This is a genomic window from Pseudomonas iridis, assembly GCF_017980685.1.
In the GTDB taxonomy this organism is placed as follows: Bacteria; Pseudomonadota; Gammaproteobacteria; order Pseudomonadales; family Pseudomonadaceae; genus Aquipseudomonas; species Aquipseudomonas iridis.
This window is the reverse complement of sequence record NZ_JACXXO010000012.1, coordinates 1-56,677: the sequence shown is the minus strand read 5'-3', so window position 1 is coordinate 56,677 and position 56,677 is coordinate 1. Positions and strand designations below refer to the sequence as shown.

54 protein-coding genes and 3 pseudogenes (1 of these 57 cut by a window edge) are annotated in these 56,677 nt (G+C 58.0%); 27 read left to right on the top strand and 30 right to left on the bottom strand.

What is annotated here, in order from left to right:
- From IEQ42_RS19225 to ppx, 5 genes are all read left to right on the top strand, one after another.
- Window positions 1-167, top strand: the final stretch of a protein-coding gene (locus tag IEQ42_RS19225) for a transporter substrate-binding domain-containing protein (RefSeq protein ID WP_150616818.1). The gene continues 619 nt to the left of window position 1, outside the view; 167 of the gene's 786 nt are visible here — the last part of the coding sequence; its start codon lies off the left edge, out of view; the stop codon is at window positions 165-167.
- A 21-nt stretch (window positions 168-188) separates the two neighbouring features.
- Entirely contained in the window at window positions 189-857 is a 669-nt protein-coding gene (locus tag IEQ42_RS19220; protein WP_047304094.1) for an amino acid ABC transporter permease, read from the top strand.
- On the top strand, window positions 854-1,504 hold the full coding sequence (locus tag IEQ42_RS19215) for an amino acid ABC transporter permease (RefSeq protein WP_042561682.1): 651 nt from the start codon (window positions 854-856) through the stop codon (window positions 1,502-1,504). The genes IEQ42_RS19220 and IEQ42_RS19215 overlap by 4 nt, the downstream gene beginning before the upstream one ends.
- The gene (locus tag IEQ42_RS19210) at window positions 1,491-2,228 is read left to right on the top strand and encodes an amino acid ABC transporter ATP-binding protein (protein ID WP_047304098.1); all 738 of its coding nucleotides are present in this window, start codon (window positions 1,491-1,493) and stop codon (window positions 2,226-2,228) included. Before IEQ42_RS19215 ends, IEQ42_RS19210 begins: the two co-directional genes overlap by 14 nt.
- Window positions 2,229-2,436: 208 nt before the next feature.
- Window positions 2,437-3,939 (top strand): exopolyphosphatase, encoded by a 1,503-nt coding sequence (gene ppx / locus IEQ42_RS19205; protein ID WP_210704702.1) that lies wholly within the window; start codon window positions 2,437-2,439, stop codon window positions 3,937-3,939.
- Between the two features lie 346 nt (window positions 3,940-4,285).
- On the opposite strand, the gene ppk1 is transcribed toward ppx, so the two are convergent.
- On the bottom strand, window positions 4,286-6,511 hold the full coding sequence (ppk1, locus tag IEQ42_RS19200; protein ID WP_210704701.1) for a polyphosphate kinase 1: 2,226 nt from the start codon (window positions 6,509-6,511) through the stop codon (window positions 4,286-4,288).
- Between the two features lie 18 nt (window positions 6,512-6,529).
- Complete coding sequence (gene hemB / locus IEQ42_RS19195; RefSeq protein ID WP_042561686.1) at window positions 6,530-7,543, bottom strand: porphobilinogen synthase; 1,014 nt, start codon at window positions 7,541-7,543, stop codon at window positions 6,530-6,532.
- Window positions 7,544-7,750: 207 nt separating this feature from the next.
- Here hemB and IEQ42_RS19190 point away from each other — a divergent pair, with 207 nt between their 5' ends.
- Entirely contained in the window at window positions 7,751-8,401 is a 651-nt protein-coding gene (locus tag IEQ42_RS19190; RefSeq protein ID WP_210623156.1) for a DedA family protein, read from the top strand.
- Between the two features lie 57 nt (window positions 8,402-8,458).
- Here IEQ42_RS19190 and IEQ42_RS27790 read toward each other — a convergent pair.
- Window positions 8,459-8,595 (bottom strand): annotated as a pseudogene (locus tag IEQ42_RS27790) (sterol desaturase family protein); the annotation flags it as partial.
- Between the two features lie 96 nt (window positions 8,596-8,691).
- On the opposite strand from IEQ42_RS27790, the gene elbB reads away from it, so the two are divergent.
- Window positions 8,692-9,360: an isoprenoid biosynthesis glyoxalase ElbB gene (gene elbB, locus IEQ42_RS19185; protein WP_042561688.1), complete on the top strand. Its 669-nt coding sequence runs from the start codon at window positions 8,692-8,694 to the stop codon at window positions 9,358-9,360.
- A gap of 131 nt (window positions 9,361-9,491) precedes the next feature.
- On the opposite strand, the gene IEQ42_RS19180 is transcribed toward elbB, so the two are convergent.
- Both IEQ42_RS19180 and IEQ42_RS19175 read right to left on the bottom strand, forming a co-directional pair.
- Complete coding sequence (locus IEQ42_RS19180) at window positions 9,492-9,947, bottom strand: YaiI/YqxD family protein (RefSeq protein WP_210704699.1); 456 nt, start codon at window positions 9,945-9,947, stop codon at window positions 9,492-9,494.
- A 133-nt stretch (window positions 9,948-10,080) separates the two neighbouring features.
- Complete coding sequence (locus tag IEQ42_RS19175; RefSeq protein ID WP_210704697.1) at window positions 10,081-11,979, bottom strand: FTR1 family protein; 1,899 nt, start codon at window positions 11,977-11,979, stop codon at window positions 10,081-10,083.
- A gap of 374 nt (window positions 11,980-12,353) precedes the next feature.
- Between IEQ42_RS19175 and IEQ42_RS19170 the strand changes: the two genes are divergently transcribed.
- The 4 genes from IEQ42_RS19170 to IEQ42_RS19155 are packed head-to-tail and all read left to right on the top strand — an operon-like array spanning window position 12,354 to window position 15,509.
- The gene (locus tag IEQ42_RS19170) at window positions 12,354-13,748 is read left to right on the top strand and encodes a COG3014 family protein (protein WP_210704695.1); all 1,395 of its coding nucleotides are present in this window, start codon (window positions 12,354-12,356) and stop codon (window positions 13,746-13,748) included.
- 15 nt (window positions 13,749-13,763) lie between these two features.
- Entirely contained in the window at window positions 13,764-14,138 is a 375-nt protein-coding gene (locus IEQ42_RS19165) for a YcfL family putative periplasmic lipoprotein (RefSeq protein ID WP_042561692.1), read from the top strand.
- 36 nt (window positions 14,139-14,174) lie between these two features.
- Window positions 14,175-14,762 carry a penicillin-binding protein activator LpoB gene (gene lpoB / locus IEQ42_RS19160; RefSeq protein ID WP_007911129.1) on the top strand — a complete coding sequence of 196 codons (588 nt, stop codon included), beginning with the start codon at window positions 14,175-14,177 and terminating at the stop codon, window positions 14,760-14,762.
- Window positions 14,763-14,765: 3 nt separating this feature from the next.
- A complete protein-coding gene (locus tag IEQ42_RS19155; protein ID WP_210704694.1) occupies window positions 14,766-15,509 on the top strand; it encodes a penicillin-binding protein activator LpoB in 744 nt (247 codons plus the stop codon).
- 109 nt (window positions 15,510-15,618) lie between these two features.
- Here the strand turns inward: IEQ42_RS19155 and IEQ42_RS19150 are convergent, their stop codons facing one another.
- The 3 genes from IEQ42_RS19150 to IEQ42_RS19140 all read right to left on the bottom strand — a co-directional run bounded on the left by IEQ42_RS19150 (window position 15,619) and on the right by IEQ42_RS19140 (window position 18,868).
- Complete coding sequence (locus IEQ42_RS19150; RefSeq protein ID WP_150593493.1) at window positions 15,619-16,251, bottom strand: LysE family transporter; 633 nt, start codon at window positions 16,249-16,251, stop codon at window positions 15,619-15,621.
- A gap of 125 nt (window positions 16,252-16,376) precedes the next feature.
- Window positions 16,377-16,958 (bottom strand): mechanosensitive ion channel family protein, encoded by a 582-nt coding sequence (locus IEQ42_RS19145; protein ID WP_042561695.1) that lies wholly within the window; start codon window positions 16,956-16,958, stop codon window positions 16,377-16,379.
- Window positions 16,958-18,868 carry an ATP-binding cassette domain-containing protein gene (locus IEQ42_RS19140; protein WP_042561696.1) on the bottom strand — a complete coding sequence of 637 codons (1,911 nt, stop codon included), beginning with the start codon at window positions 18,866-18,868 and terminating at the stop codon, window positions 16,958-16,960. The genes IEQ42_RS19145 and IEQ42_RS19140 overlap by 1 nt, the downstream gene beginning before the upstream one ends.
- Before the next feature lie 50 nt (window positions 18,869-18,918).
- Between IEQ42_RS19140 and IEQ42_RS19135 the strand changes: the two genes are divergently transcribed.
- A complete protein-coding gene (locus IEQ42_RS19135) occupies window positions 18,919-19,380 on the top strand; it encodes a TIGR02444 family protein (RefSeq protein WP_210704693.1) in 462 nt (153 codons plus the stop codon).
- Here the strand turns inward: IEQ42_RS19135 and IEQ42_RS19130 are convergent.
- Entirely contained in the window at window positions 19,377-20,447 is a 1,071-nt protein-coding gene (locus IEQ42_RS19130; protein ID WP_210704692.1) for an AlgP family protein, read from the bottom strand. The two genes, IEQ42_RS19135 and IEQ42_RS19130, sit on opposite strands and share 4 nt — an antisense overlap.
- A gap of 192 nt (window positions 20,448-20,639) precedes the next feature.
- On the opposite strand from IEQ42_RS19130, the gene IEQ42_RS19125 reads away from it, so the two are divergent.
- Window positions 20,640-21,305, top strand: coding sequence for an FKBP-type peptidyl-prolyl cis-trans isomerase (locus IEQ42_RS19125; RefSeq protein ID WP_210704691.1), 666 nt, complete (start codon window positions 20,640-20,642; stop codon window positions 21,303-21,305).
- Between the two features lie 57 nt (window positions 21,306-21,362).
- Here IEQ42_RS19125 and IEQ42_RS19120 read toward each other — a convergent pair whose 3' ends face one another.
- The 8 genes and pseudogenes from IEQ42_RS19120 to IEQ42_RS27785 form a co-directional block, all read right to left on the bottom strand.
- The gene (locus IEQ42_RS19120; protein ID WP_042561701.1) at window positions 21,363-21,821 is read right to left on the bottom strand and encodes an Rsd/AlgQ family anti-sigma factor; all 459 of its coding nucleotides are present in this window, start codon (window positions 21,819-21,821) and stop codon (window positions 21,363-21,365) included.
- 183 nt (window positions 21,822-22,004) lie between these two features.
- Window positions 22,005-22,556 carry a disulfide bond formation protein B gene (locus tag IEQ42_RS19115; protein ID WP_210704690.1) on the bottom strand — a complete coding sequence of 184 codons (552 nt, stop codon included), beginning with the start codon at window positions 22,554-22,556 and terminating at the stop codon, window positions 22,005-22,007.
- A gap of 218 nt (window positions 22,557-22,774) precedes the next feature.
- Window positions 22,775-24,013, bottom strand: coding sequence for a heme biosynthesis protein HemY (locus IEQ42_RS19110; RefSeq protein ID WP_042561703.1), 1,239 nt, complete (start codon window positions 24,011-24,013; stop codon window positions 22,775-22,777).
- The gene (locus IEQ42_RS19105; RefSeq protein WP_210704689.1) at window positions 24,010-25,152 is read right to left on the bottom strand and encodes a uroporphyrinogen-III C-methyltransferase; all 1,143 of its coding nucleotides are present in this window, start codon (window positions 25,150-25,152) and stop codon (window positions 24,010-24,012) included. Before IEQ42_RS19105 ends, IEQ42_RS19110 begins: the two co-directional genes overlap by 4 nt.
- 16 nt (window positions 25,153-25,168) lie before the next feature.
- Window positions 25,169-25,936, bottom strand: coding sequence for a uroporphyrinogen-III synthase (locus tag IEQ42_RS19100; RefSeq protein WP_210704688.1), 768 nt, complete (start codon window positions 25,934-25,936; stop codon window positions 25,169-25,171).
- Window positions 25,933-26,874, bottom strand: a complete 942-nt coding sequence (hemC, locus tag IEQ42_RS19095; protein WP_042561706.1) for a hydroxymethylbilane synthase — start codon at window positions 26,872-26,874, stop codon at window positions 25,933-25,935. The genes IEQ42_RS19100 and hemC overlap by 4 nt, the downstream gene beginning before the upstream one ends.
- Window positions 26,875-27,011: 137 nt before the next feature.
- Entirely contained in the window at window positions 27,012-27,758 is a 747-nt protein-coding gene (locus IEQ42_RS19090; RefSeq protein ID WP_042561707.1) for a LytR/AlgR family response regulator transcription factor, read from the bottom strand.
- Window positions 27,755-27,895, bottom strand: a pseudogene (locus tag IEQ42_RS27785) (sensor histidine kinase); the annotation flags it as partial. The pseudogene IEQ42_RS27785 and the gene IEQ42_RS19090, both read right to left, overlap by 4 nt.
- Window positions 27,896-28,229: 334 nt before the next feature.
- Between IEQ42_RS27785 and argH the strand changes: the two are divergent.
- A complete protein-coding gene (argH, locus tag IEQ42_RS19080; RefSeq protein ID WP_200612585.1) occupies window positions 28,230-29,624 on the top strand; it encodes an argininosuccinate lyase in 1,395 nt (464 codons plus the stop codon).
- 128 nt (window positions 29,625-29,752) lie between these two features.
- Here the strand turns inward: argH and IEQ42_RS19075 are convergent, their stop codons facing one another.
- Window positions 29,753-30,412, bottom strand: coding sequence for a glutathione S-transferase family protein (locus IEQ42_RS19075; protein WP_210704687.1), 660 nt, complete (start codon window positions 30,410-30,412; stop codon window positions 29,753-29,755).
- A gap of 123 nt (window positions 30,413-30,535) precedes the next feature.
- Here IEQ42_RS19075 and IEQ42_RS19070 point away from each other — a divergent pair, with 123 nt between their 5' ends.
- The 3 genes from IEQ42_RS19070 to IEQ42_RS19060 all read left to right on the top strand — a co-directional run bounded on the left by IEQ42_RS19070 (window position 30,536) and on the right by IEQ42_RS19060 (window position 34,297).
- On the top strand, window positions 30,536-30,820 hold the full coding sequence (locus IEQ42_RS19070; protein ID WP_150604797.1) for a hypothetical protein: 285 nt from the start codon (window positions 30,536-30,538) through the stop codon (window positions 30,818-30,820).
- A gap of 193 nt (window positions 30,821-31,013) precedes the next feature.
- On the top strand, window positions 31,014-31,259 hold the full coding sequence (locus IEQ42_RS19065; RefSeq protein WP_210704685.1) for a TIGR02647 family protein: 246 nt from the start codon (window positions 31,014-31,016) through the stop codon (window positions 31,257-31,259).
- 194 nt (window positions 31,260-31,453) lie between these two features.
- Window positions 31,454-34,297: a class I adenylate cyclase gene (locus IEQ42_RS19060; protein ID WP_210704683.1), complete on the top strand. Its 2,844-nt coding sequence runs from the start codon at window positions 31,454-31,456 to the stop codon at window positions 34,295-34,297.
- 6 nt (window positions 34,298-34,303) lie between these two features.
- On the opposite strand, the gene rnk is transcribed toward IEQ42_RS19060, so the two are convergent.
- From rnk to cyaY, 3 genes are all read right to left on the bottom strand, one after another.
- Complete coding sequence (gene rnk / locus IEQ42_RS19055; RefSeq protein WP_042561713.1) at window positions 34,304-34,714, bottom strand: nucleoside diphosphate kinase regulator; 411 nt, start codon at window positions 34,712-34,714, stop codon at window positions 34,304-34,306.
- Window positions 34,715-34,939: 225 nt separating this feature from the next.
- Window positions 34,940-35,161 (bottom strand): DUF1289 domain-containing protein, encoded by a 222-nt coding sequence (locus IEQ42_RS19050; protein WP_080896076.1) that lies wholly within the window; start codon window positions 35,159-35,161, stop codon window positions 34,940-34,942.
- 3 nt (window positions 35,162-35,164) lie between these two features.
- Window positions 35,165-35,497 (bottom strand): iron donor protein CyaY, encoded by a 333-nt coding sequence (gene cyaY, locus IEQ42_RS19045; protein WP_042561714.1) that lies wholly within the window; start codon window positions 35,495-35,497, stop codon window positions 35,165-35,167.
- Window positions 35,498-35,813: 316 nt separating this feature from the next.
- Here cyaY and lptM point away from each other — a divergent pair, with 316 nt between their 5' ends.
- Genes lptM through IEQ42_RS19015 form a run of 6 tightly spaced genes read left to right on the top strand, consistent with a single transcriptional unit; the run spans window position 35,814 to window position 40,423 of the window.
- Window positions 35,814-35,987 (top strand): LPS translocon maturation chaperone LptM, encoded by a 174-nt coding sequence (gene lptM, locus IEQ42_RS19040; protein WP_210704682.1) that lies wholly within the window; start codon window positions 35,814-35,816, stop codon window positions 35,985-35,987.
- 9 nt (window positions 35,988-35,996) lie between these two features.
- A complete protein-coding gene (gene lysA, locus IEQ42_RS19035; protein WP_042561716.1) occupies window positions 35,997-37,244 on the top strand; it encodes a diaminopimelate decarboxylase in 1,248 nt (415 codons plus the stop codon).
- Between the two features lie 3 nt (window positions 37,245-37,247).
- Window positions 37,248-38,078, top strand: a complete 831-nt coding sequence (dapF, locus tag IEQ42_RS19030; RefSeq protein WP_210704681.1) for a diaminopimelate epimerase — start codon at window positions 37,248-37,250, stop codon at window positions 38,076-38,078.
- A gap of 13 nt (window positions 38,079-38,091) precedes the next feature.
- Window positions 38,092-38,817, top strand: a complete 726-nt coding sequence (locus IEQ42_RS19025; RefSeq protein ID WP_042561718.1) for a DUF484 family protein — start codon at window positions 38,092-38,094, stop codon at window positions 38,815-38,817.
- Window positions 38,818-38,819: 2 nt separating this feature from the next.
- Entirely contained in the window at window positions 38,820-39,719 is a 900-nt protein-coding gene (xerC, locus tag IEQ42_RS19020; RefSeq protein ID WP_210704680.1) for a tyrosine recombinase XerC, read from the top strand.
- Window positions 39,716-40,423, top strand: coding sequence for an HAD family hydrolase (locus IEQ42_RS19015; protein WP_210704679.1), 708 nt, complete (start codon window positions 39,716-39,718; stop codon window positions 40,421-40,423). The genes xerC and IEQ42_RS19015 overlap by 4 nt, the downstream gene beginning before the upstream one ends.
- 189 nt (window positions 40,424-40,612) lie before the next feature.
- On the opposite strand, the gene sutA is transcribed toward IEQ42_RS19015, so the two are convergent.
- The 4 genes from sutA to glnK form a co-directional block, all read right to left on the bottom strand.
- Window positions 40,613-40,939 (bottom strand): transcriptional regulator SutA, encoded by a 327-nt coding sequence (gene sutA / locus IEQ42_RS19010; protein WP_042561721.1) that lies wholly within the window; start codon window positions 40,937-40,939, stop codon window positions 40,613-40,615.
- A 101-nt stretch (window positions 40,940-41,040) separates the two neighbouring features.
- Entirely contained in the window at window positions 41,041-41,466 is a 426-nt protein-coding gene (locus IEQ42_RS19005) for a secondary thiamine-phosphate synthase enzyme YjbQ (protein WP_150593475.1), read from the bottom strand.
- 213 nt (window positions 41,467-41,679) lie between these two features.
- Window positions 41,680-43,017, bottom strand: coding sequence for an ammonium transporter (locus tag IEQ42_RS19000; RefSeq protein WP_210704678.1), 1,338 nt, complete (start codon window positions 43,015-43,017; stop codon window positions 41,680-41,682).
- 37 nt (window positions 43,018-43,054) lie between these two features.
- Window positions 43,055-43,393, bottom strand: a complete 339-nt coding sequence (gene glnK, locus IEQ42_RS18995) for a P-II family nitrogen regulator (protein WP_002555808.1) — start codon at window positions 43,391-43,393, stop codon at window positions 43,055-43,057.
- 414 nt (window positions 43,394-43,807) lie between these two features.
- Between glnK and IEQ42_RS18990 the strand changes: the two genes are divergently transcribed.
- The 4 genes and pseudogenes from IEQ42_RS18990 to IEQ42_RS18975 form a co-directional block, all read left to right on the top strand.
- Window positions 43,808-44,068 (top strand): accessory factor UbiK family protein, encoded by a 261-nt coding sequence (locus tag IEQ42_RS18990; protein WP_007920416.1) that lies wholly within the window; start codon window positions 43,808-43,810, stop codon window positions 44,066-44,068.
- 367 nt (window positions 44,069-44,435) lie between these two features.
- Window positions 44,436-44,948 (top strand): BRO-N domain-containing protein, encoded by a 513-nt coding sequence (locus IEQ42_RS18985; protein WP_210704677.1) that lies wholly within the window; start codon window positions 44,436-44,438, stop codon window positions 44,946-44,948.
- Window positions 44,949-45,151: 203 nt separating this feature from the next.
- On the top strand, window positions 45,152-45,688 hold the full coding sequence (locus IEQ42_RS18980; protein WP_210704676.1) for an N-acetyltransferase: 537 nt from the start codon (window positions 45,152-45,154) through the stop codon (window positions 45,686-45,688).
- A 596-nt stretch (window positions 45,689-46,284) separates the two neighbouring features.
- Window positions 46,285-47,127, top strand: a pseudogene (locus tag IEQ42_RS18975) (YifB family Mg chelatase-like AAA ATPase); the annotation flags it as partial.
- Between the two features lie 1,550 nt (window positions 47,128-48,677).
- Here the strand turns inward: IEQ42_RS18975 and IEQ42_RS18970 are convergent.
- The 5 genes from IEQ42_RS18970 to IEQ42_RS18950 all read right to left on the bottom strand — a co-directional run.
- A complete protein-coding gene (locus IEQ42_RS18970) occupies window positions 48,678-49,694 on the bottom strand; it encodes a hypothetical protein (RefSeq protein WP_153356095.1) in 1,017 nt (338 codons plus the stop codon).
- A complete protein-coding gene (locus IEQ42_RS18965) occupies window positions 49,684-51,276 on the bottom strand; it encodes an AAA family ATPase (RefSeq protein WP_153356092.1) in 1,593 nt (530 codons plus the stop codon). Before IEQ42_RS18965 ends, IEQ42_RS18970 begins: the two co-directional genes overlap by 11 nt.
- Before the next feature lie 537 nt (window positions 51,277-51,813).
- Entirely contained in the window at window positions 51,814-54,096 is a 2,283-nt protein-coding gene (iteS, locus tag IEQ42_RS18960; protein ID WP_210704675.1) for a S8 family anti-phage peptidase IteS, read from the bottom strand.
- A complete protein-coding gene (gene iteA, locus IEQ42_RS18955; protein WP_210704673.1) occupies window positions 54,047-55,225 on the bottom strand; it encodes an anti-phage ATPase IteA in 1,179 nt (392 codons plus the stop codon). Before iteA ends, iteS begins: the two co-directional genes overlap by 50 nt.
- A gap of 337 nt (window positions 55,226-55,562) precedes the next feature.
- A partial coding sequence (locus IEQ42_RS18950) for a TniQ family protein (RefSeq protein ID WP_210704671.1) occupies window positions 55,563-56,677 on the bottom strand: 1,115 nt, incomplete at its 5' end.

The window sequence follows — 56,677 nt, the reverse complement described above, 5'->3', positions numbered from 1 at the left end:
CGCTGAAAGTGAAGCTCAAGGATTCGCCGGTCTACGTTGGCGTTAACAAGAACGAAGCGGCGCTGTTGGCCAAGGTCAACGACATCCTCAACACCGCCAAGACTGACGGCGCGCTGGAAAAGAACTCGCAGACCTGGCTGAAAGAGCCGCTGCCGGCCGATCTCTGATCGACTGCGCGGGAGAACCTCATGGCTTATCAGTTCGATTTCATGCCGGTGGTGGAAAACACCGACCTGCTGCTACGCGGCGCGCTGTTCACCCTTGAGCTAACGGCCATCGGCGCACTGCTTGGGGTGAGCGTGGGCATTGTCGGGGCGCTGGTACGGGCGTGGAACATCCGTCCGTTCTCGGCGATTTTCGGCGTCTATGTCGAGTTGATCCGCAACACGCCGTTTCTGGTGCAACTGTTTTTCATCTTCTTCGGCCTGCCGTCCCTCGGTGTGCAGATTTCAGAGTGGCAAGCAGCCGTGCTGGCGATGGTCATCAACCTCGGGGCGTATTCGACCGAGATCATCCGCGCCGGCATTCAGGCGATTCCGCGTGGGCAACTGGAAGCCGCAGCGGCACTGGCGATGACGCGCTTCGAAGCGTTCCGCCACGTGGTGCTGCTGCCGGCGCTGGGTAAGGTCTGGCCGGCCCTGAGCAGTCAGATCATCATCGTCATGCTCGGCTCGGCGGTGTGTTCGCAAATCGCCACCGAGGAGCTGAGCTTTGCCGCCAACTTCATTCAGTCGCGCAACTTCCGCGCTTTTGAAACCTACGCGCTGACCACGCTGATCTATCTGTGCATGGCGCTGCTGATCCGCCAATTGCTCAATTGGCTCGGCCGTCGCTACATTTCCAGGAGCAGCCAATGAGCGACTTCACGTTCTGGGACATCCTGCGCAACCTGCTCACCGGCCTGCAATGGACACTGGCATTGTCGCTGGTGGCGTTTATTGGCGGCGGCATCGTCGGGCTGCTGATCCTGATCATGCGCATCTCGAAAAACACCCTGTCGAGCAATATCGCCCGCACCTGGATCGAGCTGTTCCAGGGCACGCCGCTGTTGATGCAACTGTTTCTGGTGTTCTTCGGCGTGGCGCTGGCCGGGATCGAGATTTCGCCGTGGATGGCGGCGGCAGTGGCCCTGACCTTGTTCACCAGCGCCTATCTGGCGGAGATCTGGCGCGGTTGCGTCGAAGCCATTCCCAATGGCCAGTGGGAAGCCTCATCGAGCCTGGCGCTCAATCCGCTGGAGCAATTGCGCTACGTGATCCTGCCGCAAGCGCTGCGCATTGCCGTGGCACCGACCGTGGGTTTCTCGGTGCAAGTGGTCAAAGGCACCGCCGTGACCTCGATCATCGGCTTCACCGAACTGACCAAGACCGGCGGCATGCTCGCCAACGCCACGTTCGAACCCTTCATGGTCTACGGCCTCGTTGCCCTCGGCTATTTCCTGCTCTGCTACCCCTTGTCCCTCAGTGCGCGCTACCTGGAAAGGAGACTGCATGCCTCTGCTTAGAATTTCCGCCCTGCATAAATACTACGGCGATCACCACGTCCTCAAAGGCATCGACCTCAGCGTCGAGGAAGGCCAGGTGGTAGCGATCATCGGCCGCAGCGGCTCGGGCAAATCGACCCTGCTGCGTACGCTTAACGGACTGGAGTCGATCAATGACGGCGTGATTGAAGTCGACGGCGAATACCTCGACGCCGCCCGCGCCGACCTGCGCAGCTTGCGGCAGAAAGTCGGCATGGTGTTCCAGCAGTTCAACCTGTTCCCGCACCTGACCGTTGGCGAAAACGTCATGCTCGCGCCGCAAGTGGTGCAGAAAGTGCCGAAGGCCAAGGCTGCCGAACTGGCGCGCGAGATGCTGGAGCGCGTCGGCCTGGGCGAAAAGTTTGACGCGTTCCCGGATCGGCTGTCCGGCGGGCAGCAGCAACGCGTGGCGATTGCCCGGGCGTTGGCGATGTCGCCGAAAGTGCTGCTGTGTGACGAGATCACTTCGGCGCTGGACCCGGAGCTGGTCAATGAAGTGCTCGCCGTGGTTCGGCAACTGGCCAAAGAAGGCATGACGCTGATCATGGTCACCCACGAGATGCGCTTTGCCCGTGAGGTCGGCGACAAACTGGTGTTCATGCACCATGGCAAGGTGCATGAAGTGGGGGATCCGAAAGTGTTGTTTGCCAATCCGCAAACGGCAGAACTGGCGAATTTCATTGGTACGGTTGAAGCGGTGGCCTGAAAGAGCCTCGGCGTCTGTAATGTCTTTTTCGCTAGCAGGCTAGCTCCCACAAGAGAGCGCATTCCAATGTGGGAGCTAGCCTGCTAGCAAATGACCGCGTAGCGGTCACCAGCATTCTTGTGTCAGATCAAGGGTTTGAACCGTGCGCGTTGGCGTCAGCCGTTGATCGTGGCACGATGTCGGGGTTATCGACCGAGACCCCCTGACCATGCCGCAATCCAAAGCCAAGAATCTGTCCCTGATCGCTGCAATCGACTTGGGCTCCAACAGCTTTCACATGGTCGTGGCCAAGGCCCAGAACGGCGAAATCCGTATCCTTGAGCGCCTCGGCGAGAAAGTGCAACTGGCCGCCGGCATCGACGACCAGCGCCAGCTCAACGAAGAGTCGATGCAACGTGGCCTCGATTGCCTCAAGCGCTTTGCCCAACTGATCAACGGTATGCCGCTGGGCGCCGTGCGGATCGTCGGCACCAACGCCCTGCGTGAAGCGCGCAACCGCCTCGAATTCATTCATCGCGCCGAAGAAATCCTCGGTCATCCGGTGGAAGTCATCTCCGGCCGCGAAGAAGCGCGCCTGATTTATCTGGGTGTGTCGCACACCCTCGCCGACACCCCGGGCAAGCGTCTGGTCGCCGACATCGGCGGCGGCAGTACCGAATTCATCATCGGTCAGCGCTTCGAACCGTTGCTGCGTGAAAGCCTGCAAATGGGCTGCGTCAGCTTTACCCAGCGCTACTTCAAGGACGGCAAGATCACCCCGGCCCGTTACGCCCAGGCGTACACCGCGGCGCGGCTGGAGATCATGAGCATCGAACACGCCCTGCACCGTCTGACCTGGGATGAAGCCATCGGCTCCTCCGGCACCATTCGTGCCATTGGCCTGGCGCTGAAGGCCGGCGGCCACGGCACCGGCGAAGTGAATGCCGAAGGCCTGGCCTGGCTCAAACGCCGACTGTTCAAGCTGGGCGATGTCGACAAAATCGATTTCGATGGCATCAAGCCCGACCGTCGGGCGATTTTCCCGGCAGGCCTGGCGATTCTCGAAGCGATCTTCGACGCCCTCGAACTGCAACGCATGGATCACTGCGACGGCGCGCTGCGTGAAGGCGTGCTCTACGACCTGCTTGGCCGCCATCATCACGAAGATGTGCGCGAACGCACCCTGACGTCACTGATGGAGCGCTACCATGTCGATGTCGAACAAGCGGAGCGGGTCGAACGCAAAGCCCTGCACGCCTTCGATCAGGTTGCCGCGGACTGGCAGCTGGATGACGGCATCTGGCGCGAACTGCTGGGCTGGGCTGCGAAAGTGCACGAAGTCGGCCTCGACATCGCTCACTACCACTATCACAAGCACGGCGCGTATTTGATCGAACACTCTGATCTGGCCGGGTTCTCCCGTGAAGACCAGCAGATGCTCGCCCTTTTGGTGCGCGGCCATCGCCGCAATATCCCCAAGGACAAGTTCGCCGATTTTGGTGCCGACGGCGACAAGCTGATCCGCCTCTGCGTGCTGCTGCGCTTTGCGATCCTGTTCCACCACATCCGTGGTACGCAGGCGATGCCGCAGGTGGTGCTGCATGCCAAAGGCAATAACCTTGATGTGGAATTTCCGCAGAACTGGCTGGATGAGAATCAGCTGACTCAGGCGGATTTCGGGCTTGAGGCTGATTGGTTGACGCGGGTGGGGATTGTTCTCACGGTTCACTGAGTATTGGCTGGGCGCAAAAAAGGCGATCCTTCTGGATCGCCTTTTTTATTGGATTCGACTTGAGGCCGGAGGTGAACCGCCCCCTCACCCCAGCCCTCTCCCGAGGGAGAGGGAGCCAATTTGCGTGACTTTCGAATCCTCAGTTCGACTCGATATCTCAGGTCGGTGCAAATCCTTAGGCACTTCTGTCAGCTCCCTCTCTCGAGGGAGAGGGAGCCGATCTGCGTGCTACTCAAACCTGAGTTCGGCTCGATAGTTGAGGTCGGCGTAGCTCGACCATTCAGCTCGGTCAGTCCCCTCTCCCTCGGGGAGAGGGTTAGGGTGAGGGGCTTTTGACTTTCAGCTCTCAACTGCTCACGGGCAGAATCGGGCTACCCAAACGCTCCAGCAACGTCGCCTGTGCACTTCTCGGGTTCTGGTTACCGGTTGGCGTGTTGCGGATGTAACGGCCATCCGACTGCAGGCTCCAGCTGTGGGTGTTGTCGGTCAGGTACAGCTCCAGCTCTTTCTTCACCCGGGTCAGCAGCTTCTTGCCTTCCACCGGAAAGCAAGTCTCGACGCGCTTGTCGAGGTTACGCTCCATCCAATCGGCGCTGGAGAGGAACATCTGCTCCTCGCCGCCATTGAGGAAGTAGAACACTCGGGTGTGCTCAAGGAAGCGACCGATGATCGAGCGCACGTGAATATTGTGCGAAACCCCGGTAATGCCCGGACGCAGGCAGCACATGCCCCGCACCACCAGATCGATGCGCACACCGGACTGGCTGGCCTTGTACAGCGCGCGGATGATCTTCGGATCGGTCAGCGAGTTGAACTTGGCAATGATGTGCGCCGGTTTGCCTTCCACAGCGAACTGGGTTTCGCGGGCAATCATGTCGAGCATGCCCTTCTTCAGGGTGAACGGCGCGTGCAGCAGCTTTTTCATGCGCAGCGTCTTGCCCATGCCGATCAACTGACTGAACAGTTTGCCGACGTCTTCGCACAAGGCGTCGTCGGAGGTCAGCAGACTGTAGTCGGTGTAGAGCTTGGCGTTGCCGGCGTGGTAGTTACCGGTGCCCAAATGCGCGTAACGCACAATCTCGCCCTGCTCACGGCGCAGGATCAACATCATTTTGGCGTGGGTCTTGAAGCCGACCACGCCGTAGATCACCACCGCACCGGCCGCTTGCAGACGGCTGGCCAGTTGCAGGTTGGACTCTTCGTCGAACCGCGCACGCAGTTCGATGACCGCGGTGACTTCCTTGCCGTTACGCGCGGCATCGACCAGCGCATCAACGATTTCCGAGTTGGCCCCCGAGCGATACAGGGTCTGGCGCACAGCCAGAACGTGCGGGTCTTTCGCGGCCTGGCGCAGCAGGTCGACCACTGGAGTGAACGACTCGAATGGGTGCAGCAACAGGATGTCCTGCTTGCTGACCACACTGAAAATGTTCTCGCTGTTCTGCAGCAGTTTCGGGATCTGCGGGGTGAACGGCGTGTATTGCAGCTCCGGATGGCTGTCCAGACCGGTGATGCTGAACAGACGCGTCAGGTTGACCGGGCCGTTGACCTGATACAACTCGGTCTCGCTCAGGTTGAACTGCTTGAGCAGGTAATCCGACAGATGTTTCGGGCAGGTGTCGGCCACTTCCAGGCGCACCGCGTCGCCGTAACGACGGGAGAACAGCTCGCCACGCAGCGCACGGGCCAAGTCTTCGACGTCTTCGGAATCGAGTGCCAGGTCAGCGTTTCGCGTCAGACGGAACTGGTAGCAGCCCTTGACCTTCATGCCTTGGAACAGGTCATCGGCGTGAGCGTGGATCATCGACGAGAGGAACACATAGTTGTCGCCAGCGCCGCCGACTTCTTCCGGCACTTTGATGATGCGCGGCAGCAAACGCGGCGCCGGGATGATCGCCAGACCGGAATCGCGGCCGAAGGCGTCGATGCCTTCCAGCTCGACGATGAAGTTCAGGCTCTTGTTCACCAGCAACGGGAACGGGTGCGTCGGGTCGAGGCCGATCGGGGTGATGATCGGCGCGATCTCGTCGCGGAAATAACGGCGCACCCAGGTCTTGATCTTGGTCGTCCAGTTGCGGCGACGGATGAAACGGACCTGATGCTTTTCAAGCTCCGGCAAAAGAATGTCGTTGAGGATCGCGTATTGGCGATCAACATGGCCGTGCACCAATTCGCTGATGCGGGCCAAGGCTTGATGCGGCTGCAAGCCATCGGCACCGGCCTGTTCGCGGGCGAAGGTGATTTGCTTCTTGAGGCCGGCGACGCGAATTTCGAAGAACTCGTCGAGGTTGCTGGAGAAGATCAGCAGGAACTTCAGCCGCTCGAGCAACGGGTAGGACTCGTCCAGCGCCTGTTCGAGCACGCGGATATTGAACTGCAATTGCGAGAGCTCGCGGTGGATGTACAGGCTGCTGTCATCCAGGCCGGGAATGGCGATCGCCGGCACCGCCGCAACGGCTTCGGTGACCGGCGCCGGTGGCGCTGGCTCCAGTTCCGGCGGGGTTTCGGTGATTTGTTCGACCACCGGCTGAGCTTCTTTTACGGCAACTTCAGTGAGTCCTTCGGTATTCATGGAATGTTCCTGGGAGGGCTATTTCTGCTCTCGTAACAATTGAGCGGCGCGGACAGCAAAGTAAGTCAGGATGCCATCAGCGCCGGCACGTTTAAAGGCGGTCAGTGATTCGAGAATCACCGCTTCGCTCAACCAGCCATTCTGGATCGCCGCCATGTGCATGGCGTATTCGCCACTGACCTGATAGACGAAGGTCGGCACCTTGAAGGCATCTTTTACCCGGAAAAGAATGTCCAGGTACGGCATGCCCGGCTTGACCATGACCATGTCCGCGCCTTCAGACAAGTCCGCACCGACTTCGTGCAGCGCTTCGTCACTGTTGGCCGGGTCCATCTGATAGGAGGCCTTGTTCGCCTTGCCCAGGTTCGCGGCCGAACCCACGGCATCGCGGAACGGGCCGTAATAGGCGCTGGCGTACTTGGCCGAGTAGGCCATGATGCGCACGTTGACGTGACCGGCAATTTCCAGCGCTTCACGAATCGCCTGGATGCGCCCGTCCATCATGTCCGATGGCGCGACAACCTGCGCGCCGGCTTCGGCATGGGACAGTGCTTGCCTGACCAGCGCATCGACAGTGATGTCGTTCTGCACATAGCCGTCTTCGTCGAGGATGCCGTCCTGACCGTGGGTGGTAAAAGGATCGAGGGCGACGTCGGTGATCACGCCCAGCTCGGGGAATCGATCGCGCAGAGCACGGGTTGCGCGCTGGGCAATGCCCTGCGGGTTCCAGGCTTCGGCAGCGTCGAGAGATTTCAGTTCCGCTGGCGTCACCGGGAACAAGGCCAGCGCCGGAATCCCCAGCTCGACCCATTTGGCAGCTTCTTCAAGCAGCAGATCAATCGTCAACCGCTCTACGCCCGGCATCGACGCCACGGCTTCGCGGCGGTTTTCACCGTCGAGCACGAACACCGGCAGGATCAGGTCATCGACCGTCAGCACATTTTCCCGCACCAGCCGACGCGAAAAGTCATCGCGACGGTTGCGACGCAGGCGGGTTGCAGGGAACAGACGATTGGCGGGGGTAAAGCTCACGGCGGACTCCTGAGCCCGCGCAAACGGGCGAGCGTGACAGTTATAGACGGCCATTATGACGAATGGATGACAGTTGTGCGTACACCGTGACATGTAGCCGCATTCCATTGTCAGTGTAGGAATAGTTCACGTCGAGACACATTTGGACACTTTCATGAATGTGTCCGAAGGGGTAGGCTGCGCGTTCATTTCGCCAGCACCCAGACAATGCTCCAACAATTTCTGCATGACTTCGGCTACTTTGCCCTGTTTCTCGGGACGTTCTTCGAAGGCGAAACCATTCTGGTGCTCGCGGGCTTCCTCGCGTTCCGTGGCTACATGGACATCAACATTGTGGTCGTCGTCGCGTTCTGCGGCAGTTATGCCGGTGATCAGCTGTGGTACTTCCTGGGGCGCAAGCACGGGCGCAAATTACTCGCGCGCAAACCGCGCTGGCAATTGATGGGTGACCGGGCGCTGGAGCACATTCGTAAGCATCCTGACATCTGGGTCCTGAGCTTCCGCTTCGTGTATGGCTTGCGCACGGTGATGCCCGTGGCGATCGGCCTGTCGGGCTATCCGCCGGGACGTTATCTGCTGCTGAACGGCATCGGCGCAGCCATTTGGGCCACCGCGCTGGCGGCTGCGGCTTACCATTTCGGCGCAGTGCTGGAAGGCATGCTCGGCAGCATCAAAAAATACGAATTGTGGGTCCTCGGCGCTCTGCTGGTATTGGGCGTGGGCCTGTGGCTGCGTCGCCGCTTCAAGAATGCCCGTCTGGCTAGGAAGATCTACGCCGACGAGCAAGCCGCAAAAGCCGCGCAGTTGCAGCAAGTCGAACTGGCCAATCCCGCCGACCCCAAGACGCCAGCCGAGTAACTCGCTAGCGGGTGGCGCCCGCCATCCCACACTGCGCACAGCAGTTTGGTTCCCCTCGAAAATCCTCGGTTCATCGTCGTCCTCTTCCTGGCGCGAGCCGAACAGTCGACCCAAATAATGAACACCCCGCCGTCGTTGCGATCCATGTAGAAAGCGCTCTGTGCATGCTGTGTCCGATGCCTGGACGGCGTGAGTCTTGAGACTGCCCCCAGCGGTCGCCCCCCATAAACCCTATGGCAACCCGCGATAAATTAGTGGACATTTAGCGCTATGAATCTGGAGAGAAAACCATGAGCAAAAAAGTTGCAGTGATCCTGTCCGGCAGTGGCGTTTACGACGGCGCCGAGATCCATGAAAGCGTGATTACCCTGCTGCGCCTCGATCAACGCGGCGCGCAGGTGCAGTGTTTCGCCCCGAACATCTCGCAATTGCATGTGATCAATCACCTGACTGGCGAAGAAATGCCCGAGTCGCGCAACGTGCTGGTGGAATCGGCGCGCATTGCTCGCGGCAACATCAAGGACATCCGCGAAGCCGACGTCGAAGACTTCGATGCGCTGATCGTGCCCGGCGGTTTTGGCGCGGCGAAGAACCTGTCGAATTTCGCTATCGAAGGCGCCGGCTGCACTGTGCAGCCAGACGTGCTGGCCTTGGCTGAAGCATTTGCCGAAGCGGGCAAACCGGTGGGGCTGATCTGCATCTCGCCGGCACTCGCGGCGAAAATCTACGGCCCGGGCGTAACCTGCACCATCGGCAACGATGCCGACACTGCCACAGCGATGAACAAGATGGGCGCCACCCACGAAGACTGCGCCGTGACCGACATCATCGAAGACAAGGCGCGCAAACTGGTGACGACTCCGGCGTACATGCTGGCTCAGAACATCAGCGAAGCGGCTTCGGGGATAAACAAACTGGTCGACCGAGTGCTCGAACTGACCCACGAGAACGACGCCTGATACCCCAGCAGCACAAAAAACCAAATGTGGGAGCGAGCCTGCTCGCGAAAGCAGGTGTGTCATTCAACTCAATGTTGTCTGATACAACACCTTCGCGAGCAGGCTCGCTCCCACATTGGATTTGTGCAGAATCAGGATTTGCGAGCAAGGCGAGTGAGGATGCGGTCCAGCGCATTGGCAAACGCCTGCTTCTCACGATCGCCGAACGGCGCAGGGCCGCCGCTCATCTGGCCCTGCTCGCGCAGATCGGTGAACAGGTTGCGCACCGCCAACCGGTCACCCATATTCTTCTCGTCGAACTCCTTGCCGCGCGGATCCAGCGCTGCCACGCCCTTCTTCACCAACCGGTCGGCCAGCGGAATATCGCTGCATATCACCAGCTCACCGGGCACCGCGTGTTCGACCAGATAATCGTCCGCCGCATCCGGGCCGCTCGGCACCACGATCAACTTGACGATGGCCAGCCCCGGCTTGGTCTGCGGCTGCCCGGCCACCAGCACCACTTCGTACTGTCGCTTGAGGGCAAACTTCACCACCAGATCCTTCGCCGCCCGCGGACAGGCGTCGGCATCGATCCATACACGCATTTTGTTTACCTCTTAAAAGCAAAAGATCGCAGCCTTCGGCAGCTCCAGGGTTTTCGGTTGGTCACAAATAGTGTGATCACCTCAATCCCCTGTAGGAGCTGCCGCAGGCTGCGATCTTTTCAGGATCACACAATCACGCAGCAGAAACCCGCTTCTTCTCCGCAACCCAACTACGCCCATACAACACAACAATCGCCAGAATCGCCACCGCCTGCGCCGCCAGCGAATACGCATCGGCGTGAATCCCCAGCCAATCGAAATCGAAAAACGGCACTGGCCGCGTACCGAAGATCCCGGCCTCCTGCAGCGCCTTGACACCATGTCCGGCAAACACCACCGACAGCGCACACAGCAGCGCGGCGTTGATGCTGAAGAACAGCGTCAGCGGCAGTTTCGCCGAACCGCGCAAGATCACCCATGCAAGCCCGACCAGCAACACCAGCGCAGTCGCGCCACCCGCCAACACCGCGTCATGCCCGGCGGGGCCAGCCTGCAGCCAGAGGGTTTCGTAGAACAGGATCACTTCGAACAGCTCGCGATACACCGAGAAGAACGCCAGGATCGCAAAGCCGAAACGCCCGCCACCGCCGACCAGACTGCTCTTGATGTAATCCTGCCAGGCTGCCGCGTGCCGGCGGTCGTGCATCCACACGCCGAGCCACAGCACCATCACGCTGGCGAACAACGCCGTGGCGCCTTCGAGCAATTCGCGCTGCGAGCCGCTGACGTCGATCACATACGCCGCCAGCGCCCAGGTACCGAGACCGGCCAGCAACGCCAAACCCCAACCGACGTTGACGCTGCGCACGGCCGACTGCTGACCGGTGTTACGCAGGAAGGCGAGGATCGCTGCCAGCACCAGAATGGCTTCCAGACCTTCGCGCAGCAGAATCAGCAGGCCGGAGATGTAGCTCAGCGACCAGCTCAAACCATCGCTGCCGAGCAACCCGGCAGACTCTTTCAGCTTCGCCTTCGCGGCGTCCAGACGCTGCTCGGCCTGCGCGACCGGCAAGCCATCCTGCAACGACTGCCGATAGGCCATCAGGGATTTTTCGGTGTCCTTGCGTACGTTGGCGTCGACGTTATCCAGCGAACTCTCGACCAGCTCGAACCCTTCCAGGTACGCCGCCACCGACAGGTCGTAGGCCTGATCGTGCTCACCCGCGCGGTAGGCTGCGAGGCTCTTGTCCAGCGTCGCAGCGGTGTAGTCGAGCAACTGCGCGGGGCCACGTTTGACCTGCGGCGGCTGCGCACGCTGAGCGCGGAAGGTCGCGGCGGCTTGCGCGCCTTCGGCGGCCTGCACTTCGGTCGGTGTCTGGCGCGCCAGATCAGCGATGTTGTAACTCTTTTCGGATTTGGCCGCCGCTGCGTCGGCACTGAACCCGGCGATGTAAGTGGCCAGATCCCAACGCTGGCGATCATCGAGCTGATCGGCAAACGCCGGCATGTCGGTGCCTTCGACGCCTTGGCCCAGAGTGCTGTAGATCGCGTACAGGCTCAGGTGATCCATGCGCACCGCATCACGCAGATTGGCGGGCGCTGGCGTCAGCCCGACACCTGCCGGGCCGTCACCGGCGCCTGTGTCGCCGTGGCACACCGAGCAATTCTGCGCATAGAGCGGCGCACCACGGGTCGGGTCCGGGGTGATGATCGGCGCCTGGCTCACTTCATACGCCACCGCCAGTTTCGCCCCCAGTTGCCGCGCTTGACGGGCGACTTCGGCACCGTCCTGCTTGGCACTGATGGCTGCATGCAATGCATCGACGCCTTGCTCCAGCGCAGCTTTCTCGGGTTTGGCCGGGAGGTTGGCGATCAAGCCTTGCAGCGCTTGGGTGAATTCCAGCTGTTCGCGGTATTCGGAGTCATCCATGACTTTGCCCGCTGCTACCGTTGGCGGGTAGTCAGCGCTGATGTAATCAAGCAGGTGCAGCGCTTGCGGCGCGCCTTCCACGGTGTCGGCCAGCAGGTTGAAGCTGCTCAGGGCGAACAACGGGAACACCAGCCAGGCCAGGAAGCGGGACGAGGCAGTCATGAATGATTCTCAAATGGAAATACGAAGTTACATATTGTTCACTTCGACGACGATTCACTCAAGCGTTGTCTGAGTTTCTGATCCTACTAGCAGGATTACCTGACAGATCTTTGGCATTTAGCACGCTTAGAATTCGTTCAACGCGCACCACTGGGGCTTCGGAGCGGATGATGGCCCATACCAACCGGTGCGCAATTAAAAAGCTATTACATAGCCATCATTGGTTGCTTATAATGCCGCGCCCTCGCTATCGCGAAGCGGCATTAAAGCTCCTCTGGTTATGAGGAATTGGCAGGAGGCCAGCGCCTCCTCCAAACGGTCCCAGCAGCCCGACCCGCACACGTGGCTGCAGTAATTCAGGGAAGAAGTACCCCATGGCATTCCGCGCCCCTACTCTGATCGCCCTCAGCGCCATCACTCTGCTGTCCGGCTGTTCGGCGTTTCGCAACTACGATTCCGAACTGGCACAGACCAACCAGCAACTGGCTTCCGGCAATGTCGACGCCGCGCTGTCCCTGCTGGAAAAGAACAACACCAGCCCCGACAAAGACCTGCTCTATTACTTCGAGAAAGGTGAGCTGCTGCGCGCCAAGGGCGATCTGTCCGGCAGCCAGAATGCCTGGACCAGCGCTGATAAGGTCGTCGGCCAGTGGGAAGATTCGGTCAAGCTCGATACCGGCAAATACCTCGCCCAGTTCGGCAGCTTCGTGATCAACGACAAGGTCCGCCGCTACGAAGGCTACGACTATGAAAAAGTCATGCTGACCACGCAGATGGCCCTGAACCTGCTGGCGGTCAACGACTTCGACGGCGCTCGCACCGCGATCAAGAAGACCCACGAACGTGAAGCGGTGATCGCCGACCTGCGTGACAAGGAATACCTCAAAAGCGAGGAAGAGGCCGAGAAAGAAGGCGTCAAGACTCAGTACAAGGATCTGCAAGGCTACCCGGTCGCCAGCCTCGACGCACCGGAAGTGGTCAGCCTGAAAAACAGCTATCAGAGTGCGTTCAGCCATTATCTGGCCGGTTTCGTCTATGAAGCCCTGGGTGAAAAAGACCTGGCTGCACCGGGCTACCGCAAGGCTGTCGAACTGCGCCCGAACACGCCGCTGCTGGAACAGGCACTGGTCAACCTCGACAAGCCGAGCAAGAGCGATGACAGCGACATCCTGATCGTGGTGCAAAGTGGTCTGGCGCCAGCACGCGATTCGATCCGCGTGCCACTGCCATTGCCGATCTCCAACAACGTGGTGATCACACCGCTGTCGTTCCCGATCATCAAGGCAGACACCTCTACCGCGCCGTTCGCGCGGATCGGTGTCGATGGCCAGCAAGTCAACCTGACTGCGCTCAACAGCACCACCGCCATGTCCCGTCGCGCCCTGCGTGATGACATGCCCGGCATCATCCTGCGCACCACCGTGCGCGCAATCACCAAAGGTGTCGCGCAGAAGCAGATCAACGAAACCAACCCACTGGCCGGTCTGGCGGTAGGTATTTCTTCAGCCGTGCTCGAAGGTGCCGATACCCGTACGTGGCGCACCCTGCCGGACAACACCCAAGTGGTGCGTCTGCGCTTGAAGAAAGGTGAACACCAAGTGACTCTGCCGAGCGCCGTGGGCGGGTCGGTGGTCAAGGTCACCGTCGATCAGCGTTATCAGGTGATCAGTCTGCGCGCCGTAGGCAATCAGGTGTTCGCTGGCGGTCTCGCCGCCCACGTGATCCCGAGCGCCAGTGCGACCAACGTCGCCAGCCTCAAACAACCTTAAGAACGGAGTCTTTGCATGCGCTTCAAACTCATCGCCGTCGCCGCCCTCGCCTTGCTGGCCAGCGGCTGCGCCACCCCGCCACCTCCAGAGCCGGGCAGCGCAGCGAGCAAAGTCGTGGCCATGGGCCCGCAGAAACACATCGTGGTCGGCGCCATGCGCGTCGCCCGCGAAAACGGCTTCATGACCGTCAACGTGCAGTTGAGCAACACCCTCAACAGCAACAAGATTTTCTACTACCGCTTCGCCTGGCTCGGCGCGGAAGGTTTCCCGGTTGCTGAAGAAGAAGTCTGGAAAAGCCAAATGATGTACGGCGCCCAGACCAGCTTCATTCAGGCGATCGCCCCAACGCCTAAAGCCGTGGACTTCCGTCTGGAAATCAAGACGCCTTAAGCCCGCCACCCTATTCCTGTTTTAGAGAGCACTGACATGTTTGTACGCTTTTCCTGCATCGCCGTTATCGCCCTGCTGGCCTCCGGTTGCGCCAACACCTCGCCGACCCTGGGCAGCAAGAACATCAGCTACGGCGACACCAAGGCTGTTGAAACCGTCACCAACGAATTCGGTTCGACCGACCTGCAGATGATCGCCGAGTCGATGACCCGCTCGCTGGCCCAGTCCGGCATTCTGCAGGGTCGTCCGGTGGTCCAGGTCTACGACGTGAAGAACAAGACCAGCGAGTACATCGATACCCGCGAAATCACCACCAGCATCAAGACCCAGCTGATGAAGACCGGCGTTGCCCGCTTCGCCAGCGACAACAACGCGATGCAGAGCCAGGTTGATCAGCTCAAGCTGCAAAACCAGAGCGGTCTGTACAAGAAGAGCACCGTGGCCAAGACCGGCAACATGGTGGCTGCCAAGTACCGCATCGAAGGCTCGATCAGCTCGATCGTCAAGCGCAGCAGCGATTACAAAGACGTCTTCTACAAATTCAGCCTGCAATTGATCGACGTTGAAAGCGGTCTGGCCGAGTGGATGGACGAAAAAGAGATCCGCAAAACCACGGAGCGTTAATCGATGCGCACATGGATTGGCATCATGGCCCTGGCTTGCGCGTTTGGCGCGCAAGCGGCCCCGAAAGTCGCGGTGACGGATCTGGCGTATCAGGAACGTGTGGAGCAATACATCCACATCGTTTCGGCGCAGAGCAATTATCGTGAGGGTTACTACAGTTCCAGTGGTTCTTCGAGCTATAACGAGATCGAAGCCACCACCAGCTACATCGAGCAGACCGAGCTACGCAAGTTCACCGGCGACATCAAGGGTGAAATCCTGCGTACCGGCATGTTCCAGCTGGTGCAGGGCACGCCGTACACCGCGTCGTCCAAGGGTGACATTTACGACGTGATCAAGCGGATCAAGGCCGGCAACTTCAAGGGTGCCGACTATGTGCTGTTCGGCACTGTGTCCGATATCGACTTCACTGAGGACATGAACGAGCTGGCGCACACCGACAGCTATTCGGCGGTACTGGGCCTGACGTTGGTGGCGGATTTCAGCCTGATCAACACCAAGACCTTCGAAATCACTTCGGCCTTCACTGCGATGGGTGAAGCGCAGGACACCAAGCTGGTGAACGGCCGCGACATCAAGGTCTCGCTGAATCGCCCACGGGTGGTGCGCGAGGTGTCGAAGGCGCTGGGTGAAGACGTGGCCGGGCAACTGAGCCAACAGCTCGGTGGCGGTGGTTACGAGCAGCCGCGCGAGGCGCAGCAGCGCAACAATCTGCCGCGCGATACGGCGCCAGTGATTTTGCGCTGATCCATGGAATGACCTGTGGCGAGAGGATTTACCCCTCGACGCAAGTCAGTGCCAGACAGAGCAATAAAAAAGGCGACCTCTTGGGGTCGCCTTTTTTGTGTCTGGCGGTTTAGACCGCCGCTTTGCGCAACGTCGCCATGAACGCTGCGGCGCCAATGAACAACCCGGCAAACGTGCGGTTCATGCGCTTTTGCTGCTTGGGCGTGCGCAACAGCCGCAAGACCTTGGACGCCAGACCGGTGTAGGCGGCCATGACAATCAGGTCGACAAACACCATCGTCGCGCCGATCACCAGATACTGGATCAGCAGCGGCGCATGGGGATTGATGAACTGCGGAAGCACCGCCAGCATGAACACCAGTGCTTTGGGATTGCCCATGTTGACCAGGAAACCACGGAAGATAAGAACCAGCGGCTTGCCCATTGGGCGAATGGCCGCGTCATCGCTCATGTCGCTGGGCAGCGCGCGCCATTGCTTGATCCCCAGGTAGACGAGATAGGCAACGCCGAACCATTTGATTGCATAGAAGGCAGTAGCGGAAGCCGCGAGGATCGCGCCGACACCGGCGCCGACAATTGCGATTTGCAGGGCCAGCCCCAATTGCAACCCCAGCGCGTTCCAGTAACCACGCCAGAAACCGTATTGCAGACCACTGGACATCGACGCGATAGCACCCGCGCCGGGCGTAAGACTGATCAACCAGCAGGCGGCAAAGAATGCCAGCCAAGTTTCAAGCTCCATCGCACACCTCAACTCTGACTCGTGACGAACGACTAAGCTAATTCGACTTGGCGCCGCTGACTATCGATTTTTTGTAGGAAAAGGGGACTACAGAGAACCCAAAATAAAGGATCCTGCTTTAAAAGCTACTTCTCGAATCCGCTCGAAGGGAACACATCAGTCCCCCGCCAACGCCGCACTGATCGCTGGAAGAACAAGCTGTTCGGCACCTGCACCATTGCGCTACCGGTGCCCAACTCCTCGGCCTCGATCAACGTGGTGTAGAGCAGATTGATCGCCACCACCCGGCCTTTGACCCCAGGCTTGTCGGTGGTGTCGACCAGTTCGACCACATCGCCCAACCGAAACGGGCCAACGGTGAAAATCAGAATCGCGCAGAGCAGGTTCGACAGCACGCTCCACATGGCGAAAAACGCCACCGCCGCCACTGCAACGAAACCCGACAGCGCCGTCCACAACACCGTGGCCGACACGCCGAGGCGTTGCAGAACAAAGATCACTGCACTGCCCATGATCAGCCAGCGCAACACGCCACGCAGTGGCATCAGCAGTTGCGGCGGAAACGGATAGCGCTCGCCCAGACGGGTCAGACATTTGGCCACGAAGCGCTGGGCCAGGTAACCGGCCAGCAGGATGAGCAGAATCTGCACGCCGAGCCAGATCGGCTCGACCCACATCGCCGGCAGCGGCAGCTTGAACGCGTCCATCAGGACAGCGCCTCCAGCTCCGCCTGCATGCTTTCCAGCGTCTCCAGCGCTTCCATCCACGCCTCTTCCAGCTCGCCTTCGCGCACTTTCAATTTCGCTTGCTCGGCCAGCAGATCACGCAATTCGTTCTTGCGCGCCGGCTCGTAGATGTCGCTGTCGCCGAGGCTGGCGTCAACCTTGGCCAGTTTCTCGTGGAGCTTGCCCAGTTCGGCTTCGAGCTTGTCGGCCTCGCGCTTGTGCGGCGCCAGTTGCTGACGCAACGCAGCCGCAGCCTGACGCTGGGCTTTCTTGTCAGTCTTGTCCGGGTTCACCGGGGTGTTACTGACCGGCGCATTGCGCTGACGGTATTCCACCAGCCAACGGGCATAGTCTTCGAGATCGCCATCGAACTCTTCAACCTTGCCATCGGCCACCAGGTAGAAGTTGTCGGTGGTGCTCTTGAGCAAGTGCCGATCGTGAGACACCACCAGCACCGCGCCGCTGAATTCCTGCAGCGCCATGGTCAGCGCCAGGCGCATTTCCAGGTCGAGGTGGTTGGTCGGCTCATCGAGCAGCAACAGGTTCGGCCGCTCCCAGGCGATCAGCGCCAAGGCCAGACGCGCCTTCTCGCCACCGGAGAAATTCAGCACAGGCTCATCGAGCCGCGCACCGCGGAAGTCGAAACCGCCGAGGAAGTCGCGCAACGCTTGCTCACGCTCAGTGGGCGCCAGACGCTGCAAGTGCAGCAACGGGCTGGCCTTGGCGTCCAGCGAGTCGAGTTGATGCTGGGCGAAGTAACCGACCACGGTGTTCTCGCCACGGGTCAGGCGCCCGGACAGCGGTTCGAGCTCGCCAGCGAGGTTCTTGATCAGTGTCGATTTACCCGCGCCGTTAGGGCCGAGCAGACCGATCCGCGCGCCGGGGGTCAGTTGCAGCTTGACCTTCTCCAGCACGGCTCGGTCGCCGTAGCCCAGGTTCGCATCGGACAGATCGATCAGCGTGCTGGAGATCTTGGTCGACTCGCGGAACACGAAATCGAACGGCGAATCAACGTGAGCCGCCGACAGCTCTTCCATGCGTTCCAGTGCCTTGATACGGCTTTGTGCCTGACGGGCCTTGGTCGCTTGCGCCTTGAAGCGGGCGATGTAGCTTTCCATGTGCGCACGCTGCGCCTGCTGCTTCTCGTAGGCCTGTTGCTGCTGGGCCAGACGTTCGGCACGGGCACGTTCGAACGCGGTGTAGCCGCCGCGATACAGGGTGATTTTGCGCTGATCGACATGGGCCACATGATCGACGACTTCGTCGAGGAAATCGCGGTCGTGGGAAATCAGCAGCAAGGTGCCGGCGTAACTTTTCAGCCAGTCCTCGAGCCAGATGATGGCGTCGAGGTCCAGGTGGTTGGTCGGTTCGTCGAGCAGCAACAGGTCCGACGGGCACATCAGTGCCTGCGCCAGATTCAGACGCATCCGCCAGCCACCGGAGAAATCTCCGACCTGTCGATCCATCTGCTCGTTGGTGAAGCCCAGACCGGCCAGCAACTTGCGGGCGCGGGCGTCGGCGGTGTAACCGTCGGCGCTGTCGAGTTCGACGTGCAGACGCGCCAGAGCAACGCCGTCGTGCGCCTCTTCGGCCACGGCGAGGTCACGTTGCACCTCGCGTAGACGCAGGTCGCCATCGAGCACATAGTCGACTGCCAGGCGCTCGAGCGTGTCGACCTCCTGACGCATGTGCGCGATCCGCCAGTCTGCCGGCAACAGGCAATCGCCCGAGTCCGGGTGCAATTCGCCGCGCAGCAAGGCAAACAGGCTGGATTTGCCGGCACCGTTGGCACCGATGAGGCCAGCTTTGTGGCCGGCGTGCAGGGTCAGCTCGGCGTCTTCTAGCAGACGTTGCGGGCCACGCTGTAAAGTCAGGTTCTGAAGTCGGATCATAATGGCGGCGGAGTCTACCAGCTTCCCTCACAACTAGCGCGAGTAGCACGATGTCCTCTGACCTGTGGAACTTTTCCCTTGCTACCTACGCCCGTCCGGGTGTGGAAGACGCTTGTCTGCAACTGCAAACGGCGGGGGTCAATGTGTGCCTGTTGCTGTGCGGTTTGTGGCTGGAGCAACGCGGCGCGAGCTGTGATGAACAGCGTGCCGGACAGCTTCAGGCGCTGACCGGGCCTTGGGATATCGAGGTTGTGCAGCCGCTGCGAACCCTGCGTATGCAATGGAAAGCGCGGGCTTTGGATGATGGGGTGTTGAAAGGCATGCGCGAACAAGTCAAAGCGCTGGAGCTGGAAGCCGAGCGTACGTTGCTGTCGCGGCTGGAGGGCATTGCTCAGGTGTGGGGGCGCAGCGCAGCTGGGTCAATCGGCTGGCTGGAGGCCCTGGCTGGCTCGGCGGCCAACCTGAACCGCGACGCGCTGCAAGTGCTGCGCGTCGCGGCAATCAGCACTTAGGAAGCGCTGGTCGGGTTGCTGCTGGTGCTCGACGCAGCGGCTGGCGATGGCGCAGTCGAAGTGGTCGAGGCAGTGGCGGCGGCAGGTGCAGCTGGCGTAGCTGGTGTGGCTGGCTTGGCAGCTGGAGCAATCGCCGGTTTGGCGGCGGCTGGCTTGGCGGCCACTGGTTTTTTTGCGGCAGGTTTTGCGGCAGGTTTTGCGGCTGGCTTGGCTGCCGGTTTGGCGGCGGCTTTCACTGCTGGTTTAGCAGCTGGCTTGGCGGCCGGTTTCGCGGCAACTTTAGCCGCTGGTTTTACTGCTGTTTTAGCAGCAACAGGTTTGGCGGCAGACTTGGCTGCAGGTTTTGCTGCGGCAGTTCTAGCGGCAGGTTTCACTGCGACCTTGGCAGCCGGCTTAGCGGCTGCGGTTTTCGCTGGAGCAGCTTTGGTCGCGGCTGGTTTGGCAGCAGCAGTTCTGCGCGCGGCCGGTTTCGCTGCGGTGGTTTTAGCCGCCGGTTTCGCTGCGGTCGTCGAAGCTGGTTTTTTCGCCGCAGGTTTTGCAGCGGTTTTTGCCGCAGCTTTTACCGGGGTTTTGGCAGCCGGTTTTGCGGCAGCGGTTTTAACCGGGGCTTTGGCAACAGCGGGTTTGGCTGCGGCTTTCTTCGCCGGTGCCGATGCAGGCTTGGCGGCACGGGAAGTCAACACCTTGCCCACGGCTTCTTGCACACGGCCCACACCCTGGGCCAGTTTCAGGCTTTCCTGAGCATCGCGCTTGAGTTGCAGAATGTAGCTGCGGGTATCGGACTGACGATCCTTCAAGGCATCAAGCAGTTCTTCCAGTTCTTTCACGGAGCCTTTGGCTTTGGTCTGCGCCTTGGCTTTGCCGGCGGCAGCTGCGTCCTGCAATTTGGTGCGGGATTTGTGCAGTTTTTCTTGCGCCTTGCCGCGTTGCTTTTCGAGTTTGGCGAGCAGTTTTTCAGCATCAGCCAAGGCTTGCGAGCAAGCGTTTTCCAAATGCTCGAGCAAGCTGCCCGAGAGTTGTTGGAGTAAGTGCAACGGAGTATTTACAGGCTTCTTGGTGGCCGACATGGTTTACCTCCTGGCTGACGTGAGTGCGGCTCATACTAGACCTCTGCTGCTACCGCCGCTAGGTCATCTTGACAGTATCAATAGCCTTGGGTTGCACCGAGGTGAAAATGTTCTGTCCGCAGTCAAAAGCAGTTCACCGTTGCAGACGTTCGCGCTGGCATAATCCACCGCATCTCAGGACGGAGAGTGCCCATGTCGCGCTACCTTTTTATATCCCTCTGCATGATTTTTTCCAGCGCCCACGCCGACGAAAAAACCACCGCGAACGACGCTCATGATCTCGCCTACAGCCTGGGTGCCAGCCTCGGTGAACGGTTGCGCCAGGAAGTCCCGCAACTGCAGATTCAGGCACTGATTGATGGCTTGCAGCAGGCTTATCAAGGCAAGCCGCTGGCCCTGAGCGAAGCGCGGATCGAACAGATTCTCGCCGATCACGAATCGCAAAATGCCGAACACAACGCGCAGCCTTCGAGCGATGCCGCGATGGAAAACGAACAACGTTTCCTCACTGCGGAAAAAGCCAAACCGGGAGTAAAGGAACTGGCTGACGGTATCCTGCTTACCGAGCTTGCACCTGGCACGGGCACCAAGGCCGGACCCGATGGAAAAGTGCAGGTGCTGTATATCGGTCGCTTGCCGGACGGCACCGTGTTCGATCAGAACAGTCAGCCGCAATGGTTCAACCTCGACAGTGTGATTGCCGGTTGGCGCACCGCCCTGCAAAACATGCCGGTGGGGGCGAAATGGCGACTGGTGATTCCATCGGATCAGGCTTATGGCGCCGATGGCGCCGGGGACTTGATCGCGCCCTTCACACCGCTGGTATTTGAAGTCGAATTGCGTGGCGCGACGAGTTGATCAGGCATAAAAAAACGGTGCGCTTGAGGCGCACCGTTTTTTATTGAGCAAAGCCGATCAGGCCTGAACTGAATCTTCTTCCTTGTGCGCCGTATGCAGCACTTCAATCAGGCAGTCTTCCAGTTCGAAGCGCTCGTGAAGCAGGCCGCCGAGCTCTTTGAATTTCTCGACAACGCACTTGCCTTCATCGCAAAGGTCGTTGAACGCGAGTAGCTTTTCGGTGATGACATCGATGCGCGGGTAGATCGTCTCGGCGAGTTCCAGACCGCGCTTGTCGTTGAACGCCTTGGCTTCGCCCGTCAGCTGTTCATAAATTTCGAAGTGCCCCGCCGATACGTAATCAACCAGCACGCCGCAGAATTCCTGCAAGGGCTTGCGGCTCTCGGACAGCGTCTGAGGCTCCGCGCCGAGATTATCGTAGGCATCGATCAGCTCCTTGCGCTCCTGGAGCCAGCGGTCGATCAGCAGATGAACTCCACCCCAACGTTCCTGAGCATTCTGACAACTTTCGAGCATGGCGATCTCTCTTCCCTTGTGGGTCATGCTGCTCTACACCCGTGTCCCGCTTTAGGTTTTAGCGTGGGGGACAGTCGGGCAGAGTGTCATCGAGCAACATAAATCCAATGACACGTGCGGGCCAGATTATGCCCGCACGCCTATGGCTTCAAGGTACGCAGGAGATAAAGTTCATACAAGTGTTTAATCCCGCAGCAGCTCCCGGTGCGACGCTTCGTCGCTGAGCGGCCGTTGCAGAGCACTCCAGACCAATCGCAATAATTGATATACAGCAACAATTGACACCGCGACAAAGAACAACAGGCTCCACTCCGGGATGCTCAGGTCGAACAGCGTCCAGGAAATTTCCGCACAATCGGCACCGCCGCTAAACATCGTTTGCAAGGCACAGATCCATGGCAGACCACTGAACGGGGCCTCGGGAGCCGGTGAGCAATTGAGCAGGTGCAGCATCGGATCGCTCTGTATCAATACCTGCCGCCAGGCCGCCGTGGTGCCACCCAGACTCGCGCCCAGCGCAGACAACCAGTAAAGCCACAGGCCGACACGCTTGGGGCCATGCACCGCCGCCAGACCACAGCAAACACACAACAACGTGAGGAACAGCCGCTGCACCAGGCACAAGCTGCACGGCGTCAGACCCACCGCGTATTCGAGATAATAGGAAGCTCCCAGAGCAAAGGCACTCGCAGTGAAAGCCATGAAGAACAAGGAGCGTGAGCAGGCCAACGACATGGCTTTTCCGTAACAGTAGAGACAGATGGTTACGGTAGAGGAAAGCGTGTCAGCCTTTCAAGGCAAGGCCCTGCCGACAGTTCACCAGAGGTGTAGGGAAAACCCGACAGCTTCGAGAGGATTCGGCGTAGCCCGTTGTAGGACTTTGCCCTAAAGGCTGACTGAAGGTAAATTTTCGCTCTGCAAAGGTGTGCGAGGGAGTTACCTCCCTCGCCACTTCAGACGCGAGCCAGGGCCGGCAGTGGCGCGGCCAGCAAGCGTTCATCCAGCAGACCGAGGCCTTCCTGGAACAGCTGATTGCTTCGCTCGGTATCGCCAAGCTGTGCGAGCAAACGCGCCAGTTCCGCACAGGCTTCCGGATTGCGCTGCACACGCAGGCTGCTTTCCAGATAATCCCGGGCCTTGCCCCACAGACTCGATTGCAGGCACAGACGGCCCAGGGTCAGCAGCAGGCTCGGATCGTTCGGATGATCCTTGAGCCAACCTTCGGCAGTCTGCAACTGACGCGCCGGATCACTCCCGCGCACCAGACCATAAAGACGCGCCAGATGACTGTCGTACTTGCGCTTGAGGGCCGTGCGCAGCACTTCTTCAGCCTCGACCTGAGCGCCCAGCTGACGCAGCTGTTCGGCATAAGCCAGCACCAGTGGCGGCTCCTGGCGTTGCGCCGAAGTCAGCTGTTGCCAGGCGCGAGTCAGCGACTGCAAACCAACCGAGCCGTCCTCTTCGCGCTGCGCGGCCAGCGACAGGTTTTCACCCCAGGCGCGACGTTCGAGCTCAGCCAGTTCGGCGGGCGGCAGGACTTTATCCTTGCGCAGCTCCGGCAGCAGACGAATCACCGCCGACCATTCGCCGCGCTGCTGGTACAAGCGCTGCAACTGACGCAGCGTCTGCACGTTATGAGGATGACGCTCGTGCATCGCCTGCAATGTCACCAATGCGCCGTCGGTGTCGCCACGGTCGGTCTGCAACTGTGCGTGGCTCAAGGCAATTGCCAGCTCTGCCTGAGGCTGGCGCTCAAGCGCACGCTCAAGCAGACGATCGGATTCCTCGTAATGGCCCTGCTCGTTCGCCGCCCGGGCAGCGCCGAGGTAGTACAGCAGCGGCTGGCGCTCGGCTTCAGCGGCCCGATACAAATGACGCTGGGCACTGGCCCAACGACCTTCGGCCAGATCCAGTTGGCCGTGCTCGATCGCTACTTGCACCCGACGGCTGCGGTTGCGCCGCGACCATGGATTGACCACGCCGCTGGACGCCATCACCAATTCGATCAGAGCCTTGATGCCCCAGACCAGCAGCCACAAGACTGCGATCAGCGCCAAAGTCGCCCACAGGCTCGACTCGTAACGGAACGATTTGTAAGCGACCAACACGTAACCGGAATGCTCGGCAATCGCCAGGCCCAGCGCCGCAGCCGCTGCGATCACCAGAAACACGATCACATAGAGGCGCTTCATGGCGTCGCCTCCTGCGCGGTGTCGGCGGCAGGTTTGGCAAACGGTTTCACCGATTCTTCGGCGTTGACGTTACGCCGCTCGAGGTAGCCTTGCACCGCACTCAGGGTGCCGGTCAGATCCGGCGTCTTAACCGCGACCGGTTCCTTGCTCAGCTCACCGACCTGTTCCAGCATCACTTTGCTTTGTGGATTGTCCGGGTTGAAGTTGCCTTTGAGCACGTCGCGCGCCTCGGCCAGTGCCTGGGTGTAAACCGCGGCCTGACCATTGAGGGCTGCCCATTGCGCCTGCTCCAGCGCAAGGCTCAGGGCCAGACGCACCTGGCTCAGACTCTGTCCGGCCAACAGTGGCTTCACATTCTTGTCTGCATTGAAATCGATACGGATGTAGTGCGAAATCTGATCCCACCACTGCGCCCAGCGACTGGCGCCGTCACCCTCGGCGGTCAAGCCGAGCAGCGATTCGCCCCGATCCTTGTATTCCGGCGCCAGTTCGGTGAGGTCGATGACCTGATCACGCAGGGCCCCCAACCGCAGGAACAAACCCGTGCGATCCGGCTGCTCGGTGCTGCGCAGCGCAACCAGGGTTTTGGCCACTTGCTCGCGGGCGGCAAAGGAGCCGGGATCATTCTGTTCGCGGAGGATTTCGTCGGCCCCCTGCACCAGTGCCTGGGCGCTGCTGATGTCCTGCAACGCGGAAAGGCGCAAGCTGGCCAGACGCAGCAAGTGCTCGGCCTCGGCCAGACGCCAGTCCTTGCGGCTGGCGCCGAGGACGGTTTCCAGACGTTGACTGAGGCGCTGCTGATCACCCTGAAGTTGCGCCACCAGACGCTGGCGTTCGGCGAGCTCTTCGGCCCCCGGCAACTGCGCGAGACGTTCGGTCAGACGCTGCTCGTTGAGCTTCAGGCTCTGCGCCTGATCATTCAACGCCTGCACCTGACCCGATTGTTGCTGAGTGTTGGTTTGCAGGTGTCGCACCTGCCAGACTCCCCAGCCACCAATCGCGACCCCGGCTGCACCGAGCAACAGGGCGACGATGGCCAGGCCATTGCCTCGGCGCGGCGCTTGGGCCGGCGGTGGAGTTTCAACCTGTGCATCAATCACAGGTTGGACGTCATCTTTTGGCAAGGCTGTTTCGCTCACGTATCCATCCTTTGCATTAGAAAACGGGTACGGGATGCTCCCGCAACGCCGTCAGCAAAGCCGCGGCACTCGCGCCGCGGCAATCCACAACTGTTTGAGCCCCGGCGGCACGTGCCAGCTCGGCGACTCTTGGGCTTGGAACAAACAACGGCAACCGCGCAATCGATGGCCAGGTATCGCCGGCCATTTGGCGCAGGTGCTCGAAACCCTGTCCACTGCTGACCACCAGCCCGTTCAAGCGTTCCGCTGCGATCCGCTGCGGCAGTACTTGCGCTGCATAGGCCGGCAGCTCGCGTCGATACAATTCCAGATACTCGACACTAGCACCAAGCTCGCGCAGGCGCTCGGCAAGCAGTTCACGGCCGCCCTCGCCGCGCAGGATCAACACCTGCGAATTCGGCTGGGCGACGGCTTCACGCAGACGCGGCAATTGCAGCAACGCTTCGCTGTCATCGCCATCAGCCGGACAATGTACGTCGAGGCCGCGCGCCTGAAGAATCTGCGCCGTTGCCGCACCGACACTGAACCACGGCATCGCAAACGACTGCGCCCCTTGGGCATCGAGCAGTTCCAGCGCAATCCGCGCCGCTGGCTTGCTCACCACAATCACTGCGCTGCAATCGGGCAATCGCGCCATCGCCAGACGTATGTTCTCAGAGACCGGCAGCGGGGCAATTTCCAAAAGCGGCAGACAACTACCGAAAACCCCCTGCCCGGCCAACGTCTCTGCAAGCGCCGCACAATCATCCGCAGGGCGCGTCAGCAGCAGGCGCCAGCCAGTCACTCGTGACCTGCCTCGCCGTAGACTGCTTTAAGAATCTCTTCGGCACCTTGGGCGAGCAGATCTTCAGCGACTCTCACACCCAATGCTTCGGCATCAGCGCGAGGGGCCCGCGCTTCGGCGCTGATCAAGCGGCCACCACTCGGCTCGCCCACCAGGCCGCGCAACCACAATTGCTCGCCTTCAAGCACGGCGTAGCAGGCGATTGGCACCTGGCAGCCGCCATTCAAATGTTTGTTGAGGGCACGTTCGGCGGTAACCCGCGAAGTGGTATCAGCATGATGCAGCGGTTCCAGCAAAGCGTGGATTTCGCTGTCGGCGCTACGGCACTCGATACCGACCGCGCCCTGGCCACCGGCGGGCAGGCTGTCATCGACACTGATAGCCGAGGTGATGCGATCCTCGAAACCGAGGCGGATCAAACCGGCGGCCGCGAGGATGATCGCGTCGTACTCACCCGCATCCAGCTTGGCCAGACGAGTGTTGACGTTGCCGCGCAGGAAACGGATCTCAAGGTCAGGACGGCGGGTCAGCAGCTGTGCCTGACGGCGCAGGCTCGACGTGCCGACGATGCTGCCGGCAGGCAGCGCTTCAAGGCTTGGATAGGTATTGGAAACGAAGGCATCACGCGGATCTTCGCGCTCACAGATGCAGAACAGACCGAGGCCTTCGGGGAAGTCCATCGGTACATCTTTCATCGAATGGACGGCGATGTCGGCTTCGTTTTCCAGCAGCGCGGTTTCCAGTTCCTTGACGAACAGGCCCTTGCCGCCGATTTTCGACAGCGGCGAATCGAGCAGCTTGTCGCCGCGACTGACCATGGGCACCAGTGTCACCCGCAAACCGGGATGGGCCGCTTCCAGACGGGCTTTGACGTATTCGGCCTGCCAGAGGGCCAGCGCACTTTTACGGGTGGCGATGCGGATTTCGCGAGAGGACATGGATCAATCCGTACTGAATAGATACGGCGGATAATAACAGCTCAGCCAAATCCACTTTGACTTGAATCAGAAACGGCGCGGCCTCCCTGGCCTGCAATGCCCGCTAACGAGAAATGAGCCCCCCCGAAAAGTCCGGGTTAAAGGCCCTGCATCATCTTGCGCACACCCGCCACATGCCGGCGACTGACAATCAGCGCATCGCCATTGAGGCCTTTGAGAAATAACTGGAAATGCCCCAGCGGCGTGCGTTGCAGACGCTCGATACGGTCGCGGGCGACCAGCGCGTTGCGGTGGATGCGCACGAAGCGCTCGCCAAACTCGTCTTCGAGGGCTTTGAGCGGCTCGTCCAGCAGCACTTCGCCGCCTTCGTGGCGCAAGGTCACGTATTTGTGGTCGGCAATGAAATAGACCACCTGATCCAGCGGGATCAGTTCGATACCTTTACGGGTACGGGCGCTGATGTGACTGCGCGGGCCGGTGCCACTTTCGGCAGCGGGACGGGTCAGGGCCGAGAGTTGCGCCCGGTTGGGACGTTCAGCCCGTTTCAGGGCGTCATGCAGGTGTTCGGTTCGCACGGGTTTCACCACATAGCCCACGGCGCTGGCCTGCAGGGCTTCCACGGCAAATTCATCGGGACTGGTGAAAAACACCACGGCGGGCGGTGTTTCTCGCTCGCACAGACGGGCAGCAACCTGCAGGCCATCGAGGCCCGGCATGCGGATATCGAGCAGCACGATATCCGGCTTGTGGCTGTCGATCAGTGCCAACGCCTCTTCGCCATTCGTGGCGCTGGGCTCCAGGACTGTATAACCCTCGAGCTCGCTCACCATACGGCTGAGGCGCTCGCGAGCCAGTGGTTCGTCATCAACGATCAGGACATTCATATTGCGCTGGATTCCTGCGTGAGTCTCGCACAAGGATAGCGTAGACAGGTGAAGTGACGTCCGTCACCGCGATCCACGCTAAGACTAGCCCGAGCGCCAAAAAGTGCCGTACGTCGGCCAGCAATATTTGCCAGTGTCCGGGTCGTACTGCTCAAAGCCCGCTGTTTCCTGCGTTTCTCGCGGGGTTTGTCGAAGGACAAGACACCCACCTCCACTTCTTATAGTCGGCGGCCAGACCTTTGCGCGATCCGCAGTCGCGCCGACCCTTATGTCCTACTGTAGACGCTCGCCGGGCCGATATTACTCAATCGAAAAATATCGTTGTGCAAATTCCCCGCGCAGCACACCGACTATGCATGACACGATGAGAAAAAAACGTATCGACCGGTGTCAACGACAGGATTGGCAACCCTGTTATTATCCGCGCCAGCGTTTCACGCCTTTTTTCTTCAAGCCGATACGAGCGAATTCATGAGCACTGACAAGACCAATCAGTCCTGGGGCGGCCGCTTCAGTGAACCCGTCGACGCCTTCGTCGCCCGCTTCACCGCCTCCGTCACTTTCGACCAGCGCCTGTATCGCCACGACATCATGGGCTCGATCGCCCACGCCACCATGCTGGCCAAAGTCGGCGTGCTGACCGATGCCGAGCGCGACACCATCATCGATGGCCTGAACACCATTCAGGGCGAAATCGAGGCCGGCCAGTTCGACTGGCGCATCGACCTCGAAGACGTGCACATGAACATCGAAGCGCGTCTGACCGACCGCATCGGCGTCACCGGCAAGAAACTCCACACCGGCCGTAGCCGCAACGACCAGGTCGCCACCGACATTCGCCTGTGGCTGCGCGACGAGATCGACCTGATCCTGGCCGAAATCACCCGCCTGCAAAAAGGTCTGCTGGAACAAGCCGAGCGCGAATCGGCCAGCATCATGCCCGGCTTCACTCACTTGCAGACCGCGCAACCCGTAACTTTCGGGCACCACATGCTGGCCTGGTTCGAAATGCTCAGCCGTGATTACGAGCGTTTGGTCGATTGCCGCAAGCGCACCAACCGCATGCCGTTGGGCAGTGCCGCGCTGGCCGGCACCACCTACCCGATTGATCGCGAATACACCGCGCAACTGCTAGGTTTCGATGCCGTTGGCGGCAACTCGCTGGACAACGTTTCCGATCGCGATTTCGCCATCGAATTCTGCTCGGCCGCGAGCATAGCGATGATGCATTTGTCGCGTTTCTCCGAAGAGCTGGTGCTGTGGACCAGCGCGCAGTTCCAGTTCATCGATCTGCCGGATCGCTTCTGCACTGGCAGCTCGATCATGCCGCAAAAGAAAAACCCGGATGTGCCGGAGCTGGTACGTGGCAAGACCGGCCGCGTATTCGGTGCGCTGATGGGCCTGCTGACCCTGATGAAAGGCCAGCCACTGGCCTACAACAAGGACAACCAGGAAGACAAGGAACCGCTGTTCGACGCCGCCGACACCCTGCGCGATTCGCTGCGCGCGTTTGCCGACATGATTCCGGCGATCAAACCCAAGCACGCGATCATGCGTGAAGCGGCTCTTCGTGGCTTCTCCACCGCAACCGACCTGGCTGACTACCTGGTGCGCCGTGGCCTGCCGTTCCGTGATTGCCACGAAATCGTCGGCCACGCTGTGAAGTACGGCGTCGACACTGGCAAGGACCTGGCTGAGATGAGCCTGGAAGAACTGCGTCAGTTCAGCGATCAGATCGAGCAGGACGTGTTTGCTGTGCTGACTCTGGAAGGCTCGGTAAATGCCCGTGACCATATCGGCGGCACTGCGCCAGCGCAGGTCAAGGCAGCCGTCGCTCGCGGCCAGGCCCTGATCGCCAGCCGATAAAGGTCAAAAGCTTCGCGAGCAGGCTCGCTCCCACATTGGATTTGTGCTGAACACAAAGTCTGTGAACAACAAAAATCCCTGTGGGAGCGAGCCTGCTCGCGAATGCTGACTTCAGAACAGCACAGAACCTACTTCTTGGCAGCGATCATCGCCAAAAACGCCGGCATCGCCGCATCTTTATCCGCCGCAATCTTCTGCACATGCGGATTCTGCTCAAGCCGCTCCAGCAGCGCCTTCGCCTCCGGCATCTCTGCCAGCAAATCAATTGCGAACAGCTTCTGCCCCACCGCACAGGCCAGCGGCACACTGTAGAGGAAATACAAATCCGCGATGCTCAGACTGTCGCCCGCCACATATGGGGCGAACTTGCCGTGCCGGCCGAGCGCCGCAAAGCCCAGCAGCAATTCTGATTGGGTCTTTTCCTTGATGGCGTCCGGCAACGTCATGCCAAAAAACGCTTCGCCATAACAGGCGCGTCCCGGCAGCTCGATGTACAGCTCGATTTCCTTGGCGATTGCCAGCACCTGCGCCCGTTCGAAAGGATCGCTGGGCAGCAGCGGCGTGCCTTTTTGGGTCAGCTCGAGGTATTCAAGGATGATCGCTGTTTCGTTGATATAACCGCCATCAACGCCCAGCACCGGCACTTTGCCGCGCGGGCTGATGGCCAATGATTCAGCGGTCTGCGCGGGATAGAACGTGACCTCTTCGAACGGCAGGCCTTTTTCCAGCAGCGCCAGTTTGATCATGTTGTAGTAGTTGCTGACAGAGAATCCGTAGAGCTTGAGCATCACATAGCCTCCAGGCCGTGCGGGGTGGGCAGTGCCTGTTTATAGATCGCCCGGACAATTCCCGCCAGCAGCATCACGCCGCTGAATGCGGGTAAACTGGCGCCTTTCCTTGAGGAGCCTGCCATGAGCGAGCCGACAGACATCGACAACGACGAAGAAGAGTTCACCGAGAGCACGCTGATCGAAGCGATCGAGAACCAGATCGAAAGCGACAACCCGCCTGCGGCCAAGGCTACGCTCAACAAGCTGACCCTGGTCGGCGTTGAACGCGAAGAAATCCTCAATCTGATGGCGCATGTGCTGGCCTACGAGATTGACGCGATGCTGGATGAAGATCGCCCATTCGATACCGCATGGTACGAAGCCGCACTGCGTGCGCTGCCGGAGTTGCCGCCAGAAAAGTCTTAAGATCAAAAGATCGCAGCCTTCGGCAGCTCCTACACTCTCCTGTAGGAGCTGCCGAAGGCTGCGATCTTTTTTATGCGGACTACACTGGAATCCGCCCCCAGACAAAAACCCTGACGCGCACACTGGACAGTCCGCGCCGGCAGGTTCACCTTAGGGGCGCTGCGTTCCAATTCCTAGAAAGTCTGGAGTCCTTATGTCGCTTACCCCTGAGTTGGTTGCCGAACTGGAAGTCCTTGCACTCTTTCCCCTGGACAGTTCCCAGGAAGGTTTGAAAATTCATCAGACCGCTGCCCCGAAGCACATCGCTGCTGCCCAACGCCTCTTTGATAAAGAACTGACCGATCAGCCCGATGGCGGATACCTGACCAGCCTGGGTCGCGATGCCGCGCAAAATGTACAAACCGTGCTGACGATCCTGAGAGAGCCGCAAACAGCCTGATTCTTCCTGAATTCGCCCACGGGAACCCCTGTCACGGGATTTCCGCGGGCCCGTCCGGACGTCAACTATCGCCTCGCGGTTGAAATCTGACGTCAAAAAACAAAATCAGCTTAAAACTCCCGCCGCGCAAAGGCTAAACTGCCCGTCATTCCGAGACCCTCTACGTCCGAGCCTGCGAGCCGGTTTGAGCTGACATGACGCGCACCCATGAAATCCGCCCCGACCTGGACGAAGGAATCGACCGCAAGGTGCTCAGCCAACTGCGCGCGCGGTTTCTAAAACTCAATGAAGGCCGCCTCGGCCGCGCTCTTGAGGGGTTGTCGACGCGCCAGCAAGCTGTGCTGACGCTGCTGCCGCTGTTCTTTCACGTCAATCATCCGCTGCTGCCGGGATATGTCTCGGGCAGTACGCCGGCCGGCCTGTCGAATTACGAGCCGGACGCCAATACCCTCGCCGAAGCCCAGCGCCTGACGCGTTCCTTCTCCTACAAGCCGCGCCACGGCAGCAATCCGCCGCGACCGATTCATGGCCTGTTTCTGATGGGCAGTCTCGGCACCCTGGCCCAGGCCGATCAAAGCGACATGGACGTGTGGGTGTGTCACGCGCCGGATCTGAGCGAAAACGAGCTCGCCGAACTGGGCAAGAAATGCCAGCTCCTGGAAACCTGGGCCGCGAGTCAGGGCGCCGAGGCGCATTTCTTTCTGATCGACCCGGTGCGTTTCGTCAAAGGTGAGCGCGACACCCAGCTCAGCTCCGAAAACTGTGGCAGCACCCAGCACTACCTGCTGCTCGACGAGTTTTATCGCACCGCAATCTGGCTGGGCGGACGCACGCCGATCTGGTGGCTGGTGCCGGTATACGAAGAAACGGCCTACGACCTTTACACCCACACGCTGCTGTCCAAGCGCTTCATCCGCGCCGACGAAACCCTCGACCTTGGGCATTTGGCGACGATTCCACCGGGAGAGTTCATCGGCGCGGGGCTGTGGCAGTTGTTCAAGGGCATTGAGTCACCTTACAAATCGGTGCTCAAACTGCTGCTGACCGAGGTGTATGCCAGCGAACACCCGCAGGTGCAGTGCCTGAGCCTTCGCTTCAAAAAAGCCGTGTTCGCCAATCAACTCGATCTGGATGAACTGGACCCTTACATGGTCGTGTATCGGCGCATCGAGGAATACCTCATCGCCCGCAACGAACCGGAACGTCTTGAGCTGGTGCGACGTGCGCTGTACCTCAAGGTCAATCGCAAGCTCACGGGCAATAGCCGCACGCAGAGCTGGCAACGTTCACTGCTGGAACGACTGGCCAACGAATGGCACTGGGATCAGCGACAACTTGCCTTACTCGATAGCCGCAGCCAGTGGAAAGTCCGGCAGGTCAGCGCAGAGCGCCGCGCGCTGGTCAACGAGCTCAATTACAGCTATCGCTTCCTGACCCAGTTCGCCCGCACCGAGCAGACCGTCAGCCTGATCAACAAGCGCGATCTCAACGTGCTGGGCCGCAGGTTGTACGCGGCATTCGAGCGCAAGGCCGACAAGGTCGAGTTCATCAATCCCGGCATCGCTCCGGATCTGGCCGAAGACACCCTGACCCTGGTGCAATCGCGCAACAAGAAGGAGGCGGGACAAACCCAGTGGGGCCTGTACAACGGCAGCCTCACGGCGCTCGAGTGGGAACATTTCGCGCCGATCAAACGCAGCCGCGAACTGCTGGAACTGTTGACCTGGTGCCACCGCAACGGCGTGATCGACAGCAGCACCCGCTTGGCCTTGCACCCCGGCAACAGCGACCTGAGCGAGTTCGAACTGTTCAACCTGCTTGGCAGCCTGCAACAGTGCATCGCCCTGCCCTTGCCCACTGTTGCCGAAGAGCCGCTGCTGCGCGCCGCCGTACCGAGCGAAGTACTGATGCTGGTGAACGTCGGCGTCGACCCGCTCAAGCATCACCGTGACCTCAACATCCTCATGACCACCGAGCGCACCGATTCGCTGAGCTATGCCGGCGTGCGCGAGAACCTCGTGCTGACCCTCGATCAGGTCACGCTCAACAGCTGGAACGAAGTGCTGGTCAACCGTTTCGACGGACCTCACGCCCTGCTCGACTGCTTGCGCGATTATCTCAACAACCTGCCGCGCGGGCCGTTGCAGCCATCGCTGAAGGTGCGCTGCTTCTGCCATAACCGTGCCCAGTTCATCGCCCGACGCGTGGAAGAAATCGTCGACACCGCGCAGAACCTGCTGCTCAGCGAATTGAATCACCGCTACCTGATTCAGGTGCAACAGCACTATCACGTGCTGGAACTGGTGCCCGGACAGGTCAACCACATCGCGCTCGCCACCCTGCCGGCGCTGCTCGATTACCTCGCAGAGGAGCAGGCGCGCTACAGCCCGCTGCACCTTGATCCGATGGCACTGGAAGATCACGACCTTGCGCTGATCCTGCCAATGGGCCAGCCGGAATGCATTCAGGTGTTCTACCGGATCACCGAGCAGCACGCCGAGGTCTGCGTTCTGGACGAATTCAATGCGCTGTGGCAACAGCGCTTGCCGTATCACGACGAGCAAAGCCTGCTGGCGCCGCTGCAACGTTTCCTGCAATCGATCCAGTATCGGCGTGAGGCGCTGCTGCCGATGGAGGCCGCCCCCTCGGCCAGCCTCGACATTTTGTATTACCAGCTATTGCCTTCGGGCCCGGGACGGGCGCGGCGCGTCGAAGCGCGGACAATGCCGCAGACGCCAGCCAACAAACCGTTCTACGACGTGCAGGCGATCATCGGCAAAGCCGCACCGGGGCAAGTGCAGGTCACGCTGTATTGCAATCAACGGGAGTTCAGCGAGCTGGAATATGGCGACCAGCTGTTCAGCGTGGTCGCCCGGGAGATCGTCGAGCAGCGTCGTGAGACCGAACGCTATCGTTGCTACATCACCGACCTAGACCTGTCCGGGCTGCTCGGTGACGGGCAAAGCTCAAGCAATCTGTATCTACGCTACAAGGCCGACCTGGAGCGCGCCCTGAACGAGGCACTCGAACAGGTCTGAGTGAATTTACTCGGGGAACGCGCCACCGTTGGCCGGTTGCGATTCGACTTCAAGCAGGGTCAGTTTCAGGGTCTTGCCGCCCGGAGCCGGCCAGTCGATATGCTGTCCGACCTTCAGGCCCAGCAGCGCGCTGCCGACCGGTGCGAGAATCGAAATCTTGCCTTCATCGGCATTGGCATCCTTGGGATAGACCAGCGTCAGATGGTAATCCTTGCCACTGCCTTCTTCGCGGCAGTGCACGCGGGAATTCATCGTCACGACATCGGCAGGCACTTCATCGTGGCTGACCAGCGTATCGGCGCGATCCAGTTCGGTTTGCAACGCAATCACGCCCGGCAGCGTGTCATCCAGGCTGTCGATCAGGCGCTCCAGACGTTGAACGTCCAGACGGGTAAGAGTGATGGAAGGTGCGGTCATGATCCGGGCAGACTCCTTTCTTCTGCGCAAAAAAAGCAAAAAACCCCGCCAAAAAAGGCGGGGTTTTCACCAGGCCTCGATGGGTTGAGGCGTTTCCGGACACTATCACAGCTCAAAAAATATACAAGTCATGCCCAGCGACACACGTCCCCTGCAGGAGCTGCCGCAGGCTGCGATCTTTGCTTTTGAAGATCAAGATCAAAAGATCGCAGCCTTCGGCAGCTCCTACAGGGACGCAGTCCTGCGATGGGCAGCCTGGGTGACGATCACTCGCCGCCGCTCATCATCCGCCGAGCGCCACTCACGAATGTCTTCAACATGCCGGAAACAGCCGAGGCAGACTTTTTGTTCGTCCAGCCGGCACACGCCGCTGCACGGCGAAGGCACCGCCGGGCTGATATTGCTGTAGAGCGGCTTGGGCGGACGAACGGGAGCGGTATCAGTCACGAATCACAGGCCTTCGAAATCGAATTCGGCGCCAGCCTGCTGCTTGACGATGCGTTCAAGCATCTCGCCCAACTGCTCTTCGCTCTTGTCACACATCCAGCGCTCGCTTTCTTCGTCGTAGTCGAAGTGGAAACCACCCGAGACGGCCGCCAGCCACAGCTGACGCAGCGGCTCCTGACGGCTGAAGATCAGCTGCGAGCCGTTTTCGAACTTGACGGTCAGCACACCGGCCGAACTTTCCAGATCGATATCCAGATCGCTCTCGTCAAAGATGTCTTCCAGTTTTTCCTGGGTGTCATCGACCAGATCGTGGAAACGGGCTTCGGACAAACTCATTGTGGCAACCTCAAAAAATATCTGATCAGGCTCAAGCGCCGCAAGATACGGACGCTTCCGGCCGATTGCAAAGGATAACGACCAAGTGCCTTACTGCCCCTTCAACACAGCACCTGTGGGAGCGAGCCTGCTCGCGAAAGCGCTGTGTCAGCCAAAGAGCCCGTTGAACTTGCCGACCCCTTCGCGAGCAGGCTCGGTTCCACAGGGAATGATGCGCTTCACGGGAGCCCCGCCGGACGGGAGGCCCGTCGCATAGGCAAGCTGCCGGGTGGTCGGTATACTCCGGCGCAATTAACGTATTTTCAAGGATTTCGCCATGAAGCGCCTGATCTCTTCCCTTGCTGCGCTCGTCGCGGTTGCCTGCCTCGTTTCGGCCTGTGGTCAAAAAGGCCCGCTGTACCTGCCGGATGACAATCAGGACCCGGCCGAGCAAGCCCAGTCTTCGCAAAAGCAGCCTGCTTCCAAAGCACACAAGCACGACGTTTACTAAGGGATCGCCATGGACGCTTTTAACTACCGTGGCGGGGAGCTGTTCGCGGAAGGTGTGGCGCTGTCCGCCATCGCCGACCGCTTTGGCACGCCCACTTATGTCTACTCGCGCGCGCACATCGAAGCCCAGTATCTGGCCTACGCCGATGCGCTGGCCGGCATGCCGCACCTGGTTTGCTACGCCGTCAAAGCAAACTCCAACCTCGGCGTCCTGAATGTCCTGGCCCGTCTCGGCGCCGGTTTCGACATCGTCTCCCGTGGCGAGCTGGAACGCGTGCTGGCCGCTGGCGGCAGCGCCGACAAGATCGTGTTCTCCGGCGTCGGCAAGACCCGTGACGACATGCGCCGTGCGCTGGAAGTCGGTGTGCACTGCTTCAACGTCGAATCCACCGACGAGCTGGAACGCCTGCAAGTTGTCGCCGCCGAACTGGGTGTTCGCGCACCGGTTTCGCTGCGTGTGAACCCGGACGTCGATGCTGGCACCCACCCGTACATTTCCACTGGTCTCAAAGAAAACAAGTTCGGCATCGCCATCGCCGACGCCGAAGACGTGTATGTACGCGCCGCGCACCTGCCGAACCTGGAAGTGATTGGTGTCGACTGCCACATCGGTTCGCAACTGACCACGCTGCCACCGTTCCTTGATGCGCTCGACCGTTTGCTGGATCTGGTCGATCGTCTTGGCGATTGCGGCATTCACCTGCGCCACATCGATCTCGGTGGTGGTTTGGGCGTGCGTTATCGCGACGAAGAGCCGCCATTGGCTGCCGACTACATCAAAGCCGTGCGCGAACGTCTGGACGGTCGTGATCTGGGACTGGTGTTCGAGCCGGGCCGTTTCATTGTCGCCAACGCCGGCGTGCTGCTGACTCAGGTCGAGTACCTCAAGCACACCGAACATAAAGATTTCGCCATCGTCGACGCGGCGATGAACGACCTGATTCGCCCGGCGCTGTATCAGGCGTGGATGGACGTCACGGCGGTCAAGCCGCGCGACACCGCCGCGCGTCAGTACGACGTCGTCGGCCCGATCTGCGAAACCGGCGACTTCCTCGCCAAGGATCGCGAGCTGGCCCTGGCCGAAGGCGACCTGCTGGCGGTGCATTCGGCCGGTGCGTACGGTTTCGTCATGAGCTCCAACTACAACACTCGCGGCCGTGCGGCCGAAGTGCTGGTGGACGGTGATCAAGTATTTGAAGTGCGTCGCCGCGAAACCGTGGCCGAGCTGTTTGCCGGCGAAAGCCTGCTGCCGGAGTAACCCATGCTGCTGCGTTTTACTAAAATGCACGGTCTGGGCAATGACTTCATGGTTCTCGACCTGGTCAGCCAGCACGCGCATATTCAGCCCAAGCACGCCAAGCAATGGGGCGATCGACACACCGGTATTGGTTTTGACCAGTTGCTGATCGTCGAAGCACCGAGCAACCCGGACGTCGATTTCCGCTATCGGATCTTCAACTCCGATGGCTCGGAAGTTGAGCAGTGCGGCAACGGTGCACGCTGCTTCGCGCGTTTTGTGCTCGACAAGCGTCTGACTGCCAAACGGCAGATCCGCGTCGAAACCAAGGGCGGCATCATCGAACTGGACGTGCGTAATGATGGCCAGATCGGCGTGAACATGGGCGCCCCGCGCCTGGTGCCGGCGGACATTCCGTTTGAAGCACCGGCGCAGGCCTTGAGCTATCCGCTGGACGTCGACGGCACCACAGTCGAACTGGCCGCCGTGTCGATGGGCAACCCGCATGCCGTATTGCGCGTGCAGGACATCAACAGCGCTCCGGTGCATGAACTGGGGCCGAAAATCGAGCACCACCCGCGCTTCCCGGCGCGGGTCAATGTCGGTTTTATCCAGATCATCGACCGCAACCGTGCCCAACTGCGCGTCTGGGAACGTGGCGCCGGGGAAACCCAGGCCTGCGGCACCGGCGCCTGTGCGGCGGCCGTCGCTGCAATCAGTCAGGGGTGGATGGATTCGCCGCTATTGATCGACCTGCCTGGCGGGCGTCTGTCCATTGAATGGGCAGGCCCTGGCCAACCGGTGCTGATGACCGGCCCGGCAGTGCGTGTATACGAAGGACAAGTGCGTCTTTGAGTGAGCAGAAACCATGACCGATAAGCCTCAGGTACCCGCCCGACAGTCCGACGAATCAGCGTCCGAGAGCCTGGAGGCGGCAGCGGTTGCCGCGTACCTGGAGGCTCATCCGGAGTTTTTCGTCGAGCACGAAGAACTGCTGCCAGCCATGCGCATTCCCCACCGACGGGGTGACACCGTATCGCTGGTCGAGCGGCAGATGACCATCCTGCGCGAACGTAACATCGAGATGCGTCATCGCCTCTCACAATTGATGGACGTCGCCCGCGACAACGATCGCCTGTTCGACAAGACCCGTCGTCTGATCCTCGCCCTGATGGACGCGACCAGCCTGGAAGACGTCGTCATCAGCGTCGAAGACAGCCTGCGTCAGGACTTCCAGGTGCCCTTCGTCAGCCTGATCCTGCTCGGCGACAACCCGGCGCCGGTCGGGCGCTGGGTCAGCCACGCCGACGCACAAGTTGCCATCGGCGGCTTGCTCACCGAAGGCAAAAGCGTCAGTGGCACCCTGCGTGACCATGAGCTGGACTTTCTGTTCGGCGAAGAACAACGCAAACAGATCGGCTCCACCGCCGTGGTCGCCATCAGTCATCAGGGCATCCACGGCATTCTGGCCATCGCCAGTCGTGATCCGCAGCACTACAAGAGCTCGGTCGGCACGCTGTTCCTCAGCTACATCGCCGAAGTCATGGGACGCGTGCTGCCACGGGTCAACAGCTCGCTGCGCTCGGTACGCTGAACATGGAACGACAACTGGACGCTTACTGCGAACACTTGCGCAGTGAGCGACAGGTGTCGCCGCACACACTGTCGGCTTACCGCCGCGACCTCGATAAAGTCCTCGGCTGGTGCGTCAAACAGAACATCGGCAGTTGGGCTGCGCTGGACATCCAGCGCCTGCGCAGCCTGATCGCCCGCCTGCATGCCCAAGGCCAGTCCTCGCGCAGCCTCGCCCGCTTGGTCTCGGCAGTGCGCGGGCTCTATCACTATCTGAACCGCGAAGGGCTCTGCGATCACGATCCGGCCACCGGCCTCGCGCCACCGAAAGGCGAACGTCGCCTGCCGAAAACCCTCGACACCGACCGTGCGCTGCAGTTGCTTGAGGGTGCGGTCGAGGATGATTTTCTTGCCCGGCGTGATCAGGCAATTCTGGAGTTGTTCTATTCCTCTGGCCTGCGTTTGTCGGAGCTGACGGGGCTCAATCTCGATCAGCTCGACCTCGCCGACGGCATGGTTCAGGTGCTCGGCAAGGGCAGCAAAACCCGTCTGCTGCCGGTCGGCAGAAAGGCCCGCGAAGCCCTCGAACAATGGCTGCCGCTGCGGGCCATGACCAACCCGGCAGATGACGCCGTTTTCGTCAGCCAGCAAGGTCGGCGCCTCGGCCCGCGAGCTATTCAGGTGCGGGTCAAATTGGCCGGCGAGCGTGAATTGGGGCAGAACCTGCATCCGCATATGCTGCGGCATTCCTTCGCCAGTCACTTGCTGGAATCCTCGCAGGACCTGCGCGCGGTGCAGGAACTGCTCGGCCACTCCGATATCAAGACCACGCAGATCTACACCCATCTGGACTTCCAGCACTTGGCGGCGGTCTACGACAGCGCCCACCCACGGGCCAAACGCATGAAAGGCGATGACTCATGAGCATCCAGTTGATCACCTTCGACCTCGACGACACCCTGTGGCACACCGCTCCGGTAATCGTCAGTGCCGAAGCGATATTGCGCGAATGGCTGAGCGAACATGCGCCGAATATGGGCGCGTTGCCGGTGGAGCACTTGTGGTCGATCCGCGAACGGGTGCTGGCTAATGAACCGGGCCTCAAGCACCGCATCAGTGCGTTGCGCCGGCGGGTGTTGTTCCACGCCCTGGAAGAGGCGGGTTACGCCCATGGCGAAGCGTCGGAGCTGGCGGACAAGAGTTTTGAAGTGTTCTTGCATGCGCGGCACCAGATCGAGGTGTTCCCCGAAGTCGAGCCGGTACTGGAAATTCTCGCCAACCATTACGCCCTCGGCGTGGTCACCAATGGCAATGCTGATGTGCGACGATTGGGACTGGCGGATTACTTCAAGTTTGCGCTCTGCGCCGAAGACATCGGCATCGCCAAACCGGATGCACGACTGTTTCACGAAGCGTTGCAGCGCGGCGGCGTGAGCGCCGAAGCCGCGGTGCACATTGGCGATCATCCGGGCGATGACATTGCCGGGGCGCAGGAGGCAGGGTTGCGCGCGGTGTGGTTCAACCCGGCGGGTAAAGACTGGGAGGCGGATCGTCTGCCGGATGCCGAGATCCGTAGCTTGAGCGACCTGCCAGCAGTACTCGCACGCTGGAATGCCGTTTCCAACTAACACTGGACACCTGTGGGAGCTGGCTTGCCAGCGATGAGGCCGGCGCATTCAACATCAATGTCGTCTGACAGGCCGCCATCGCTGGCAAGCCAGCTCCCACAGGGTTTGTGTTTCATTCAGATATTTTTGTTTCACCCATGAAAAAGCCCGCAGCGACGGCGGGCTTTTTCAGCAAGCAAGCGGCACGCCTCAGATAGGGCGGCTGCCGTACTTGTTGTCCGGCTTCTTGGGCGGATCGGCGACCACATTGGCCTCCACTTCCTGCACTTTTCCGCCACGCGACAAGAACTCTTCCATGGCCTTGGCCAGGGCATCGCGCTCCTTGTTCTTGGCTTCAATGCTCGGCAAATCGTCTACCGACACCGCAGCCTTGGCTTTGCCTTTGGCAGCCGGGGCCGGCGTATCTTCGCCGCCATCGTCGTCAGCAACGTCTTCCGCTGCCGCTTCCAGGCCTTCCTCGGCCTCGTCTTCGTCGCCTACTTCGAGGTCGTCGTTTTCCAGATCATCGTCGCTCATGTTCTACCTCATGACTTGCGAAAAGCAGATTAGTTATAGACCAGCTTTGGCAACTGTCGAAAGTCGCCGTTAAAAAATCGTTCGCCGCTGCTGACCAGCGGCTATGCCCCTTCACCGTGCAAGGTGGCGAGGACTTTACGGGCACCGCCGTGATCACGGTGCTCGCCCAGATAAACACCTTGCCAGGTTCCCAGTGCCAATCGACCTGCCGAAACCGGCAGACTGATCTGGCAGCCAAGCACGCTGGCCTTGAAGTGCGCCGGGAGGTCGTCCAGGCCTTCGTCGTTATGCTCATAGCCGTCTGTTCCTTGTGGGATCAGACGATTGAAAAATCGTTCGAAGTCGCGACGGACCGCCGGATCGGCGTTCTCGTTGATGGTCAACGATGCCGAGGTGTGCTGCAGCCACAAATGCAACAGACCGACCCGACACTCCCTGAGTTCAGGCAAGCCATGAATCAACTCGTCCGTTACCAGATGAAAGCCCCGGGGCCTTGCCCGCAGGGTTATCAGAGTCTGTTGCCACATACAGTTCTCCGCACGTTCGGGGCGCATTCTAGCGCGCTCTGGGAAAAAACAAAGGCCCTAATATTCCTGCAATGATGTAAGCCTTTGACCGTAGAAAAACGCTCGTCGTAAACGCGACTAAAGGCGTACGAAAAATCCTTTCAGCTGTTCCTTTAACGACAAATCCCGGACAAAAAAATGCCCGGCAAGCCGGGCAATTTTTTACTTCGCGTCTTACAGGTTGTAGCCGCGTTCGTTGTGTTGTGCCAGATCGAGACCAACCGACTCTTCTTCCTCGGTCACACGCAGACCCATTACGGCGTCCAGGACCTTGAGGATGACGTAGGTGACGATCGCGGTGTAGATGACCGTGAAGCCGACGCCTTTGCATTGAATCCACACTTGTGCACCGATGTCGGTGACAGTGCCGAAACCACCCAGAGCAGGAGCGGCGAAAACACCGGTGAGGATCGCACCGAGGATACCGCCGATACCGTGCACGCCGAAGGCATCCAGGGAGTCGTCGTAACCGAGTTTGCGTTTCAGGGTAGTGGCGCAGAAGAAGCACACCACGCCTGCCGCCAGACCGATCACCAGTGCGCCCATCGGGCCGACAGTGCCGGCAGCCGGGGTGATCGCCACAAGACCGGCAACCACACCAGAAGCGATGCCCAGTGCGCTTGGCTTACCGTGAGTGACCCATTCGGCAAACATCCAGCCCAGTGCAGCAGCAGCGGTCGCGATCTGGGTGACCAGCATCGCCATGCCAGCGGTGCCGTTGGCCGCAGCAGCGGAACCGGCGTTGAAGCCGAACCAGCCGACCCACAGCATCGCGGCGCCCATCAGGGTGTAACCAAGGTTGTGCGGCGCCATCGGCGTGGTCGGGAAGCCTTTGCGCTTGCCCAGTACCAGGCAGGCAATCAGACCGGCAACACCGGCGTTGATGTGCACCACGGTGCCGCCAGCGAAGTCGAGTACGCCCCAGTCCCACATCAGGCCGCCGTTACCGGACCAGACCATGTGCGCGATTGGTGCATACACCAGAGTGAACCAGATGCCCATGAAGATCAGCATCGCGGAGAACTTCATCCGCTCGGCGAACGCACCGACGATCAAGGCCGGAGTGATGATCGCGAAGGTCATCTGGAAGGTGATGAACACCGCCTCAGGGAACAGCGCTGCAGGCCCGGTAATGCTCGAAGGCGTGACACCGGCGAGGAACGCCTTGCCCATGCCGCCGAAGAACGAGTTGAAGTTGACGACGCCCTGTTCCATGCCGGTGGTGTCGAACGCAATGCTGTAGCCATAAATGACCCACAGGATGCTGATCAGACCGGTAATGGCGAAGCACTGCATCAACACGGAAAGAATGTTTTTCGAGCGAACCATGCCGCCGTAGAACAGCGCCAGGCCGGGAATGGTCATGAACAGCACGAGGGCCGTCGAGGTGAGCATCCAGGCTGTGTCGCCGGAATTGAGGACTGGGGCCGCCACTTCGTCTGCCGCCATTGCAAGGCTTGGCATTACGATGGACAACAGGGCTCCTAGCCCTGCGAATTTACGCAGAGTCATATTGTTTTCTCCTGGGGCGTTGGGTTTGTGGCGGCGCTTAAATCGCGTCGGTATCGGTTTCGCCGGTACGGATGCGAATCGCCTGTTCCAGATTGACCACGAAGATCTTGCCGTCACCGATCTTGCCGGTGTTGGCCGCCTTGGTTATCGCTTCGATAACCCGATCCAGATCCTTGTCGTCGATGGCCACGTCGATTTTCACCTTGGGCAGAAAATCGACCACATATTCCGCGCCGCGATACAGCTCGGTGTGACCCTTCTGCCGGCCGAAGCCTTTGACTTCAGTAACGGTAATGCCCTGCACGCCGATTTCGGACAGCGACTCGCGCACGTCGTCCAACTTGAACGGCTTAATGATGGCAGTGACTAGCTTCATGAAAACTCTCTCCCGAATTGGTGGACTTGCCCCAGGAAAACAAACCCGACTCAAGTCTAAGCGCAGTGCCTGGCTTTGTAACGCATCGTCGGCCATACCTGCCCGACTGACGCCAGCTAACCGCTGCTGACGAAACTCCCCGCTTCGTCTGCCGCACTGCATTCGTCACAGCGACTGCATCAGTGCATGGGTCAAGAGTGACTAAGCAGAAACCTTGCCATCTCGGCAAAAACCTCTGATTTCAATCCCTTGGCCGCTACCGCAAGCACTCGCGTGCAAAACGCTTCGCGGATACGCACAACAACGGTGCGTCGCCGTCCGTCCGCCTGCGCGAAAAGCGTGCATCCCTGACGACGAGATTGACTATAGACACTGCGTGATACACTGCCGGCCATTGTTTCCAGGACATTTCCCATGCTCGCGCCCAAAGACTTCCTCGACGCCCTGAGCGGCACCGCTTCCCGCCTGTTCAGCGGCGACACCCCGCTGCCAAAAGCCGAAATCGAAAGCCAATTCAAGATGCTGCTGCAAAGTGCCTTCAGCAAACTCGATCTGGTCAGCCGTGAAGAGTTCGATAGTCAGATGGTGGTGCTGGCCCGTACACGCGCTCGCCTTGAAAGCCTCGAAGCGAAAGTTGCCGAGATGGAAGCGAAGCTGACACCGCCCGCCGAGTAATCCCGCAATCCCCCTGTAGGAGCTGCCGAAGGCTGCGATCTTTTGATCTCCAGCCCTTCAATCATCTCGGCAACGTCCTACAACCTGAATGACCACCGTCCGATTGCGTCGAAAATCCCAGGTTTCTAAGCTCACCCGATGCTGAATGTTCAGCACCGGGTTTGGCGACCTGGATCGAATTCGACGCAATGCAACTAAATTCACAGAGAGGTTTTTTCTCTCAACGAATTATGGCGGCTTTGCGTGGGAGACCTCAGGGTCTGCCGGTTTCGAATTCACCGGTTCGCCAACCCGCGCATAGCTGCCACCCTTTTCGTTTGGCGACGAACAGAAGCAGTTTTCTTCACTTGAATTCGAGAACTGAACCATGGACGAAAACTACCTGACACCTAGCATCTTCACCCGCCACAAACTCCCCCTCCACGCCCTCCTCATCCAGAACCAACCCTGGTTCTGCGCCCGAGACCTGAGCCGCCTGCTGCACATCTATCTCAACGAACGCATACTGCGAAAACTCGACCCCGACCAACACCAAACCCGCAAAACCCTCATCCACAACCAAATCGAAAACACCCTGCTGATCAGCGAATCCGGTATCTACGCCCTTCTCGTCTACCACTACTGCCCCGAATACCGAGCCCTGCGCGAATGGCTCACTCACCAAGTCATCCCCACCCTGCGCGACACCCAACACCCCACCACAAGCGAACGCCCACAACTAAGCCTGCTCAATTGGCCGGATATGTCGTTGAGTGTGCTGCACTGGAATAACCAGCCGTGGATACGGTTGCAGGATGTGCCAAACATGGTGACGGAGCGAGAACAGGTAAACCGCACGATTGTGAACTCATGGTGGAGAAAGGCTCTTCAATTGATCTGAATTTTTGCGTTGCAACCTCACCAACGGTCATTTCAGTGATACCACTGAAATGACCTTTTTTGTGTCTCCGTTATCTCCGCCCCCCTACTCCGAAATCCTCCACTCACAGAAGTAACGTCCTACAAAACGCGTCCCCCACGTCTGATTTCGCTGCCCCCTCTCTGCTGGCTATCTTCTGCGACCAGATCCAAACAGATGAAACAATGAGAAGAAAAGGCAAAGCAACGGATCTTCGTAACCAGACATTCAGATCAAACTCGCGAAAGATCGCCTACAAATTCTTTCTCAAGGACATTGCCCCGAAAATCCCAGATATTGATGCAGCAGCGGTCAAGTTTGAGCCAATTACCCCAGCAGCGATAAAGCAATACTTTCTCTGGGAGGGGCCAACAATTTTCCCTTGGGATGACGTTGCAGACTGGAAAAGTAAAGATGCGAAAGGTCTGGATTTGGCGATATGGTACAAACAGATTCTTTGCGGCATGTGCTATGCGACCCCGCGCGCAAGCTCTATCTGCTTAAAGATTGTTCTGTTGGAAGGGCATCCGGACAGGGCGCACCCGCTTCGCGGCAGGATCGCGCCGATTGCTCTGCTTGTCGCAGATCACTATGCGCGAGCGCTAGGATGCAAAGAAATCGAGATTCAGGATCCTGATACGAATATTGTTTTTTACTACCGGAAACTGGGGTTCGAATTCGACCATACCAACCGGCTTGTCATTTCTGTGGACGGCCAATAACATCGAAATCAACAACCCAATCGCACGAGGTGCGTATGAGCCCAAAAAAGCGAAAGGCAAAGCTTCTTCAGATTGTTGAACTACATCTCGAAGCACTCCGGTTGGCTGGGGATATGTCAGCCAACCAACGGCGATTTATTGAAGTTGCTGTTACATGTGGGCCAGAGCTTGAGCCAAGCGGCCCGCTGGCCGGTAAAAGATCCTGAGTCAAAAATAAAAAGGCGTCCATAGGACGCCTTTTTTGTGTTTGGAGGAGTAGTCGCAGCGATTCTTTAGCTCCTGGCTTTGCAACCATGGGTTCAGAATCCGACGAGCTGGCCCGTCGTCACTACTTCAGAGAAACCAGCTTTCTCTGCTGCCAAAAATGCGGGGGAGCTTTTACTGGTGCCCAGTCCCGACGAATGCGCAGTTGCAGTCCTCGAGCGGGAGGATCCGTCAATGCCGGGCGAGAGTCAACGCTCCAATTCAGGCAAGCAGTGACAGCCCATCGGGTCTTGATACGTCTTGTAAACCTCTATTTCAGCACTGAAACCCGGCTCAACTACCCTTAAAAAACCCGCAGGAAGCGGCCCCCCGATTCAGCTCAAGGAACGACCATGTCCCTCTCCATCGTCCACAGTCGCGCCCAGATTGGCGTGGATGCTCCCGCCGTCACTGTCGAAGTTCATCTGGCAAACGGTCTGCCCTCCCTGACCATGGTCGGACTGCCCGAGGCGGCGGTGAAGGAGAGCAAGGATCGGGTACGCAGCGCGATCATCAATTCCGGGCTGCAGTTTCCGGCGCGGCGGATCACTTTGAATCTGGCGCCGGCGGATCTGCCCAAGGATGGCGGGCGGTTTGATCTGGCGATTGCCTTGGGGATTTTGTCGGCGAGTGTGCAGGTGCCGTGTCTGACGCTGGATGAGGTGGAGTGCCTCGGAGAGCTGGCGTTGTCCGGCGCGGTGCGGCCGGTACGCGGCGTGTTGCCAGCGGCACTGGCGGCGCGCAAGGCCGGACGGGCGTTGGTGGTGCCGCGAGCGAATGCCGAGGAGGCGTGTCTGGCTTCGGGGTTGAAGGTGTTTGCGGTGGATCATTTGTTGGAAGCGGTGGCGCATTTCAATGGGCATACGCCGGTTGAGCCCTATGTCTCCGACGGACTGATGCATGCCAGCAAGCCTTATCCCGACTTGAATGAAGTGCAGGGGCAAGTGGCGGCGAAACGAGCGCTGCTGATTGCTGCTGCGGGAGCGCATAACCTGTTGTTCAGTGGGCCGCCTGGGACGGGTAAGACATTGTTGGCGAGTCGCCTGCCGGGGCTGTTGCCGCCGCTGGCCGAGAGTGAAGCACTAGAGGTGGCGGCGATTCAATCCGTCGCCAGCGGCGTGCCACTGACCCATTGGCCGCAGCGCCCCTTTCGCCAGCCGCATCACTCGGCGTCAGGCCCGGCACTGGTCGGCGGTTGTAAAACACATCGATAAATGATAATTCACGTTGAAATATGATAAATTATTTTTTTAGGTGAGAATTCTCTTAGGCTTTTAGTGGATTTCGTTCAAGCGCTAGCGGAGGATTCAGCGGTATGGGAAATCCTCGGGGTTAGAGAGGTGAGATTTATCGATAACGATCCTGCATCGATTACCCTCGAATTTTTCTGTTTTAGTCAAGATTCCATCTTTGGTCAAACTAAACGTCTTGTAAGGTCTTTTCATTTGCCGTTCACTGCATTAATCCACGTTCTCCCTGGATCTTCATGGCAGCACGGCCGACAAATAAGTAAAAATTTACGATGGAGTAAAATGCGCGTAATAGATCCACGGCGATCTCAAATTATAAAGTGTAGAAAAAATTATACGACCGAAGATATCAAGTCCAAAATTTCGCGTGCGAGCAACCCTCACAAATCATTCATGACTCTGACAAATTATGTACTGTGCAAGGGCTCATTCTTTAAAGTTCGGATCCCTTGCGCAGAGCTGTTCAGGCATTTCATGTGCCCGACGAAGAGATACGCAAAAGCGATAATCACTGGGGAATTTGATATCTATGCAAACTCTAATCACCCATGCCATCCAGTAGCAGGTCTTACGCCTCGCGAGTCTGAAACGACAGAGTTTCTACTTTCGAGCCGTCGAGGCATACGAGCTGCGCGCTACCCATACAAAATGCTCAAACTTGGCAAAATCCTAACCGCAATGACCCACCAGCAATCCTCCTTGATTCTTTCAGCACTGCTGCCAACTGAAAGCGAAATCCTCATCAGAATGGCAGCTACCTGCGACGGCAAGAGCGACACACTTGCCATACAGCTTCACCGAAGCACACGAGTACTAGAACCAAACTAAATACGGATTAGGCGCTTGCTGCAGCATCAGTGAGTAAAGGCCTGACATAAGAAAAGTAAGTGGGCAGAAGCTTACGGATGTTTTAGAGGCTCAACGCAGCCAGAAGTTGATGCAATGGATAAAGAACAAAGGCTGCGTCAGTGGAATGCGTCGTTTAAGAGTTCGGATTGCAAACTAGTCTGCTCTGGTCGTTTAGCAGGACAGGGGTTAGTGGATGCGGAACAAGAGTTTCTACACGCCGAGTACCGCTAATACTATCGTGCGAAAACCGAGCTTCTTGAAAAATGCTAAACGAATACTCGACAGCGCCAAAGGATAGATGCTTTTCCGGCGGCTCAAACTCTTCATGGAGCACGACTGTTCTCACGTTCGCAAATGTCCTGCCATATCTATTTCTGCTCTGCCAGCTTTAGTGCCTAGTCTCCTTCAATACTGAGATGCCTTAATGTGCTTTCCAGCTTGGCATCCCAAGTAACACCTAGTCGGGGGCGACTGATGCGCCCCCTTCACCATACGTGCGTAGAGACACATGGACATCAACAATAAAGCCTGTATAGAAACGGATGAAGTTTCAGGATTGCCGCTCTAGGCGATGGACATCTATAAGACGGGCTACCCATCCGAGTCTTCGACAATACTGGCTATATATTTCATTGCACTAATGCTGATTAGCTCAGCAGACCACGACCAGAAACTCCCCATGAAGCTATAGACTTACTAACCTTTAGCCACTCAGAATCAATTATTTCGTCCACATGGGCCTTTGACAACTTCGGCGATAAGCTATTAACATATTCTACACTTTGCCTTAAAAGGCCATCTCCGAACCCAGGGCAAAGTTCAGTATCAGGGTCGACATCCTTGAATTTTTCCCAATAATTATCATGATGTGCCCTATCGTTCGCTAACGCATCTCCTACAGTTAATCCAGCTTTATGGTCCGGATAAGCCCTAAAAGAAATATTCTCTAATTTATGGACTAAGCTATTTTTGAGCTTTTCTTTGTGTAGAGCATCCAATACTTTCCAAGGGATTATATTTTCAACCTCATGACAGTCCAACACCTCTAAGTATCTCCTACCTTTATACCCGGGATCTATATATTTGAACCGAGTAGCAGTGCTTCCTAATGGCCACTTCGGATGAAGTTTGTCGCTGTCGATATAGCATGTAAAAAAGCGCAAACCGGAATCTAATCTGTTAAAACAGTCGTAAGTCGTGCTGCCTCCGCCAGATAATATTTCAATATTAACCTTGAGACTATGCAGGTTTTTAATCTGAAGGTAGGTTTTCGCTCCCCACGAATACATTTCCCCGTCATGATCGTTTTCTGCTAACAATATAGGTTGCTGTGTCGAAGTACTGTCTCGAAATTTAAGATAACCTACATTCAGAACTCCATCCGAATAACTTAGAGCATGTTTATCTTCGAAATTTACAGACACATGAAAATCAAACTGTTTATATAGGTATGCGTATTCAGTGCTTTGACTAATTAACGCATTTAGCGTGCGCTTTGTGAAATGCCCAAACTCATCAACATGACTCAGCTCTTTAATGGTTGCTGCATGCATCCATATTAGATGCTTACCCTCGCCATGAGACTTAATAACATTCTCTAATGCAATGATTTTATCTTCGCGATCTATGTGCAAGTCTAGCTTGCTAGGAATATTAATTATCATATTCGGGAGACAAGAATCCAACAGGCCAGTTGACGAGATAACCGCTTTCATCAAAACCGGCAATTTGAGTTTCGGTTATGCCATCGTCCAATTTTTGAAAAAGCGTTATATTTACCGAAGATTCTGGAATTTCTTCCTCTCGAATAGACTCACCGATAGCATCAATAAGATGCTTACTATGCGTTTCTATTACAAAATATAAATCCGACCTTTTGGTTATACTCATAACTCTTGCTAGTGATCTGCCGAATTTATACTGAAGCGCGGGATGCAGATGAAGCTCGGGCTGCTCTAGAACAATTATTCTCGGTACAGATTGTTGCGACACCCTAATTTTCCTAGAGCGCCCTGAGGACACAGACTCTAACCAAATCGAAACTATCACCGGAAGAATTTGAGAGTAGCCAAATCCCATATCACTGATATTATGGAACTTTTTATCTTCTTCCTCACGAATAAGAAGCTCATAGTGAAGTCCATTTGATAGCAGCTTCAGCTCAAACCCAAAATATTCCAATATCCATCTACTCAACTGGGCTTGCTCTATAGATTCCAGAGAGTTGATAACCATAGGCAGATTTCCACCTGTATGATCGACTTCGTCTACTCTTAAATCCTGATATCGATAGAAGCGTTCTCCCGCAGCTCTAAGAGGCCCTTGATATCTTACACCAGAGAAGAACTCACTAAACAGCTTGTCTGCAGAGGCCAACAACCTATCCAAGCCTTTTGTCATGAGTAGAGTAAAGCTTATTTCAGTAATTTTTTCGTGTTCTGTTTCTAGGCTTTTCTGGAAGTGTTTGTCTTTAGAAAATGTGTTAGTTATTTTTTTACGCAGTTCATCATATGGCAATATCGAGAGCTCTTCACATTCCGAACGTAAACGAGCTGTTTTTTTCGTACCGTGGTGAAAACTCGAAAGATACTTTACTAAGTAATTAGTTGCTTCAACTGGAATGGGATTAGTGATCGAATAATGTTTAGCGAGAGTCTCATTCTTTACTTCGCGCAAACCACGGATAGCTAATGGAAACAACGACCCATGCTCCGTAATCAACTTTCCGCTGAACGTGAACTCCATGTCATATTTAGTGTTCGTCGCCAACACAAGCTCTACCGCATCGTTATTATAGATCAATTCTATTCTTGTATTATCTATAACAAATGAAAGCCTTGTTTTTAACTGCTTCTCCGCAACCTTACTGATAGATATACTTACACACACGTCGTATGCCGAGACTTTCTTATGAAATCCCGTTGTATGAAGAAACGCAACTAAAGCCCAACCCTCTTCTTTTTCATCAATTTCAATCCTGGTATTGAAATCAAAAGATATTTCCTTACCTCCATCGTGAAGTGCAGTATTGAAATCTCCAAAATCGACTAAGTCACCAAACCATAAAATTGGTGACTTAGTATTTGCCTGTATTGACTGTCGCAACAAAGGAAACGTACGTAAGAATGTACTTTTCCCACAACTATTTTTGCCTACAAAAATATTTATCGGCTTGATTGGGATTGGCGTCTGGTGTTCCCCAAAACTTCTAAGCTGGCGAGTTCCCAGTGAATAAATTTTTTGCATTCTTAGCTCCCTATTAAATAAGTCCAGATCGCATATTGATAAAGTTTTATAACATACCTACCAACCAGATCTAGCCTCTTAATGCGTCACTCTCCTAAAGTTCTTTGCGCCTCCCACAAGAACTGGACCCCCCATGTAGAATTCAAAGATCTAATCCGACCGCGCCGATGCCCCTTACAGCTTGACTTTTCATTGCTCCGCTCGCAGAACAGGCTGGTTGTACTCACGTCGTTGGCGTCACCGATCATTGCGTGGGTGGTGCGCATGTGGACTGCCAACGACTGGTGAGCCAACAAATACGTTTCCGATACAGAAGGAACCAATCTGGCTACCATCCCAAGTGATGGGCATCCATATATCCAGTATCGCCTGAGAATAATCGCGTTTATTGAGCTCAATCCTGAGCATAATCGCAGAAGTTCCCGAATCTAGTCGAAACAATTTTCGCTTCCGCATTCATATAATTAAGGCTTCCAGGACCCCACGGTGGCATTCATTCCCAAAACCTAGCAAACAGAGCGTGGGGGCCCCTTAAGCTCAACGGTTGATAACTTTGATAGGGACACGCAGAGGCAATGGTGTGTTGACCCAGTTGCTCTGTGCTAGTGCGCGCATGCCGGCAGCCCGCACGCGCAGGTCGCCATCGAGTGATCGTATGGTAACGATGATGTGCACCGGCAAAGCTTCAGTAAGTGAAGGCTCATACGCGCGCAGAAGCGCAGTGGCCTGAAGTCCCCAGATCTTTCCGGCAACTCCTCGCGTGAAAGCCTTTCGATGAACCTTTACCGGAGACCATTTGTTTCCATTTGAGATCTGTGCGGTTTCGTAGCCGCTCTGACCTTCCTCGCTCTCCATTGGGACTTTGCCGGTAATGTTGTCGCCTTCAATTGTTCCAAAACTCAACTCAACGTTCGCCCGTACGTACTCACTACCTGCATTCGGATCCAGCGGCGGAGCGTAAACGGCCGTCATGATGATCTCACCACGGAACTTCTCGTCCTCGATCAGAACATCAGGCATTGGATAAGGCGACTTCCTCCAGCGCATATTTCCTGGTACCAAATTCGCTTGAAAAACCAAGGTGAAGCAGTCGTCCGAATCGTAGAGCGCCCTCAGCACATCATCGGGTCGGCCAGCACCAAAGTATCGACGCTGGTAAGAGTCATAGTCCGGTGATGCTAGTTGCGCCGAATGGATCATCAGCGCTTTTACCAACGACGGCGACGGGCTGGGATTGGGACGTCCTGCCAGAGCCTGCCAAGCATGAGCAGCCATGCACGAGGCCAGCGGGGCGGCATAGCTCGTACCGAACGAGGAGTACAAATGCCCCTGCGGTGCCAACACTTTTAGACTCGACGTACCAGCAGACCATGGAGCATGGACGCCACCTCCAACATGGGTGAGGTCGGGTTTAGGTGTGAACACAGGACCAGGCCCGCAGCGTGAATAAGGAGCTGGATTTCCAGCGGCTGTGAGGCCGTCGGTAGCATCAATGTGCGCTACCGAAGCCACTGTCAGCGAGCGCACGGACTCACCAGGGGTGGAAATCCTGTCCTTGAGTTCCACAGGGGTCGGCCAATTACGGCGCGGGAGTTCATTGTAATTCCCCGCTGCAACGACAAATAGCACCTGGTACTTGTCGCTCAACTCATCGAGCGTCATCGACAGGTCGCTGAAGCTGCTCTCATCGCAAGGATCCCCACCCACGGAAAGGTTCCAGATTTTCACATCAGGTCTTCGGCGCACAGCCTCCTGAAGCCGCAGCTCCAAGTCACTCATGTGGGCACCGGTTGCCTCAAGCGCGCAGACGTCATGAATGAAAGCTGGCGTCGTCGGAATCCAAGCGTGTTTGTCGTTGTAGAAAGAGCCCGCAGCGATAAGCGATGCCACCGCAGTACCATGCTCATGATTAGTGTCAGGCGGAAGCACGTATATGTCCTGCGACTTCACGAAGGCCGCAATGGGCGATCGATCTCTGCTTACCCCAGTGTCGAATACCGCCACGGTCGGCAGTGTCACTTCTGGAGAGGAAGCTTCAGTAGCACTGGTGCCGCTTTGCGGCACGACTACCGTGTTTTCCGGATGGTAGAAAGGTTCGGCATAGATCGTACGAATTCCCGGAAAGTCCAGGAGCACATCGAGCCCATCGCCGCCAATCCCGTCCAGGTCCGGGATACCAATTATAGGCAGCCCACGGCCTTGAGCGATCTCGATAAAAGGAAGTGAAAGCGACTTGAGCGTATTCAGAACAGACTGGTAGTTCAGCTCGTTCAGCCTGTCGTGCTGATACTGGAACAGCCTCATAACAGCTCGGCCGTGTTCAAGCAGTTGCTTGCTACCCTGAGGATTGCGACGCTTACGATCCCAGGGTTCAATCGATTCTATCGCGCTGAGGTTGCAGCGAATGGTTCGGGTATCGCGTTTGAGAATAACTCGATTGAACTCGGTAAAGCTGCTTGAAGTAGCCCCCACAAGCATCTCATCGATTCTGGCATGACCGGCCGGCTCCAGCTCAGCTTCTTGGGCAAGCTGAACGGGTCGGTGGCTCTTTGCGATACCGGTATCACGGAGTTTGAGGACAAGGTGAGAGAGCGATTGTGGATAAAGGGTCTGCTCGCGAGAAAGCGCAGTAGTGGCTCTAAACAGCGCCTTCGAAAGAGCGGCTCGGTATGCGCCATCGACGACTGCGAGCTCTGTGCCCCCACCCCCGCCCCCCCGCTCTATCGAGGAAAGGTCTTTTGCCTGGAATGGAATGTGGATGAAAGGGTTATCAACCCTCGCACTCAACGACTCCCGCGCGGGTACATTCTTCCGAGCCACTGCCGAACCCCTCCTTGAGAATTTTTCTTATTTGCCTAGTCGACAGGCCGTACAGTCTTCCAAGCGTCCTCAGAGAGAAGTACTTGGGCGCCCATCCATTAAGCCACTGAATTTCTGACTCGACACTAGATAGCACTCGGCCAGTACCTAGCGCAAGATTCAAACCTAGTCTGCGCAGAAGTTCGTCTTCGTCAATGGACGACTGATTTGAAAGAACGACCGCTCTTTTGGTGTCAAGGCACACCTGTTCGATATTAGCCCCGGTTATCCCCTTAGAAATTTTGGCTAGGTTGTCAAAGTCTAGGGCGTCCGAGCTGAACGGCTCCAAGTACTGCTTCCAAAGCAATTTGCGCAGCCGCCCATCCGGCTCAGCCATGGGAATACGGAAGCTAAAGCGACGCCATATAGCAGGATCGAGTAACTGGTCATGGTTGGTAGCCGCCACGATGATGGTGCTTTCGGGGACCGCATCGATGTTCTGCAACAACGAAATCACCACCCGCTGCAGCTCTCCTACATCCCGCTCGTTGCCGCGAGCACCGGCAAGCGCATCGAACTCGTCCAGAAAGAGAACGCATGGCTGTTGCTGTGAGTATTCGAAAACACGGCGCAGATTCCGACTGGTCTGACCAAGAAGACTGCTGATCAGGGTGTCACAACGCACAGTCAGCAATGGCAGTTCCAAGTGCGCAGCAACATATCGCGCAAGCTTGGTTTTACCCGTTCCAGGAGGTCCGTAAGTCAGAAGGCGGCTAGCTGTAGCAGCCCCGACACGCGCCAGATCATCAAACCGGCGGATGTTGGCCAGAAACTCGTCCACTCGGCTCGCAACGGCGCTCGAAAGCAGAAGCGACTCCTTGTCCACCACCGGCCGACTCACATCCACCGTATGCAAATGGCTTTCGCCGTCAGTGGGCAAGTTAGTCAGGCTGAATCCGTTGGCGGCATCCTGAGCGGTTGCCAGCGCAGTGGGAGCACGTGCCAGTCGCTCTCTAATCATGCGCGCCTGGCGCTTGTCGCCATCGCCCTCAAGCTTGTCGGCCAAAAGGCCGGCATAGTTTGAAGCCATGCTGGCATTCGCCTTGAGGGCCCCGTCCAGGATCTTCAAAATTTCAGAGAGGTATTCCACGGAATGATTCGCTCACGGGGTAAACTGTTTCACAATAGCGCGACAGTGTAGCGTATTAGATATAAATCGTTACGCATTTATGCATTATTGATCCGCCCCGACTACGCCTACTGAAGGGTACGGTTCTCCGTCTATACCCTGGTGCTAACATTCCGGAGCCTTGTACTTTTATACCTTTGGTGGTGACCAGCAGCCCCCTTCGACAATCTCACGTCTCGCGGCTTGCAACGACCGGTCCATGACTACAACGACTTCAAACTTGACCGGCGAAGGACTTCAGCCATGCACTAACTTCTCGAAGGCGTGAAGATCAATGCACTCGCCCCCAAGCGCGGCATTAGGACTGTCGATCGGTATGTGTGCGGGAGCGGAAAAACGCGAGTGGCGACCCTATTTGAGCAGCTTTCCACTGTAAGCAAGCCCTTCTGGCAACATCCCTCTTTAAGCCTAGCAAGGCACCGAGAGTCGAGCCTGAGACCGTCATCCCAGCACCCTGTAGATAAAATGCCGCAGAGGCGACCTCCTCAGGCGGAGGTATATAGGGTCGGGTATCGAGATATTGATCAACCTCTATGCGCAGCCAGTACGGCATGCTCGAAAAAGCATCCGTGAGGCGTGAGCGAGTGAGCTTTGCCGACCAGCAAATCTCATGGAAGCGCGAGGGCCAATCAACCAACAGTGCCATTGCAGCTAGAAGCAACGCATATCGCACCTCCAGCGGCTGATACTCAAAATCCAAACGGGCTATAGGATCAATTTCCATACCAATGGTCCCGCCTAGCTCTGAGCGCATTCGTGCGCCGTGTCTCCCGCATATCAGTCCGAGAAGAATTCGCAACCCAGAAAAAAAAGTAAGGCTCATCGGCTCCGGTCGAAGGGAGCCATCCCAGTCCCCAAGCTGGACTGTACGAGTCATGGCGAGTAGTGACTGACCGGCTGCACTATCCGCGCAGCCAGTGTGCCTAGACGGGGTATCACCTAACCTGAAAAAGCATTTACTGCAGATACTCAAAGCGCTCTCAGGAATAGATTTTGAGCGACCGATGCCGTGCTGATGGAAAATTACTGGCGCACCGCAGGAGGGACAGTTCTGCTCCAGCAAGCAATCATGCGTTGCGCATACAGTACTCAATGCAAGCCGCCAATGGCGCCGGTAGTAAGGCACCGTATCCAGCTTCAAGCAAAGAGGACAGAACTGAATTCCCGCCCTTCGACGGGTACGGTGATAGAGCCCCGTCGGCAATAAAAAAGTTACATCCCCGCTGAACTGAAAGTTTTCAAAAATCAGCCCCTCATAGCAGCACAAGGTAAAGTTTTTCAACTCATCTAAGGAAACTCTGAAAAAGGCTTCCAGATTTGGTGAAATACCCGCCTCACAGGAATCGAACGGTTGAGTCCCGATGAAACAGATGTCCTTCGCCGATGCTGAGTACGCCGGCAAACGTAAGCAGA

Bases quoted from the DNA above. Each gene is read 5' to 3' on its own strand.
- glnK (WP_002555808.1), bottom strand. From the start codon at position 43,393: ATGAAGCTAGTCACTGCCATCATTAAGCCGTTCAAGTTGGACGACGTG.
- IEQ42_RS19190 (WP_210623156.1), top strand. From the start codon at position 7,751: ATGCTCCAACAATTTCTGCATGACTTCGGCTACTTTGCCCTGTTTCTC.
- IEQ42_RS19005 (WP_150593475.1), bottom strand. From the start codon at position 41,466: ATGTGGCAACAGACTCTGATAACCCTGCGGGCAAGGCCCCGGGGCTTT.
- IEQ42_RS19180 (WP_210704699.1), bottom strand. From the start codon at position 9,947: ATGCGTGTATGGATCGATGCCGACGCCTGTCCGCGGGCGGCGAAGGAT.
- IEQ42_RS19130 (WP_210704692.1), bottom strand. From the start codon at position 20,447: ATGTCGGCCACCAAGAAGCCTGTAAATACTCCGTTGCACTTACTCCAA.
- IEQ42_RS19125 (WP_210704691.1), top strand. From the start codon at position 20,640: ATGTCGCGCTACCTTTTTATATCCCTCTGCATGATTTTTTCCAGCGCC.
- IEQ42_RS19145 (WP_042561695.1), bottom strand. From the start codon at position 16,958: ATGGACGCGTTCAAGCTGCCGCTGCCGGCGATGTGGGTCGAGCCGATC.
- IEQ42_RS19175 (WP_210704697.1), bottom strand. From the start codon at position 11,979: ATGACTGCCTCGTCCCGCTTCCTGGCCTGGCTGGTGTTCCCGTTGTTC.
- IEQ42_RS19000 (WP_210704678.1), bottom strand. From the start codon at position 43,017: ATGACTCTGCGTAAATTCGCAGGGCTAGGAGCCCTGTTGTCCATCGTA.
- cyaY (WP_042561714.1), bottom strand. From the start codon at position 35,497: ATGAGTTTGTCCGAAGCCCGTTTCCACGATCTGGTCGATGACACCCAG.
- lpoB (WP_007911129.1), top strand. From the start codon at position 14,175: ATGTTTGTACGCTTTTCCTGCATCGCCGTTATCGCCCTGCTGGCCTCC.
- IEQ42_RS19165 (WP_042561692.1), top strand. From the start codon at position 13,764: ATGCGCTTCAAACTCATCGCCGTCGCCGCCCTCGCCTTGCTGGCCAGC.
- hemC (WP_042561706.1), bottom strand. From the start codon at position 26,874: ATGTCCTCTCGCGAAATCCGCATCGCCACCCGTAAAAGTGCGCTGGCC.
- IEQ42_RS19170 (WP_210704695.1), top strand. From the start codon at position 12,354: ATGGCATTCCGCGCCCCTACTCTGATCGCCCTCAGCGCCATCACTCTG.
- IEQ42_RS19090 (WP_042561707.1), bottom strand. From the start codon at position 27,758: ATGAATGTCCTGATCGTTGATGACGAACCACTGGCTCGCGAGCGCCTC.
- IEQ42_RS19150 (WP_150593493.1), bottom strand. From the start codon at position 16,251: ATGGAGCTTGAAACTTGGCTGGCATTCTTTGCCGCCTGCTGGTTGATC.
- rnk (WP_042561713.1), bottom strand. From the start codon at position 34,714: ATGACCGCACCTTCCATCACTCTTACCCGTCTGGACGTTCAACGTCTG.
- IEQ42_RS18965 (WP_153356092.1), bottom strand. From the start codon at position 51,276: ATGCAAAAAATTTATTCACTGGGAACTCGCCAGCTTAGAAGTTTTGGG.
- ppx (WP_210704702.1), top strand. From the start codon at position 2,437: ATGCCGCAATCCAAAGCCAAGAATCTGTCCCTGATCGCTGCAATCGAC.
- IEQ42_RS19220 (WP_047304094.1), top strand. From the start codon at position 189: ATGGCTTATCAGTTCGATTTCATGCCGGTGGTGGAAAACACCGACCTG.
- elbB (WP_042561688.1), top strand. From the start codon at position 8,692: ATGAGCAAAAAAGTTGCAGTGATCCTGTCCGGCAGTGGCGTTTACGAC.
- xerC (WP_210704680.1), top strand. From the start codon at position 38,820: ATGGAACGACAACTGGACGCTTACTGCGAACACTTGCGCAGTGAGCGA.
- IEQ42_RS19155 (WP_210704694.1), top strand. From the start codon at position 14,766: ATGCGCACATGGATTGGCATCATGGCCCTGGCTTGCGCGTTTGGCGCG.
- IEQ42_RS19015 (WP_210704679.1), top strand. From the start codon at position 39,716: ATGAGCATCCAGTTGATCACCTTCGACCTCGACGACACCCTGTGGCAC.
- IEQ42_RS19120 (WP_042561701.1), bottom strand. From the start codon at position 21,821: ATGCTCGAAAGTTGTCAGAATGCTCAGGAACGTTGGGGTGGAGTTCAT.
- IEQ42_RS18990 (WP_007920416.1), top strand. From the start codon at position 43,808: ATGCTCGCGCCCAAAGACTTCCTCGACGCCCTGAGCGGCACCGCTTCC.
- IEQ42_RS19075 (WP_210704687.1), bottom strand. From the start codon at position 30,412: ATGCTCAAGCTCTACGGATTCTCTGTCAGCAACTACTACAACATGATC.
- IEQ42_RS19215 (WP_042561682.1), top strand. From the start codon at position 854: ATGAGCGACTTCACGTTCTGGGACATCCTGCGCAACCTGCTCACCGGC.
- IEQ42_RS18970 (WP_153356095.1), bottom strand. From the start codon at position 49,694: ATGATAATTAATATTCCTAGCAAGCTAGACTTGCACATAGATCGCGAA.
- sutA (WP_042561721.1), bottom strand. From the start codon at position 40,939: ATGAGCGACGATGATCTGGAAAACGACGACCTCGAAGTAGGCGACGAA.
- IEQ42_RS19210 (WP_047304098.1), top strand. From the start codon at position 1,491: ATGCCTCTGCTTAGAATTTCCGCCCTGCATAAATACTACGGCGATCAC.
- IEQ42_RS19070 (WP_150604797.1), top strand. From the start codon at position 30,536: ATGAGCGAGCCGACAGACATCGACAACGACGAAGAAGAGTTCACCGAG.
- IEQ42_RS19060 (WP_210704683.1), top strand. From the start codon at position 31,454: ATGACGCGCACCCATGAAATCCGCCCCGACCTGGACGAAGGAATCGAC.
- IEQ42_RS19110 (WP_042561703.1), bottom strand. From the start codon at position 24,013: ATGAAGCGCCTCTATGTGATCGTGTTTCTGGTGATCGCAGCGGCTGCG.
- IEQ42_RS19135 (WP_210704693.1), top strand. From the start codon at position 18,919: ATGTCCTCTGACCTGTGGAACTTTTCCCTTGCTACCTACGCCCGTCCG.
- IEQ42_RS19025 (WP_042561718.1), top strand. From the start codon at position 38,092: ATGACCGATAAGCCTCAGGTACCCGCCCGACAGTCCGACGAATCAGCG.
- lptM (WP_210704682.1), top strand. From the start codon at position 35,814: ATGAAGCGCCTGATCTCTTCCCTTGCTGCGCTCGTCGCGGTTGCCTGC.
- IEQ42_RS18980 (WP_210704676.1), top strand. From the start codon at position 45,152: ATGAGAAGAAAAGGCAAAGCAACGGATCTTCGTAACCAGACATTCAGA.
- IEQ42_RS19140 (WP_042561696.1), bottom strand. From the start codon at position 18,868: ATGATCCGACTTCAGAACCTGACTTTACAGCGTGGCCCGCAACGTCTG.
- ppk1 (WP_210704701.1), bottom strand. From the start codon at position 6,511: ATGAATACCGAAGGACTCACTGAAGTTGCCGTAAAAGAAGCTCAGCCG.
- dapF (WP_210704681.1), top strand. From the start codon at position 37,248: ATGCTGCTGCGTTTTACTAAAATGCACGGTCTGGGCAATGACTTCATG.
- IEQ42_RS19065 (WP_210704685.1), top strand. From the start codon at position 31,014: ATGTCGCTTACCCCTGAGTTGGTTGCCGAACTGGAAGTCCTTGCACTC.
- IEQ42_RS18985 (WP_210704677.1), top strand. From the start codon at position 44,436: ATGGACGAAAACTACCTGACACCTAGCATCTTCACCCGCCACAAACTC.
- IEQ42_RS19115 (WP_210704690.1), bottom strand. From the start codon at position 22,556: ATGTCGTTGGCCTGCTCACGCTCCTTGTTCTTCATGGCTTTCACTGCG.
- argH (WP_200612585.1), top strand. From the start codon at position 28,230: ATGAGCACTGACAAGACCAATCAGTCCTGGGGCGGCCGCTTCAGTGAA.
- lysA (WP_042561716.1), top strand. From the start codon at position 35,997: ATGGACGCTTTTAACTACCGTGGCGGGGAGCTGTTCGCGGAAGGTGTG.